Genomic DNA, 57671 nt, shown 5'->3' on the forward strand with positions numbered 1-57671 from the left:
GACGGCAAGGACCGTAAGCCCCAGGAATCCATGTCTCACCATGATTTCCAGATAGCCGTTGTGGATCAGGGTGAAACCGACACTTGAATAGGTGGTCTGCCGCCACTCGCGCAGCCACAGATTTCCCCAGCCGACCAGGGAGGATGCCTGGATGAGTTCAAGAGCATCCGACCACAGCATCAGGCGCTCGCGCATCGCCTCGGGTGTGGAGGGCTTCTCGATCGCAGATCGCATGGCGCTGACCGGGCCTTCCGTGAGCAGCGCCCCGTCAGTCAGCTCGATTGCCGCATCGACCGTCGAGCCCGCAACCTTGAGCACATAGGGCGATGCGACGACGGCAGCCGATACGCCGACGACGATGAGGCCGCCAAAAAGGTAGATTCGCCCTTTGCCTGCAATGTGGAACAAAGCCAACAGACCCATAAGGGCGAGCGTTGCGGCGAGCGCCAGCCATGCTCCCTTCGACTGTGCGCCAAGTGCACCCAGGAGACCAAGTGCCATCGTTGCGCAGGCCGGGATCACATACCGCCACTTTCCTCGACCGGACAACCGACCCGTTTCTCCGGCATAAAGCAACCAGAACAACGCGGTGATGAAGAGCATGGAACTTCCGACACCGGCGTGAATGGGGTTCTTGTGAAACAGTGGCGGCGCCAGGCTGCCTTCGATGACCGCCCTAAAGTCCATCGTGGCGAGCAGCCCGACCAGGCCTGCGAGCACCAACAGCGTGGCCGCCGTGAACAGATACCGGCGCGTCGCGTACAGCGCGGCACCGACCAGGGGGAAGAAGGCTGGGAACGCATACAGCCATTCCGAAGAGCCTTTCTCTCCGTAAACAGTGATTCCGATCGCGAAGCGCACCAGGACATAGGCGCTCCAGACATAGCAGAGCACTGCAAGCCAGTCGCGTGAAACGCGCCGCACCTCGGAAGGCTGGCGCCAGAAGGCAAAGATGACTAGGGCTATCGTGACGTAACGGTATACGTCGCTTTCGACGAGCATTGCGGAGGCGAGCAGGGCCCAGAGGATGGGAAAAATCCAGGCTTCGAGGCGCTCGTTGCTCGTCAATCGAAGACCAATCGCATTGATACCGGTTTTCATCGCTCACCCTGCCCGAGATCCAGTCGCCCCTGCGGCCTTTCGGTCTTCACGTGTCCAAGTCGCGTACGTCGCCTAGCACTTTCCTCGCCGCGTTCGCAACCGCACAGTTCGAGGGCCAAAGACCCCACCTGCCGAGAACGAGGGCATAGTTCCGTTCCTAACTTTTCGACGGGCGCGTGGCGCGCAGGTCTGCGACAAGCGGGAAGGACGAGAAGAGGCCGAGGGGGATGGCGAAGAGGGCGGCGGCGGGTAGGCCGACGCGGCTGAAGAGCAGGGCGCCAATGATGCCGCCCAAGAAGAAGAGACCGATCAGCGAGAGCAGCAGGACAAGCTTCGCGCGGTCGGCGACGACGGGAGGCAAGTCAGCGTGGTCGGAGCTGTTGCAGTAGATTAGCTTGCCGATCTCGATCCCGGCGTCCGTCACGAGCCCCGTCACGTGGGTGGTACGGATGCGGGCCCCGGAGAGCTTGGTGATGATGGCGTTTTGCAGCCCCATGATGAAGCAGAGAAGGCCGATCGTCAGCAGGATCGTCGACGGCAGACCTGCCCGCAGGAAGAGACCGGATAGGCCGAAGAAGAGGAGCAGCACGGCTTCGACCGCGAGCGGCAGGGCGTATTCCGATTCAAGATTTCGACGGCGGGCCCAGTTGATCAGTACCGCCGAAGCCGCGGCACCGGCGACGAAGGACAGGAGCGAGGAGAACCCGACGAAGACGAGCAGACTGTTGCCGAGAACGAGATTGTCGGCAATGGCGGAGACGATGCCCGACATGTGAGATGTGTATTGGTGCACGGCCATGAAGCCGCCAGCGTTGATCGCGCCTGCGACGAAGGTCAGATAGAAGGCCAGATGGCGATCCGTCCCCTCGCTTCGCGTTCGGGCGGCGAGGCCGCCCAGATAATGTCTCATGCTACTTTCCCCGCCGCGCCGGCCGTACCGGATGGATGCGTCCCATCCTCATGACAATTGGTAAACGAGCGGTCAAAGGCCGTTGAGGCCCGGCCACGACGAACTATCCAACGAACATGATCAAGAGATGGCAATCGGAGGCGGGCAACGCAAGCGAAGGAACCTTTTTGGATCAAACGGGGTTGCCGGGAAAAGGAGTCCGACATGAAACAGACGGAGAGACGGCCGGCGATTGTCGGCAAGCTTGATCGCAACATCGAAGCACTGCTCGATCGGCAAGCGAGAGACCGTGAAGAGGCGTCGCGCGAGGAGAAGGTCGCTGCCGCGATCACGCGCTTCGTCGGTTCAATGCTCTTCGTGTACCTTCACATCCTCTTCTTCGGGCTGTGGATCACCGTCAATCTGGGTTTCCTGCCGGTGCTTCCGCCGTTCGATTCCTCTCTTGTCGTCTTGGCGATGTTCGCTTCGGTAGAAGCAATCTTCCTCTCCACCTTCGTATTGATCAGCCAGAACCGGATGTCTGCAGCCGCCGACAAGAGAGCCGACCTGAATCTGCAGATTTCGCTCCTTGCCGAACACGAGGCAACACAACTGATCGCCATGGTCTCCGCTATCGCACGGCATCTTCAAATCCCGACGGAGGCTGACGGGGAGATCGAGGAGTTGACGCGGGAAGTCGTGCCTGATCAGGTTCTCGATCACATTGAAAAAAAAGCCGAAGACGGCAAGGCGGGCGGCGTCTGAGTGCGATCGGGACCCATGACCCCGTGCGGATGCGGCGGTCTGCGCTTTCCAGCGTCGCCATCCGGGGATATGTGTTCTGGCCGAACAATGAAACCGCAGGTGCCCTGAGGCCCGGCTGTCCGTGGAGGTGCTTGTGAGTGACATCGATCGCCGGCGTGCCGAGCGCCTGATGGCCGAGGCCGGGTTGGACGCTCTTGCCATCTTCCAGCCGGAGGCGTTTCGCTATGTGGTCGGGGCGCCGGCCGGGGTTGCCATGATGTGGGGCCGGGCCGGGGCGGCGATTGCCGTGGTGCCGGCCGACGCGGCCATCCGCATCGGCGCCGTGGCCAGCGACCATGCCGCGGGGCAGATCCGCAAGGCGGCCCCCGAGGTCGACCTTCGGACCCATCGCATCTGGATCGACATGGTGGATCTCGCGGTCCTCGCCGACAATGCCGACGCTGGAGGGGAAGCGGTCGATGCCGCCTACAGGTCCCAGGCGCGTGCGGGGGCAAGGCCCGAAACCTTCGACCGGGAGGCCTGTTTCGCCCTGCTCGCCGAGATCCTTGAGGAGAATGGACTGGCGACCGGGCGGATCGGTGTCGATCTCGAATTCGTGCCGGCAGCCGACTTCGAAGCCCTGAAGCGTGCCTTGCCGCGTGCCACCTTCGTCGATGGCTCGATCGTGCTGAAACGTCTCCGGGCTGTGAAATCGCCACGGGAAATCGAACTTCTGAGACGCGCATCGTTCGCCGCCGAAGCCGGCCTCGTCCGGATGGCGGAGGCGGTCGCGCCGGGCGTGCCGCTCGCTGTTCTTTCTAGCGCGTGGAAGGCCGGTGCGCAGGCGGCGGCTTCCGCCGGCGGTTTTGCCCTGAGCGGGCATTGGGATTACATTTCCGTCGGATCCGATCTTTCCGACATGAACGCGCGGGTCGTGCCGGGCGCCATCATAAAGGCCGATGTGGGCACGCTGGTCGACGGCTACTCCTCGGACGGTGCCCGGACCTTTTCCTTCGGACCGCCCGCTCCGCTCGCCCGGCGGATCTTCTCCGCCCTTGAGAATGCCTTCGCCGCCGGGCTTGCCGAACTCAGGCCTGGCAACCGCTTCGATGCTATCCATGCGGCGATGCTGTCCTCGATGCGCAGGGATGGTTTCACCGAATACCACCGCGGCCATTTCGGCCATTCCGTTGGAGGCGGTGTCGGCATCGAGGAGTGGCCGTTCTTTTCTGCGAACAGCGGCGAGATCCTGAAGCCGAACATGGTCGTGGCGCTCGAGGCGCCCTTTTATGCCGAAGGGCTCGGTGCTTTGATGATCGAGGATCAATTTCTCGTGACCGAGGCCGGGGTAGAAGCCATGAATCGGTTGCCGCGCGAACTCCGCGACCTTTCCGCACGATAAGCCGGCGGCGATCCGGTTCAGGCCTGGGCGGTGCTCAACGACGTTCGGCCAGGGCGACGCCAAGGCCCTCGATTTCAAGAAAAATCACGCCGCCAGCTTCGAGTGCCTGGATGAGCTGGGCCGCGGTCGCACGATGCAGTTCGTGGCGCGCGCCCTCGTAATCACGTATGGTGCTGCGCGAGACCGAGGAGCGCTCGGCAAGCTCATTCTGTGTCCAGTCGAGCATTCCGCGTGCCGCGCGGCAGAGTGAAGGCGTCAAAATCGGTGACGGCGAACCTTGACCCATGGTTTCATGCTGCCCATATTGGTTGAATTCAACCATATATGGCATTTTCCATGTAACATTTCCAGTGAGGTCCGATGCTGCACGATACGCCCCTGATTTCTACGATTGTCGGCGGTCTCGTGCTTGCATTCGCCTTCGGTTACGTCGCCCACCGCCTCAAGCTGCCGCCGCTGGTCGGTTACCTGTTTGCCGGCATCCTCGTCGGACCGCACACGCCGGGCTATGTCGCCGACCAGCATCTGGCGCCGGAGCTTGCCGAGATCGGCGTCATCCTGCTGATGTTCGGGGTCGGTCTGCATTTCTCGCTCAAGGACCTGCTCTCGGTGCGTGGCGTGGCGGTCCCCGGCGCAATCGTGCAGATCGGCTTCGCCACGCTGCTTGGCTGGGGCATGGGTTGGCTCCTAGGCTGGCCGATGGGTGGTGGTCTCGTCTTTGGTCTGGCGCTGTCGGTCGCCTCCACCGTGGTGCTGCTCAAGGCGTTGCAGGAGCGGCGTCTCGTCGAGACGGAACGGGGCAAGATCGCGGTCGGGTGGCTGATCGTCGAAGACCTCGCCATGGTGCTTGCGCTGGTCCTCATTCCGGCCTTTGCCAATTCGGGTGAGACGGGCATTCATGCCGACGCCCTGTCTGCTGCCGTTGCCGATCTTTTCGACATTGAGCTCAATCTCGGCTGGGTGCTCGTGCTCACCTTCCTCAAGGTCGGCGCTTTTCTCGGCCTGATGCTGGTCATCGGGCGGCGGTTAATCCCCTGGATGCTTCACGTGATTGCGCACAGCGGATCGCGCGAACTGTTTCGCCTCGGCGTGCTGGCTGTCGCGCTCGGGGTTGCCTTCGGCTCGGCCCAGCTGTTCGGCGTGTCGCTGGCGCTCGGCGCCTTCTTTGCCGGCATGGTGCTGTCGGAGAGCGAGCTGTCGCACCGGGCCGCCCAGGAAAGCCTGCCGCTGCGCGATGCCTTTGCCGTGCTGTTCTTCGTTTCCGTCGGCATGATGTTCGACCCCAACATCCTGGTCGACAGCCCGTTCAAGGTTTTCGCCACCGTCTTCATCATTCTCATCGGCAAGTCGCTCGCTGCCTTCCTCATCGTGCGGGCCTTTCGCATGCCGGCGGGCACGGCGCTCACCATTTCGGCGAGCCTCGCGCAGATCGGTGAATTCTCCTTCATCCTCGCCGAACTGGGCGTCGGCCTGAAGCTGCTGCCGGAGGAGGGCCGCGACCTGATCCTCGCCGGCGCGATCATCTCGATCATCCTCAACCCCGCGGTCTTCTACCTCGCCGATCGCATCATGCCGCGTATCGAGGCGCGCCTTGTGCCGAAGGGCGGTGAAAAGGTCGCGGGCGTGGATGCAGCGACGACCGTTTCCGCGGTGAGTGGCGAAGGGGTGGAGCCGACAATCGCCGCGACGGTGGCGCCGGAGACCGAGGCCAAGGCGTCGGTAGCGAGCGCGCTCACCGGGCACGCGATCGTCGTCGGCTGTGGTCGCGTGGGCAAGATCGTGGTCGACAATCTTCGTTCCAGCGGCGTCCCCTTCCTCGTTATCGAGGATTCCGACCGGCCGCTGGAAGAGCTGTTGCGTCAGGAAACCGAGGTGATCATGGGCAATGCGACGTCAGCCAAGGTGCTGGAGCTTGCCAATATCGCCGCGGCCAAGAGCATAGCCGTCGCCATCCCGAACGCGTTCGAAGCCGGAAACGTCATCCAGCGGGCGCGCGAGATCAATCCGGCGATCCTCATCCTCGCCCGCGCTCATACCGATGCCGAAGTGGAGCACCTCACAAAGCTCGGAGCGGACCGGGTGATCATGGGCGAGCGGGAAATCGCCAACGGCATGCTCTCGAGCCTGGACCAGGTGCACTGGCCGGCATTGCAGACGGAGGACGGCGCCGCCTGAGGGCTGCCTCAGCCCGGGCGCGTGACACTCAAACGTCGGCTTTGTCGACCGCGCTGCGGTCGTCGGTTTCCGGCGCACTGCCGATCGAGAAGCGCATGCGGTATTCTCCGGGCGAAACTCCGACGATCTTGCGGAAGATCTTGCGGAAGGCATTGGCATCCTCGTAGCCGCTCGCCCAGGCGATCTGCTCGATCGACAGGTTCGATTGCTCGAGCAGGTCGCGGGACTTGGCAACCCGCAGGCGCTGCGAATATTCCGTCGGATTGATACCTGTCGCCTTCTGGAAGCGCCTGAGGAAGGTGCGCTCACCAAGACCTGCCCGTTCCGCCATCATCTGCAGGTTCAGCCCCCTGGAATCCGTTCCGTGCAGCCAGTGCTGGACGTTGAGGATCACGGTATCGCCGTGGTCGAGACGCGGGATGAACTTGGCGTAGAAGCTTTGCTCGCGGGCACCAGGATCGATCAGCATGAACCGGGCCGTCGCCAGCATCACGCTGGCGCCGAGGAGGCGGTCGATCAGCCGCAAGCCCAGATCCGTCCAAGCCATCATGCCACCGGCGGTGATGATGTCGCCCTCGTCGAGCAGCATCTTGTCGGTGTCGATGCGAATGTCCGGATGGCGCTTGGCGATCGTGTCGCCATGCAGCCAATGGGTCGTCGCCGCGCGGCCGGAAAGCAGTCCGGTCTGGGCGAGCAGCGATGCACCGCCACAGGCCGAGCAGACGATCGCGCCGGCTTGGTGGTGCCCCCGGATCCACTCGGGAAATGCGCCCATGCGTTCGCCGAACGGCAGGTCGTCACCGAGGCCGGGCGGCAACACCACGGCCACGAGCGCGCGTTCCCGCTCGGCGGGATGCGTATCATAGACCTTCGACACCGAACCTGACGCATTCAATTCGTGATGGCTGATCCGCAACCGGCGGCCATCCGGCCCCGATTGTTGAAGCTCGTATTTCGCCGCCACCGAAAACATGTCGGTCAGGCCATACACCGCCGCGCGCCAGGCATCGGGATAGCTGGCGATGGCGATTTCCATCGTGTCGTGGATCAAACGCTTTGTCACTTCCGACCCTATGCTTGTCAATTTTGCCATTCGTGTGGCGATGCTCCCGCCATTATCACATCAACCAGCGCTCCGGAACGCTCAGGCAATCAACAGACAGAAAAGCAGGCAATGATGAAAAACGCGACCACAACAAAAACAGGCGAATTCCCGACGTCCCGCCGCGATCTCCTTGTCGCCGGTGCCGTCGGGGCGGTCGCCGCCCTCATCGCGGCAGGCGGTCCGACAGGGGGCGCCATGGCGGCCCAGATCAACCAATCCAACTTGAATTCAACAGGAGTGAAGACAATGACAAGCACGATCACAACTCGCGACGGCGTCGAAATCTACTACAAGGACTGGGGTCCGAAGACCGGTCAGCCCGTCATGCTCAGCCACGGCTGGCCGCTCAACTCCGACAGCTGGGAAGCGCAGGCCTTCCATCTCGCGCAGAACGGCTTCCGTGTCATCACCCATGACCGTCGTGGTCACGGGCGGTCCAGCCAACCCTGGGATGGCAACGACATGGACCACTATGCGGACGATCTTTCCGATCTGATCGAGGCCCTCGATCTCAAGGATATCATCCTTGCCGGCTTCTCCACCGGTGGGGGCGAAATTGCCCGCTATATCGGGCGGCATGGAACGGCGCGGATTGCCAAGGCGGGTCTCATCTCGGCGGTGCCGCCGTTGATGGTCAAGACCGAAAAGAACCCTGGCGGCCTGCCGAAGGAGGTCTTCGACGGCCTACAGGCGGCGAGCCTCACCGACCGTTCGCAGCTCTACAGGGATATCGCCAGCGGCCCGTTCTTCGGCTTCAACCGGCCGGGCGCCAAGGCATCGCAGGGCATGGTCGACAGTTTCTGGCTGCAGGGCATGATGGCGGGTCACAAGAACACCTATGACTCGATCGTCGCCTTCTCGCAGACCGATTTTACCGAGGATCTGAAGAAGTTCGACGTGCCGACCCTGATCGTGCATGGCGACGACGACCAGATCGTGCCGATCGACGCCGCCGGCAAGGCTTCGAAGCGGCTGATCCCGCATGCGGAGCTCAAGGTCTATGCCGGCGCGCCGCATGGCCTTGCCGATACCCACAAGGACCAGCTGAACGCCGACCTGCTGGCCTTTGCCAAGGCCTGAGGCTCATTCGGCCCTGATCCACGTGCCGGCGCCGTCCTGGATGGCGCCGGTACTCTTGCGTGAACCAATGCCTTCGGCGCTAGACTGCGGTTCCGACCACCGCGCCAATTCCGGCCGTCAGCGCCATGGCGAAAGCTCCCCAGAAAGTGACGCGCAGCGTGGCGCGCGCAATATTCGCACCACCGGCCTTGGCACCGACCGCACCAAGGAGGGCGAGGAACAGCAGCGAAGCGACGGAGACCGTCCAGACCAGGGTGCTCGCCGGAGAAATCACGACCATCAGCAATGGCAGGGCAGCGCCGACGGCAAAGGTCGCGGCCGATGTGAGGGCTGCCTGGATCGGCCGGGCGGTGGTCATTTCGGAAATGCCGAGTTCGTCATGGGCATGGGCGACCAGGGCGTCCTTGGCCATCAACTGGTCGGCGACCTGTCGTGCAAGCTCCGGTTCGACACCGCGGGCGACATAGATCTGAGCCAGTTCCTCCCGCTCGAATTCCGGCTGCGTCTCGAGCTCCTTTCGCTCCCGGCTCAGGTCGGCCTGCTCGGTATCGGATTGCGAGCTGACGGAGACATATTCACCCGCCGCCATCGACATTGCCCCGGCAACCAGACCGGCGATGCCGGCCACGAGAACCTCGGAGCTGCCTGCGGAAGCGGAGGCCACGCCGACGACGAGGCTGGCTGTCGAGACGATCCCGTCATTGGCGCCGAGAACGGCGGCACGCAGCCAGCCGATGCGCGAAACAAGATGGTTTTCCGTGTGTAGCCTGCTCATGGGTGAAATCCCGCTCCCGTCACCGACAATCGATCTATCAAGCCTAGCAGCTCACCCATGTCGGGCGAAAGTCAATCCGGGTGATGTTCAAGCGCGACCGGCGCGACGCTTCAGCGCCGCAACTTCGGTTTCCGTCAGAAAACGTGTGCCGCCCTTCTCAAGGTCGCCGAGCAGCAGGTCTCCGAAGGCGACGCGCACCAGCCGCAGGCACTCGAAGCCGGTCGCCTCCAGCATGCGGCGGATCTCCCGGTTCTTGCCCTCATGCAGTTCGAATTCCAGCCAGCAGGTCTTGTCGGCTTCCCGGAGAATCCGTACGCGGGCGGCCTTCAGCAGCTCTCCGTCATCGAGGATGCCGGCGGTCATGCGGGCCAGATCGGCTTCGCCGGGGCGGCCGCGCGTCTGTACGTGATAGATCTTGGCGATGTCGCTTTCCGGGTCGAGCAGGCGCTGGGCGAGCACGGTGTCGTTGGTGAAGAGCAGGAGGCCCTCGCTCGCCTTGTCGAGGCGGCCCACGGGAGAAACATGCGGGATGTCGAGATTTTCGAGGCAGGAAAAGACCGTCTCACGGCCTTCGGGATCATCCCGCGTGGTCACCAGTCCGCGCGGCTTGTTCAGCATCAGGTAGACCCTGGTTTCCACTCCGACCGGCTTGCCGTCGACGGCGATGCGATCGGTGCGGATGTCGACCCAAGCGGAAAGGTCGGTGACGCACCTGCCGCCGACGGTGACATGGCCATCGGCTACGAGCTTTTCCGCCTGGGTACGAGAACAGTAACCGAGCTTGGAGAGAGCCCTGGGAAGGGTCACGCGGGTACCAGGCGCTGCTTGCGAATTCTTGGCCAACCGTCTCACATCCGGAATTGTCAGGGCGGCCATTCGGCCGCAGGTTTCAACGGGTCAACGACTGCCCGCGCGGTGGCGATCCCGTCAAGAGAAATGTGACGGGGCCGACCTGCGGGCTAGCTCGAGATTTCGTGGATCCGGACCTGTGGCACCACACGCCGGGCGATGTCGCAGAGATGGCGATGGTGCGTGAGATAGATGACCTGGCCGATCTTCGCCATTTCCCCGAATAGCCTGAGCACTTCTTCCGAGCGCGGTTCGTCAAAGGTCTCCATGATGTCGTCGGCGATGAAGGGAACGGAGGGCCGGCTTGCGGCGAACTCCTCGTAACCGGCGAGGCGAAGCGCCAGGTAGAGCTGGAACTGGGTTCCCTTGGACATCTCGCTGGCCAGCTTCGAGCCACCCTGGCGCGACAGGCCGATCAGGGTTTCGCGGTCCTTGTCGGGCTGGGTCGCGAGGCCGGTATAGTCACCACGGGTGATGAGGCGGAAGGCGTCCGAGGCGCGTTTCATCATCGATGAACGATGCTTGTCGCGGTATGCCCGCAGGGCCTCGCCGGCGATGAGCACGCCGCTCTTGAGACGCAGGTTACTGGCTGCGTGCTCCTCGATCTCGAGGAAGATCGTCCGGCGTTCGGCTTCGATCCGGGCGACCTGATCGTCGCCGCCGACCGCATCCAGCCGGTCACCCGCCCGCGTCTTCTCGGCGAAGAGCTGCCTTGCGCGCTCGTCGAGATCGTCGAGCCGGGCGGCAAGCTCTGCTTGTTCCTGTTCCATGGCGTCGAAATCACTCGCCTCCACGTCGGCCAGCGCGGCTTCGATCGTGGCGGCATGCAATTCGGCGAGGAGCTGCTCCCGAAGGCCATAGAGGCGCGTCTCGCGGCGGGCCCGTTCGTTTGCCGCTTCGAGCGCGAGCGCGACCTCGGCCAGCGTGTCGACCCCGAAGAACGAGGTGAGCTCGCTCTTGCGGGCGGCGTGTTCCGCGAGATCCTGCCTGAGCTTGCGCTGGGTTTCGGCGAGGCGATCGAGGGCGGCGATTTTATCGGAGCGCAGCGACTGGTCATGGCGCGCCTTTTCCAGACGAGCGGCGAGCGTCACGGCGGTGCGGCTGGCCGAAGCCGGGTCGGCGGTTTCGCCCAGATCCGACAGGATGTCCTGCACCTCGGCGACGAAGTCGGCCTGATCCTTTTCCATCGTGGCGATGCGTCGCGCCAATTCGTCTCGATCATTCAGGGCGGGGGCGAGTTCGTTGAGGGTCTCGATGATTTCACGTACCGCCCCGGTCGAGGTGATCTCGCCGAACCAGGTTTCCGCGAGGGTGGTCGAGAACCGAGCTTGCCAGTCGTCCCGGTCTTTCTCGGCTTCCTCGAATTCGCGCCGCCGATCGTCAAGCGCACGCTTATGGTCGGCGATGGCTTTTTCCGCCGCTGTCCGGGCGGCGGCCCTGCTGTTGCCGGCGGTTACGGCAGCCTCGGCCACTTCGAGCAGTTCGGTAAGCGTTTGTCCCGTCCGGTCGAGGCCGACCGCGTCGAGGGCCGTGGCGAGCGTGTCACGATCGAGTTCGGCATCGGCCCGCGCCGTCGCGATTTCGTGCCGGGTCGCCTCTAGGCGCTCCCAGGCGGACAGGGCGTCGGAGCGTGCGCGGACAAGCTGTTCGATCAACGAGAACAGCCGGGCCAGGTTGCCGTCTGCGCTGACGGACAAGGCCTTTGGCAGTGTGCCCCGCAGCTCAGAAATGAGTCTTTCCCGCTCAGACTTCGCTTCGTCCAGCAATTCCTCCTGGCGGTCGATCCCCGCTGCCGCAACCGACCGTTCCTCGGTGAGGGTGCGCAGATCGGCAAGGTCGCGCATCGCCGCCATGCGCGCCGTGGTTCCGAGGTCATCGGCATGCATGGCTTTTTCGAAAGCCTCGGCGCTTTCCTTGTCCAGCCGCTGAAGATGGTCCTTCCATGCAGCGTCGCGTTGAGCGCGCAGTCGGAGTACTTCGGCATCCTCGACCAGCCCGCCGCGTGCGCCGAGGGCGGTGATCCGCGCTTCGACCTGCCTGTGCTGGGTGACGAGCTGGCGTCCGCGCTCGGTATGGTCGGCGATGCGGCTGTCCACGGCGGCAAGAGCCGCGCGCCAGATCTCGAGTTGTCGCGGATCGGGCAAGGCAAGGATACGGAGAGCTTCGCCGTCAAGGAGATCTCCGTCGGCGAGCTCGGCAAGCGGGCGGACGGCTTCGGCAAATCGGCGCTCCAGATCACCGAGACTGCGCTCCGCAAGCCGCAATCGGGTCGAATGATCGCTGCGGCGGACAATCGCCAACGTTGCCGTGAGCCGGCTAATCATCGAAGCGTCGGCGTCCTCGCCACGTGCGACCAGGGCCTCGTGTTCGGAATCGGCTCGCTCCTTGGCGACCCTTGCGGCCGCGAGCTCGCGGGCTGCGGTTTGCAGGCGCGCCTCGACGCCGGAACGCATCTCGATTAAGTCACGCAGGGCACCGATGGTCGCGGCCGGCAGAAGCAGGTCTTCCGGCGTCTCGAATCCCGTCCGGTCCAGTCGGGTCAGGATGCCGCCGATGGTGGAGTTTCGAGCGGCAAGGGCTATCCGGCGCTTCGGCAGATCTTCCTCCGCTCCGGCGAAACGCGCGAGCCCCCTGGCGAGATGGGTGATCCGGTCGGAAAGCGCGAGAACGGGTTCATCGAGTTCGCTGCCTTCGATTTCCTGCCGCACGCGCTCCATGTCCGTCTCGATGCCGGCAAGGCGGGTCGCGAGCCGGGTCTCCTCCTCCATCAGGCCGGGGAGATCGCGGGCCCAATCGGCCGGGGGACGCCGAAGGCCGGCGTTTTCGGCGAGCTCCGCTTCGAGCCGGCGGTATTCGGCGGCGAGCGGGCGGGCGCGCAACAGGCGGGTGATCGCCTCGCTTCTCGCTCTTGCATTGCCGCGCGCATGCATTGCCTCGTCATAGGCCGCCTCGGCGTGGCCGAGTGCGGCGACGAGGCCGGCATGGGTCGACGCCAGGGTGTCGATTTCGTCGCGCCGCGTCTTCAGTTCCGCAAGCTTTTGCTTCAGCTCGGCGATCCGCGTGGAGCGTGCCCGTTTTTTGTAGAGCGCGTCGGCCTCGTCCGAGATGGCGCCCAGTGTCGTGCTGACACCGGCCAGACCGGCGCTGGCTGAAAAGAGCAGTTCGCCGAGGTCACCCTTGCTCTGGAGGATGGCATTGCCACCCTCCTCGAGCGTCACGTCGTCGAGCGAAAACATCGTGCGATAGGCGTCCCGGCTGACCCCCGCCAGCGGAACGGACAGCAGTGCCTCAGGCACCGCTTCGCCGCGCCCGTCGAGCAGCGATCCGGCGCGTTGCTTGACGCGCTTCAGGTCGTGGGACGCGCCGGCGAATTCCAGGCAGCCGCCGACCTGCATGGCACTATAGGCATGCAGGAAATTGTAGCGGCTGCGTTCCTCGATCCCGTAGAGCAGATCGAGGTAGGCGGAGAGAGAGGTCGACTTTCCGGCCTCGTTGAGACCGTAGACGATGTGCAGGTCCGGCGCGCCCGGTTCGACCGCGCCGAAGTCGATCACATGGTCGGTGAACTTGCCGTAGCGGGTGAGATCGAGTCTCCGCAGCCTCATTCGGTGGCCCCCGCACCGTCGCTCCTCAGACGGGAGACGATGTCGTCGCTGCCTTCGGCCAGCAGCCGTTCGACAAAGGCCTCGAACTCAGCTTCGTCGCTCCCGGTGAAGGCGCGGCTCTCGGGCGGAAGCTCGTCGCGCAGTTCCTTGACCATGCGACGGACTTCCTCGCGCAGCCCGTGTCGGATCGACACGTCGTCGCGCATCAGTTCGGCAAGCTCGATCAGCGGATCGGCGCTCGACCGGGAGGATGCCTCGCCCGGCGCCTTGGTGGTGATCTCGATTTTTTCGATCCAGGCTCGACCAATGCCTTCGGCGCGCTGCTCGGCTTCGGCGAGCAGCAGGTCCCGGTCGCGGCGCAGGCGCCACGACAACGGCGTCGTGCCGGTCAGCACGAGGCGTGCGACAAGATGATCCGACGGCATGCGGCCACGCAGTTCGGCAACCGACGTTTCGATCGTCTCGACGACGTCGAACCAGCTGGCGGCCTGGCTCAGGTCGACGGGAAGACGTGCGAATTCCGCGATGCTCGCCAGGCGCTCCTCGACGGTGAGGCTGCGGTCGTCGTGGATGGTCACGAGTGATATGCCCTTCGGGCCTGCCTCGTTGATGTCGCGTCCCTGCGGCATGCCGGGCATGACGACCGTTGTGCGGCCCGCGTACTCGCTGCGCTGGTGGATGTGCCCGAGCGCCCAGTAGTCGAAACCCGAGCCCTGCAGGTCGGCGAGACTGCACGGGGCGTAGACGTCGTGGCCTGGGGCGCCGGCGAGGCTCGTGTGCATGATCCCGACATTGACCCGGTCCGGCAGCGGCGGCCGATACTTGGGCAGCAGGCTTTCGGGCGCCTGGGGTCTTGCAAAGCTCAGGCCGTGAAAGGCGATGCCGAGGCCTCCCTTTTCCACTTCCACGGCCTCGGCCCGGCCGGAATAGACCTTCACCGAGGGCGGCAGAACGAGTTCCTGGGTGATGCGCGACAGGGCGTCGTGGTTGCCGCGTATCGTGTAGGTGGCGATCCCGGCCTGATGCAGACGCTGCATCTGCGAGGCGAGGAAGCGCGCCGTCTTCATCGATGTCTGGTCGCCGTCATAGAGATCGCCAGCGATGACGAGCGCGTCGACCTGCTCCTCGACACAGAGATCGACGATCCTGACCAGCGCCTGGCGGGTCGAGTCGCCGATCAGGTCCGCGAGCTCCCTGTTGCGCAAGGACAGCGAGCGAAGGGGCGAATCCAGATGGATGTCGGCAGTGTGGACGAAGCGGAAGGCCATCAGCGGTTCATTCTGGTCCTGTCTTTGGGCAGGTCGCCGGGCTTACGATTCTCCGCCGGCGGTGCGCTGACGATATAGGCACATTCCGGACGGCAACAAGCGATTTCACCGCCAGCTTCCAGTCCTTCCCGGTGTACGCCCTCGAGGACGAGGTCTCGCGGGGCAGGCGAGGTTGACAAAAATCATCTGTCGATTTACAACTGACGAAATTCGAAATTCGTCAGTCATCAGGATCTGCCTATGGCCACCGTCAATACCGAAAGCGAAAGCCATTCATCCGAGAGCCTTGCGCGGCAGGAAAACGTCAAGCGGATCCTCGATTCCGCCGAACGGCTTTTCCGCCACTACGGCTACAGCAAGACCAATGTCGCCGACATCGCCCGTGACCTCGGCATGTCGCCGGCGAACATCTATCGCTTCTTCGAGTCGAAGAAGGAGATCCTGCAGGGGCTCTGCAGCCGGATGCTCGGCGCCGGTTACGAACTGGCCCTCAGCATTGCTTCCCTGCCGATCAGTGCAGAGGAACGGCTTCGCCGCTATGTCGAGATGGAGCACCGCCTGACGGTCGAGACCATGATGGACGCCGAGAAGGTCCACGAGATGGTGGTCGTCGCCATCGAACAGAACTGGCACGTCATCGACCAGCATATCGACCGGATGAACGAGGTTCTTCAGAAGATCATCGAGGACGGGATCGCCGCCGGCGAATTTCCCGATCAGGATGCCATCGTCGCGTCGCGCTGCTTCGGTGCCAGCACCGTCATCCTCAGCCATCCGCAGCTTGTCGCCCAGTGCCTGAGCAAGGAGAACCGCGCATCTCCGGCCGAGCTGACCGAATTCGCGATCCGTGCCCTGAAGGCCTGATCGCGGCGCGAAACAGAAGATCAAATTGCGAGAATAAACGACCAGCCGCGAAGGCCGCCCTTCGCCGAGGATAGCGTCCCATGTATCAGAAAACCGTCCTTCCCCTGCTGCTCGTTGCAGCGCTTGCCGGCTGCTCCGCCGAAACGGCGGAAGCGCCGAAGGAACCGGTCCGTCCGGTCAAGGTCGTCGAGGTGGCTCCGGCCGCGATGACGCGCCAGCTCAGCTATTCGGGCGCCGTCCGCGCCCGCAGCGAAGCAGCAGCCGGTTTCAGGATCGGCGGCAAGATCGTCGAGCGCAGTGTCCACATCGGTGACCGGGTTCGCGCCGGCGATGTGCTCGCCAGGCTCGATGCCACCGACTACGCGCTTTCGGTGACGAGCGCGCGCGCCAATCTCGTCGCGGCCGAACGGCAGGTCGAGACCGCCGACTTCGCGATGAAGCGTGCCGACCAGCTGTTCAAGCAGCAGGTGGCGGCGAAGGCCCAGCTCGAACAGGCGCAGCTCGCCTACAATCAGGCGGTCGCGGCACGCGATTCCGCCCGTTCGGTGCTCGCCCAGGCGGAAAACCAGGTCGGCTATGCGGAACTCACGGCCGACAAGGACGGCATCGTGACCGCGACCCATGCCGATGCGGGGCAGGTTGTCGCTGCCGGCACGCCGGTGGTGACGGTCGCCGTCGACGGCGAAAAGGAAGTCTCGATCGCCGTCCCGGAAAACGACGTCTTCGCATTTGCCCCCGGCAAGGCGGTCAAGGTGGGCGTCTGGTCGAATGACAGCGTCGCCCTCGAAGGCAAGGTTCGCGAGGTCGCCGGCAGTGCCGATCCGGCGTCGCGCACGTTCTCCGTCCGCGTGTCGCTACCGGCCGACGATCGGGTGCTGCTCGGCATGACGGCATCGGTTCGGGCCGATGCCGAAAGCGGCCAGCCGCTCTTCAGCCTGCCACTCACCGCGCTCGCGCGTGACCCGGCCGACCGTCCGATCGTCTGGACGGTCGATCCGGCAGCGAAGACGGTGCATGAGCGTCCTGTCACCGTGGTCGATTTCTCCGACACCGGCGTGCGCGTGTCGGAAGGCCTCAAGCCCGGCGACCTCGTCGTCGTCGCGGGGACGCAGTTCATGAGCGAGGATCTGAAGGTGAAGCTTGCGGCCGCCGATGCCGAGCAGGCCTCGCTTGCCACCGGCAGCATCACGCCTGCCAGCCAGACCCGCTGACCCAACCCTTTCGAGAACGGATTTACGCCATGACCACGTCCACCGATAAGGGTTCCTTCAATCTGTCGCGCTGGGCGATCGGTCACCCGAGCATCGCGCGCTTCCTCTTCGGCCTGATCCTGATCGCCGGTGTGCTCGGACTGATGCGCATGGGCCAGAAGGAAGACCCCGACTTCACCTTCCGCGTGATGGTCGTTCAGGCCGTCTGGCCAGGGGCCTCGATCACCGACATGCAGGACCAGGTGGTCAACAAGATTGAGCGCAAGCTGCAGGAAGTGCCGCATCTCGACTGGGTCAAGTCCTATACCCGGGCCGGCAGCGCGATCATCACGCTGCAGGTCGAGGGCGATACCAATGCCGATGACGTGGCAGACGCCTTCTACCAGGTGCGCAAGAAGGTGGGAGACATCTCGAGCGAATTGCCGGAAGGCCTGCTCGGGCCGTATTTCAACGACGAGTTCGGCGACACCTTCATCACCCTGCACTCGCTGTCCGGCGATGGCTACAGCTATCCCGAGCTCAAGACCTACGCCATCCAGGCGCGTGACATGCTGCTGACGACACCGGGCGTCGAGAAAGCGGTCATTCTCGGGGATCAGCCGCAGAAGATCTACATCGACGTCTCCTCCAAGGTTCTTGCGGAACGCGGCCTGACGTTCAGCGATATCAAGAATGCGCTGGAAGGTCAGAATGCCATCGATCCCGCCGGAACGATCGATACGGGCGAACGCTCGGTCCGCATCTCCGTCGACGGCGGGTTCGGACGCGCCGAGGACATTCGCGAACTGAGGCTGCGAGCCGGCCAGCAGGTGACCCGTCTCGGCGACATTGCCACGGTCACCGAGGGCACCGAAGATCCCTATCAGCGCAAGTTCCGCTTCAACGGCCATGACAGCGTCCAGGTCGGGGTCGTGATGGCCAAGGGCTTCAATGTCACCGATGTCGGCAAGGCCGTCGAGGAAACCTTCCAGCGCTTCGAAGCATCGCTGCCGCACGGCGTCGAGGTCGCGCAAATCTCGAACCAGCCCGAGGTGGTGCGTGAGGCTGTCGGCGAGTTCATGAAGGCGCTGGTCGAGGCGCTTGCCATCGTGCTGGTGGTGTCCTTCGTGTCGATCGGCTGGCGTTCCGGTCTGGTCATCGCGATCGCCATCCCGCTGGTGCTCGCCGCCACCTTCGCCATCATGTACGAACTCGGCATCGATCTGCAGCGCATCTCGCTCGGGGCGCTGATCATCGCGCTCGGCCTGCTTGTCGACGATGCGATGATCGTCGTCGAGATGATGGAGCGAAAGCTCGAAGAGGGGCTGCACAAGATCGACGCGGCGAGTTTTGCCTATACCTCGACCGCTTTCCCGATGCTGACCGGTACGCTGATCACCACGGCAGGCTTCATCCCGGTCGGATTCGCCGAATCCACCGCCGGCGAATATGTACGCTCACTTTTCTACGTGGTCGGCATTTCGCTGGTCGTATCCTGGTTCGTGGCGGTCTATTTCACGCCCTGGCTGGGGTACATGATCCTCAAGCAGCGGCACCACGCCGGAAGCCACCAGGACGTGTTCGATACCGGCTTCTACCGGCGCCTGCGCGCGACGGTCGGCTGGGCCGTGCGCCATCGGCTGATCGTGATCGGCCTGACGCTCGCGACTTTCGTCACCAGTCTCTGGGCCTTCCAGTTCATTCCGCAGAACTTCTTCCCGCAGTCCTCGCGTCCGGAAATCCTGGTCGATCTGTGGCTGCCGGAAGGGACCAGCATCAACGAGGTCGAGACGCAGGCCAAGGCGCTTGAAGGCCGGATCATGGACGACCCGGACAAGCGCTTCGTCGCGACCTATATCGGCGAGGGCGCACCGCGCTTCTTCCTGCCGCTCGACCAGCAGCTTCGCAATCCGAACTTCGCCCAGCTTCTCGTGATGGCGAATGACGAGCCGGCTCGCGAGCGCCTGATTGCCAAGCTCCGCGGCATCCTGGCGGAGGACTTCCCGTCCATCCGTTCGAAGGTCGACAGGCTCTTCCTCGGCCCTCCGACGGGTTGGCCCGTGCAGATGCGCGTCTCAGGCTCGGATCGGGCCGAGGTTCGCCGTATTGCCGACGAGGTGAAGGCCGTGTTCCTTGCCAATCCGCTCCTGAGTGCCGTTCACGACGACTGGCTGGAGCCGGTGCCCGCGATGAAGCTGGTGGTAGACCAGGACCGCGCTCGTGCACTCGGCGTCACGTCGCAGCGCCTCCGGCAGATGCTGCAGGCGACGATGAGCGGTGCGCCGCTCGCCGATGTCCGGGCCGGTGAGGAGACCATATCGATCGTCGCCCGCGAGCCGGACGACAGCCGGCAGCTGTTGACGGCGGTCAACTCGGTCTACATTCCGACCGACAACGGTGCCTTCGTGCCGCTGTCGCAGGTGGCTCGCGTGGTTCCTGTTCTGGAACAGGGCATCGAGTGGCGCCGCGATCGCCTGCCGACCATCACGGTTCGCGGTACCTTGCCGGACGACGTACAGTCGAACGACGTGGTGACGGAGATCTATGGCCAATTGCAGGACCTGCGCGCCAGCCTGCCGGCCGGTTACAAGATCGAGGTACAGGGCGGCGCCGAAGACAGTGCCGAAAGCCAGGCGTCGATCGCCGCCAAGGCCCCGGTCATGCTGCTCGTCATTGTGGTGTTGCTGATGATCCAGCTTCAGCATTTTGGAAAGGCGATGCTGGTGCTCGCGACCGGTCCGCTCGGTATCATCGGTGCCGCTGCCGCGCTGCTCGTCAGCGGCGCCCCCTTCGGCTTCGTGGCGATCCTCGGCGTGATTGCCCTGCTCGGGATCATCATCCGCAATTCGATCATCCTGATCGACCAGATCGACCAGGACATCGCTGCGGGCATGGAGCGTTCGGAAGCAATCATCGGCTCGGCAATCCGCCGTTTCCGCCCGATCATGCTCACGGCACTCACAGCCGTCCTGGCGCTGATCCCGATCTCGCGCGGCGTGTTCTGGGGTCCGCTCGCCTATGCGATGATGGGCGGCATCCTTGTGGCAACCGTTCTCACCATCCTGGTGCTGCCGGCAGCCTATGCCTTGTTCTTCGGTCGCGAGCCGAAGAACAAGGGGAAGGTCGAGGGCGCGGGCGGTGCGGGCGCGGCCGGCAACGAGAACAGCCTGCCGCCGGCCGTCGCTGCTGAATGAGGCCTGGCGGCCGACGTCGATTGAGACCGCGGCCGCTTGTCTTCCCGGCGATGCCGGGAAGTCTTCAGGGTGCTGCTGCTGCGGCGGCCGTTTCCTCGGTCAGCAGGCCGCTCGTCTTGAGCAGGGAGGCGAAGCGACCGCCGCTGGCGCTGAGCTCGTCATAACCGCCCATCTCGACGATGCGACCGTGATCGAGGAAGAGCACGAGGTCGGCCTCGCGCACGGTGGAAAGTCGATGCGCGATGATGAAGGTCGTGCGGTTCCTGCGAAGGCGGTCGATCGCCGCTTTCACGCGCGCTTCCGTCTCGACATCCAGCGCACTGGTCGCCTCGTCCAGAACGAGGATTGGCGCATTCTTCAGGATCGCGCGGGCAATCGCGATACGCTGGCGCTCGCCGCCGGAGAGACGGTTGCCGCGCTCGCCGACGACGGTCGTCAGGCCGGCGAGGCGGCTTTCGATGAAGTCCGTCGCTGCCGCGGCCTCGGCCGCCTTGAGGATTTCCTCGTCACTCGCGTCCTCGCGACCCAGCCGGATATTCTCCTGGATGGAGCGGTTGAGCAGGCCGGCATCCTGGAAGACCGTGGCGATCGAATGGCGGAGCGATTTTCGGGTGACGGCCGAGATGTCCGTACCGTCGATCAGGATCTTGCCCTTCTGCGGTTCGTGAACGCGCTGGAGCAGGTTGATCAGCGTCGTCTTGCCGGCGCCGGTCGGTCCGACAATGGCGATCGTCTGCCCGGCCTTTACTGAGAAGGAGACGTCGTGAACGCCCTGGGTGGTGTTGGCGAAATCGAAGGAGACGTCGCGGAACTCGACGTCTCCCTTCACGTCCTTGAGTTCGGCGGCACCGGCCGGCTCCTCGCGTTCCTGGACGGAATCCTCAAGCTGGTAGAAATCCTCGAGCTTGGATCGTGCCTCGAAGATCTGGGTGGCGAACTGGCGCATCTGGTCCAGTCGACCGATGAGCAGGCCGGCAAAGCCGGTAAAGGCGATGATGTCGCCGACCTTCAGTTCGCCCTGCTGGACGAGGATCGTGCCGATTACCAGGATGACCAGCATCGAAACTGTGGAGGCGATGCGGTTGAGGGCGCTGGCGATGGCCCACCAGTCGAGCACCGGATATTGGGCGGCGAGCAGCTGCTGCGCATACTGCTTCAGCGCACGCGTCTCGGCCTCGATGCGGTTGTAGCTGTGCAGCACCGAGACGTTGCTGATCGAGTCGCTGACGTGGGAAAAGACCGTATGGTAGTGGCTTTCCACGGAGGCCTGACCCTCCTTGGTGCGGTTCATCACCGTCTTGCCGATCAGGACGTAGAGCACGCTGAGGACGATCAGCACGGAGGACAGCCGCCAGTCCATCGAAAAGGCGGTCGGAATGAGCAGGGTGAGTGCCACGGCGGTCGCCAGGTGAGTCCGCATGAACTCAAGCCACAGGCCAAAAAGGGTCTCGCTTGCTCGCAGCAGGGTGTGCAGGGCGTTCGAGGTGCCGCGCTGGTGATGCCAGTTCAAGGGCATGGAGATGATGCGGCCGAAGGCTTCGGTCAAAAGATCGGCGCGGCGGCCATGGGCGAGCCGATCGGCTTCGCGGGCGACCAGCACATAGGCAATCGTGTTGAATACGCCGAAACCGCCCCAGGCGATCAGCATGGTCTTGGCATCGCCCTTTTCCGAGATGGCGTCGATGATTCGGCCAAAGAGGATGGGCTCGACGATGGTAATGACCGCCAGAATGATGTTGGCAATCACCACCATGGTCACCCGCAGGCGGTAGGCCGCCAGATATTTGAGAGCCTTGATGTAAACCTGGAACAAGGACAATTGCTTTACCCCATCAGCGGGCCTGAATGGCGCGCGCTGTTTCAACCGTTTTTCTTATAAACCGACAAGGACATATGCCATAGTACATGGCGGGTCGATTGCATCTTTTCGGCGGCCCGCAGACGCGCAATCCACCCAGGAATGGTCGGTCGTTCATGTTCCGACCCGCATGATTGTGGTGGTCAGCTTTTGCACGGATGGCTAGATTTCATGTGTTAGATTTAAATGCCTCCTAACCGAATATGTTAGCTTATGCCCCAATTCCACCCGGCCAAGGCCGATAGAAACGGGCGCCGTATGGCTTTTTCGTGATTTCGCTCGGGTGATGACTTTTTGGGGGGTTCGTGTGAGCGTTAATCAGTTGGTCCAGTTCCTGGTCATCGCCGACGAGTACCGGAATGCGGAAGAAGTGGTGGCTGAATTGCAGAAGCTGTTCAGTCTCTATCGGTTCGAATACTACGGCATCGTTCGCCAGCCGAAGCCGAACGAGAACCCGATGTCACTGGTTCTGATGGGACATTGGCCGGAGCGCTGGCCGGAGACCTATATCACGAAGAAATTCGTGCTGATCGATCCGACGATCCGGTATCTCGGTCAGGCACAGAAGGGATTCCGCTGGAGCGACACGCTGGGTTTCTTCAAGAATGACCCGCACCGCAAGCGGATGGAGCGCATGATGATGGAGTCCGTCCGCTTCGGCCTGCAGGACGGTTACATTTTTCCTGTCCATGGGCGCACCGGTCTGCTCGGCAACATGACCGTCGGCGGCAAACCTGTCGATCTGTCTCCGGTCGAGATAACCCTTTTCGATGCGGTGGCGAAGAAGGCCTTCTGGCGTTTGCTCGAGCTTCGCAAACAGGTCGACGATGTGATGGAGGCCACCAAGGTCGACACGCGCATGACCCGGCGTGAAATGGAAGTCTTGAACTATCTTGCAGACGGCATGACGTCGAACGACATCAGCAAGGTGCTCAACATCTCAAACCACACGGTTGACTGGTACATGAACGGTATCCAGGACAAGCTTCGGGCGAAGAACCGGCAGCACGTGGTTGCGCTTGCCTTCCGGCTCGGCCTGATCACCTGAAACCGCGCGGAAATTTAGCAGGCCGCGGTCGGAGAAATTGAACTTCCGGGCACAACAGGATATGGAGATTTCGCAGGTGCAGCATGCCCCGCTAAATCGACTGAGGAGACCGATTTGTCCATATCCAAGATTCTCGTTGCCAATCGATCCGAAATTGCCATTCGCGTGTTCCGCGCGGCCAATGAACTTGGCCTGAAAACGGTTGCGATATGGGCGGAGGAGGACAAGCTCTCCCTGCATCGATTCAAGGCGGACGAGAGTTATCAGGTTGGACGTGGCCCTCACCTGGCCCGTGAACTCGGACCGATCGAAAGCTACCTGTCGATCGACGAGGTGATCCGTGTGGCCAAGCTTTCGGGCGCGGACGCCATTCATCCGGGCTATGGCCTCCTTTCCGAAAGTCCCGAGTTTGTCGATGCCTGCAACGATGCAGGCATTACTTTTATCGGGCCGCGCGGGGAGACCATGCGGCAGCTCGGAAACAAGGTGGCGGCGCGCAATCTTGCGATCTCTGTCGGCGTCCCTGTGGTTCCGGCGACCGATCCGCTGCCCGATGATATGGCGGAAGTCGCCCGCATGGCCGAGGAGATCGGTTACCCGGTGATGCTCAAGGCATCCTGGGGCGGCGGCGGCCGCGGCATGCGTGCGATCCGTGACCCGAAGGACCTGGCTCGCGAAGTCACCGAGGCGAAGCGCGAAGCGATGGCAGCGTTCGGCAAGGACGAAGTCTATCTCGAGAAGCTGGTCGAGAAGGCCCGCCACGTCGAGAGCCAGATCCTCGGCGACATGCACGGCAACGTGGTCCATCTGTTCGAGCGCGACTGCTCAATCCAGCGCCGCAACCAGAAGGTCGTCGAACGCGCTCCCGCTCCCTATCTTAGCGAGGCACAGCGACAGGAGCTCGCCTCCTACTCGCTGAAGATCGCCCAGGCCACGAGCTATGTGGGCGCCGGCACCGTCGAATACCTGATGGATGCCGACAGCGGTAAGTTCTACTTCATCGAGGTCAACCCGCGCATCCAGGTCGAGCACACGGTCACCGAAGTCGTGACCGGCATCGACATCGTCAAGGCGCAGATCCACATCCTCGACGGACACGCGATCGGAACGGCGGAATCCGGCGTTCCGGCCCAGTCCGACATCCGGTTGAACGGCCATGCGCTCCAGTGCCGCATCACCACCGAGGACCCGGAGCACAACTTCATCCCGGATTACGGCCGGATCACCGCCTATCGCGGCGCGACCGGTTTCGGTATCCGCCTCGACGGCGGTACGGCTTATTCGGGAGCGGTCATCACGCGCTACTACGATCCGCTGCTCGAAAAGGTGACCGCCTGGGCGCCGACGCCACAGGAGGCGATACAGCGCATGGACCGTGCGTTGCGCGAGTTCCGTATCCGCGGCGTCGCGACGAACCTTACCTTCCTCGAGGCGATCATCGGGCACCCGAAGTTCCGCGACAACAGCTATACGACGCGGTTCATCGACTCGACGCCAGAGCTCTTCGCCCAGGTGAAGCGCCAGGACCGTGCGACGAAGCTGCTGACCTATCTCGCCGACGTGACCGTCAACGGGCATCCCGAGGCCAAGGGGCGTCCGCGTCCGCCGGCTGATGCGGCGGAGCCGGTGGTGCCTTACATCGATGCGCCGGTCCCGGACGGTACGAAGCAGCTTCTCGACACGCTCGGCCCGGTCAAGTTCGCCGAATGGATGCGCAACGAGACGCGCGTGCTCGTCACCGACACGACGATGCGCGACGGCCACCAGTCGCTGCTCGCGACCCGCATGCGCACCTATGACATCGCGCGCGCCGCAGGCGCCTATGCGCGGGCCCTGCCGAACCTGCTCTCGCTCGAATGCTGGGGCGGCGCGACCTTCGACGTGTCGATGCGCTTCCTGACGGAAGATCCGTGGGAGCGTCTGGCACTCGTGCGCGAAGGGGCACCGAACCTCCTGCTGCAGATGCTGCTGCGCGGCGCAAACGGCGTCGGCTACAAGAACTATTCCGACAACGTCGTGAAATATTTCGTACGCCAGGCAGCAGCCGGCGGCATCGATCTTTTTCGCGTGTTCGACTGCCTGAACTGGGTCGAGAACATGCGCGTCTCGATGGATGCCGTGGCGGAGGAGAACAAGCTCTGCGAGGCTGCCATCTGCTATACGGGTGACATCCTCAACTCCGCCCGGCCGAAATACGATCTCAAGTACTACACCGCGCTGGCCGCCGACCTGGAAAAGGCCGGTGCGCATATCATCGCGGTCAAGGACATGGCCGGCCTCCTGAAGCCGGCTGCGGCCCGGATCCTCTTCAAGGCGTTGCGCGAAGCGACCAGCTTGCCGATCCATTTCCACACGCACGACACCTCGGGCATTTCGGCCGCGACCGTCCTGGCCGCCGTCGAGGCAGGCGTCGATGCGGTCGATGCGGCGATGGACAGCCTGTCGGGCAATACCTCGCAGCCGTGCCTGGGCTCGATCGTCGAGGCGCTGCGCGGTTCGGAACGCGATCCGGGCCTCGACCCCTACTGGATCCGCCGCCTGTCGTTCTACTGGGAGGCCGTGCGCAACCAGTATGCCGCCTTCGAAAGCGACCTCAAGGGGCCGGCTTCGGAAGTCTACCTGCACGAAATGCCGGGCGGCCAGTTCACCAATCTCAAGGAGCAGGCCCGTTCGCTCGGCCTCGAGACCCGCTGGCACGAAGTGGCCCAGGCCTATGCCGATGCGAACCAGATGTTCGGCGACATCGTCAAGGTGACGCCGTCCTCCAAGGTGGTCGGCGACATGGCGCTGATGATGGTCAGCCAGGACCTTACGGTCGAAGACGTCGTCGATCCGGCCAAGGACGTGTCCTTCCCGGAATCGGTTGTCTCGATGCTGCGCGGTGATCTCGGCCAGCCGCCGATCGGATGGCCGGAGGGTCTGCAGAAGAAGGCGCTGAAGGGCGAACAGCCCTACACGGTGCGTCCGGGCTCGCTGCTCGAAGACACCGACCTCGAAGCCGAACGCAAGGCGATCGAGGAGAAGCTCGACCGCAAGATCAGCGACTTCGAGCTTGCTTCCTACCTGATGTATCCGAAGGTCTTCACCGACTATGCGCTGGCCGCCGACACCTACGGTCCGGTTTCCGTGCTGCCGACGCCCTACTACTTCTACGGTCTGCCGGCCGGCGAGGAACTGTTCGTCGATCTCGAAAAGGGCAAGACGCTGGTTGTCGTCAACCAGGCCATGGGCGCCACCGACGACAAGGGCATGGTGACGGTGTTCTTCGAACTCAACGGCCAGCCGCGCCGCATCAAGGTCCCGGATCGCGCCCATGGTGCCGCCGGCAGCGCGGCACGCCGCAAGGCCGATCCGGCCAACGCTGGTCATGTCGGCGCGCCGATGCCGGGCGTCATCTCGACCGTGGCCGTGGCTGCCGGCCAGTCGGTCAAGGCCGGTGACGTGCTGCTGTCAATCGAGGCGATGAAGATGGAGACGGCGTTGCACGCCGACCGCGACGGTACGATCTCGGAAGTGCTGGTCAAGGCCGGCGACCAGATCGACGCGAAGGACCTGCTGGTCGTCTTCGCCGCCTGACACGTCTCACTGCCGTCTGAAACGAAAAGCCCCGCCGAGCGATCGGCGGGGCTTTTGTCATTTCAGCGGTGGCTACGACCGCCCTCAGGCGGTCGCTGGGCCGGTCACAGCGTGTGGCCGGCATCCAGGTCGTTGATCGCCTTGCCGTCGACCGTGACGGCGTAGCCGGCTGTCGTGGACAGGCGTTCGACCTTGATCGCGTGCGTCTTGCCGTCGATGGCGAGGTTCGCTTCGAAGTCGTTCCATTCCGGCGGCAGGGCCGGCTTGACGAACAGGACCCCACCCTTGCGGCTGATCCCCAGCAGGCCTTCGATGGCGAAGCGGTAGAGCCAGCCGGCGGAGCCCGTGTACCAGGTCCAGCCGCCTCGGCCGAGATAGGCATCTCCGCCGTAGACGTCGGCAGCAACCACGTAGGGCTCCACGCGATAGCGTTCCGCCGCTTCGGCATCGAGCGCGTGATTGATCGGGTTCAGCATCTTGAAGCAGCGCCATGCATCCGCCGGGCGACCGGCCTTTGCGAGCGCCATGCCGAGCCAGATGGCCGCATGGGTATACTGGCCGCCGTTTTCACGGACGCCGAGCGGATAGGCCTTGATGTAGCCCGGATCCACATTGGACTTGGCGAAGGCCGGGGTGAACAGGCGAATGATACCTGCCTCGTCGTCGACCAGCTGGGCGAGCGCGGCGTCGAGTGCCTTTGCCGAGTGCTCGGGCTTGCCTTGGCCGGAGAGCACGCTCCACGACTGGGCGATCGAGTCGATGCGGCATTCCTCGGACTGCGCCGAGCCGAGCGGCGTGCCGTCGTCGTAGTAGCCGCGGCGATAGTAGTCGCCGTCCCAACCCGCGCGTTCCAGTGCATCCGAAAGCTCGGTCAGATGGGCAGTCCAGCGCGTGACGCGGGCCTGGTCACCCTTTTCGAGGGCATAGGCGAGGAAGGACTTGAGGGTGGAGGCCAGGAACCAGCCGAGCCAGACGCTTTCGCCTTGGCCCTTCTCGCCGACGCGGTTCATGCCGTCGTTCCAGTCGCCGCCCAAAATGAGCGGCAGGCCGTGGGGGCCGGTTCGGGCGACGGCGAGGTCGAGCGCGCGGGCTGCGTGCTCGTAGAGGCTGTCCTGTTCGGCGGTCACCGACGGCTCGAAGAAGCTGTCATGCTGACCGTCGGCGAGCTGGGGCCCTTCGAGGAAGGGCAGCGTCTCGGCGAGGAAAGCCTTGTCTCCGGTCGTCGTCACATACTGGTCGACCGCATGAGCGAGCCAGACCACATCGTCGGAGATCCGGGTCCGGACGCCGGCGCCGGTGCGCGGCAGCCACCAGTGCTGCACGTCCCCTTCGACGAACTGGCGCGAGGCGGCGTTGAGGATCTGCCTGCGGGCGAGCGCGGGCTCGTGAAGCAGGAAGGCGAGCGTGTCCTGCAGCTGGTCGCGGAAGCCGAAGGCGCCGCTGGCCTGGTAGAAGCCGACGCGGGCGAAGATACGGCAGGCGAGGGCCTGGTAGGGCAGCCAGCGGTTCACCAGCGTGTCGAAGCCCGCATCGCCGGTCCGGACCTGCAACTGGCCGGTAAAGCCGGTCCAGAATTCGGTGGTCGTGCCGAGGATCGTCTCGAAGCGTTCCTTGCGAATGGCTTCGATCAGGGCGCGGGCGGCTTCGGGCGTATCCGTCTCGCCAAGCAGGAAGGTGAGATCCCGCTCGGTTCCTGCCGGCACCTCGATGTCGAAGGCGAGGGCCGCGCAGGGATCACTCTCTGTCTCGGCCGAGCCGGAGAGACGCGACTGGCGGGCAAGCGCCTGCGGCAGCTTGATCGTACCGTGGCGGCCGATGAACTCGCGGCGGCTCGCCGAATAGCCATCGGGCGCGGCGGGACCGGCGAGGAAGGCGGTTCGGCCCGGATAGTTGATGTCGTAGGGGTTTGTCGCGAAGAGCGCGGACGTCTCTTCGTCGAAGGACGAAAGGACGAAGGGCGCGGTCTTCTGCTGGTTGTTGCCAAGGACCCATTCGGCATAGCCGTAGACGCGGAACCTGCGGGTTTCCCGCGTCTTGTTGCTGAGCACGAGGCGGGACAGCTTGACGGGGCGGCTGCGATCGACCGTCTGGGTGAGCTGCAGCTCAAGTCCGTCATGGGTGCTCGTAAAGACCGAGTAGCCCAGGCCGTGCCGGGTCTCGTAACGGGTCGTTTCATCGAGGTTCAGCGCGCTGACCGGCGAGTAGGTGCGGCCCGTATCGAGGTCGGCGACGTAGAGGGCCTCGCCGGGACGGTTGACGACCGGATCGTTGGTCCACGGCGTCAGCTGATAGTCACGCGAATTCTGGCTCCAGGTGAAGCCTGAACCTTCCGCCGAAACGTGGAAACCGAATTCCTCGTTCGAGATCACGTTGATCCACGGCTGCGGGGTCGCCTGATGGCCGGCAAGACGGACGACGTATTCCTTGCCATCCTTGGCAAAGCCGCCGAAGCCGTTCCAGAAGTCGAGATCAGTTCCGCCGATCGCCGGCGAGATGGCCGAGGGGGCGGCCGGAATGGCTGGCAACAGGCCCGGCCATTCAGCTTCAGAGCCGTCCGGTGTGCGCGGAGTGGCAAAGAGCGAGACAGTCCGGTTGATCTGGTCGACGACCTTGCCGTTGCGGGCATGCAGGACGACGCGAGCCGCGGCGAGCAGGGCCTGGGACGCGCTGTCTTCCATCAGGTCGTGGCGAACGACGAAGACATGCGGCTTGCCGCCGCTGCCGTCGGGCAGGCGATGCCTGAGGTTCTCGGCCATCTGGTCCAGGGCATGCTGCATGTCCTGCGCATAGGAGGTGGCACGCTCGTTGACGATCGCGAGATCGGCGACAACGCCACGCCGACGCAGGTATTCCAGCGCGCTCATCGCCTCGCGGGCGATGTCGGTGTCCATGTCGTCGTTGATGCGCAGCGCGAAGATCGGATAGTCACCGGAGATCGCCAGCGGCCAGAGGGCCGACTGGGTAGTCAGCCCGCTGCGCACGGTCGCCGGATCGACCCGGAGATGGGTGTCCGGATAGACCAGATAGCGGCCGAGGTGCTGGAAGGCGGCGGCCTGCTGCGAGGTGATGCCGATATGGCGAAGCTCGACCTGGGCGCGGGTCCAGGCATGGATGAGCTCGTGGCTGAAGGCATCCGGGTGACGATAGCGTTCAATCGCCTGGTCGATCTTCTCGCGGTTCGGCGCGGCGATCGTCCAGAAGATGACGCTGACCTTCTTGCCCGAGGGGACGCGCACGAGGCGGCGCAGGCTGAGGATCGGATCGAGGGTGAAGCCATCGGTACCGGAGAGCGTTGCGCCCGGGTCGAAGGCGGCGGCCTCGGCGAGGCTACGGCCACGGCCGAGGAAGCGGCGCCGATCGGTTTCGAATTCCGTCGGGCGGCCCGGGCCGGCATTGTCGACCACGAGGTGGGCGACGCACATGTCCGCATCACCGGGGCTGCGCTTGTTGCGCTCGGCGCGGATCACGTCGCGGCGGCGGCCGAACTCGGTCCTGATGAACATTCGGGAGAAGAGCGGATGGGCATTGTCCGCGTCGTCCTGCGCCAGAACGGGCTCCATGTAGGAGGTCACTTCGATGAAGCGATCCTCGGGGCCGGTGTTGAGGATGGTCAGGCGGCGGCCTTCGGCATCGTGTTCGGTTGCGACGATGCACTCGACCTGGGTCGAGATGTCGCCGACGGTCTTGAAGAACTCGGCCTTGTCGTCGCCGAAGATCACCTTGGACTTTTCATCCTCGGCACGGCGCGGCGAGGCGGTGGCGGACCACCACTGTCCGTTCGACATGTCGCGCAGGAAGATGAACGTGCCAGTGCGATCCTCGGTCGGATCGGCCTTCCAGCGGGACACAGCCTGGCCGTTCCAGCGGGAATAGCCCGAACCGGTCGCCGTCAGCATGACCGAATAGTGGCCGTTGGACAGGAATGCGACTGCGCGGTCCTTGGTCGCCGGGTCGGTGACGGTGCGGATTTCCGGGCGCAGCAGGTCGGCCTGACCCTTGCCGGGTGTCTGCGGTTCGTATTTCGCGCTCATCACCGGGATCTCGCGCGGGGCCTTTTCCTGCAGCAGGAGTTCGGCCGCCTCGATGACCGGGTCGGCGTGGAAGAGTTCGCGCAGGCGGCCGTTGAAGGCGACGTTGGCGATTGCGGCGATCGACATGCCATGGTGGTGGGCATAGTAGTTGTAGACCACCGCACAGGTCTTGCCATCCGGCACGCGGGTCGGCGTGAAGTCGACCGCGTCATGGAAGCCGTAGGCACCCAATGCGCCGAGCTTGCGCAGGCGCTCGAGGTTTTCGACCGCGGCCTCCGGGAAATACTGGCTGGCGAGGATCGAGGCATAGGGCGCGATGACGGCGTTCTGGCCGAGTCCGCGCTTCAGGCCGAGCGTCGGCACACCGAAGTTGGTGTACTGATAGCTCATCTCGTGATCGCGAGCATTGAAGGCCGCTTCGGAGATGCCCCACGGGATGTTGAGGCGGCGACCGTGGTTTATCTGCTCCTGGACCACCAGATTGTTGGTCTGGTTGAGGATGCCGCCCTGGCGCTCCTGCATGACGAGCGGCGGCATCAGGTATTCGAACATCGAACCGGACCAGGAGATCAGAGCGGCGCGTGCGCCGATCGGAACGACCTGTCGACCGAGACGATACCAATGCTCGGTCGGAAGATCGCCCTTGGCGATGGCGAACAGACTGGTCAGGCGACATTCGGAGGCGAGAAGATCGTAGCAAGCCTCGTCGAGTTCCCGGCCGTCGACGCGATAGCCGATCGACAGCAGGCGCCGTTCCGGACGGAAGAGGAAGCCGAAGTCCATCGAAAAGGCGATGTCGCGGGCGCGGTCGCGCAGCAGGGTCAGACGCTGGCGCAGCGGATCGATGTTCGAAAGGTCGAAGGCGGTATCGGCGATGTGGGCTTCGCAGATTCCGACCAGCGATTCCGTCCAGCGGATCACCTCGGCGCTCTGGTCGGAGCGCAGTTCGTGATGGAGGTTGGCCGCAAGCTTCTGGATGTCCCGGGCGAGAACGGCCAGGTTGATGATGCGGATCGAAGCGAATTCGTGCTCGCGCTTCACGGCGGACAGCGCATTGTTGAAGCCGACGATGCGTTCTTCAAGGCGACGGCGCAGCGGGCGAACCGTCTTGCGATCGTCCGGCAGGTCCTTCAGCACCTCGAGAAGGATGCCGCCAACATCCCCGATGCCGTCCAAATTGCCCTGGAGATGGGCGGAGGGCGCTTCGGCCCACTCGCGGCAGGCCGAGGAGATCGCGATGAGGTGGCCGGCGAGGTTGCCGCTGTCGACCGCCGATATGTAGCGCGGTCCAAGCGTCTTCAGGGTATCCGTGTGGTACCAGTTGTAGAGGTGGCCACGGTACTTATCCATGCGCTCGACGGTCGAGATCGTCTGCTCGAGACGCTCGATCGTCTGCTCGAAGCTGATCCAGCCGAAATGACGGGCGGAGACGACGGACAGCAGGTAGACGCCGATATTGGTCGGCGAAGTCCGGTGCGCGACAATGGGTTCCGGCCGTTCCTGGAAGTTGTCCGGCGGCAGATAGTTGTCGCCGGCAGTCACGAAGGTCTCGTAGAATCGCCAGGTACGGCGCGCGATCTTGCGCAGTTCGATGGTAACGTGTTCGGGAACGAAAAGGCTGTCCTCGGTCTCCGCCGACTGGCTGACATACCAGGCGACGAGCGGGGAGAGCACCCACATGATCGCGAAGGGCAGGCCGATCAGGAAGCCGTAGCCGCCCGGCAGCGCCGCGAAGAAAAGGGCAAGGACCGCCACGACCGGCGCATGCAGCATGCTGCGGTAGTAGGTCGAAATGCTGCCCTGCGCAGACGACTGGATGCTGGCGGCGGTGCGCCATTCGAGCAGCAGCTTGCGGCTGACCAGCATGCGGTAGAGCGAGCGAATGATCGCGTCGCCCATCATGTAGGCCATGTCGGCGATGAAGACGATGCGCAGGGCAACCTGCGCATTCGACGAGCGCAGTTCGGACCACAGCGACTGGAAGTGTGCTGCCGGAACGATGTCGGTCTGGCGCGGCACCAGGCCCGAGAGCAACGACAGAGTCGGTGCGACGAACAGACAGAAGATCAGCACAAGCTGCCAGATGAAGGCGCCGACCGGATCCATGGCGAACCAGCCGAGGACGGAGGCGAGGAACCAGGCCATCGGGGTCAGCGAGCGGCGCAGGTTGTCGACCATCTTCCAGCGGCCGAGCGAGGTAATGCCGCGGGCGGGATCGAAGATGTAAGGGATGAGCTGCCAGTCGCCGCGGGCCCAGCGATGCTGGCGCGAGATCTCGACCTCGTAGCGGGTCGGGAAGTCCTCGACCAGTTCGACGTCGGTGACGAGGGCGCAACGCGCCATCGAGCCTTCGAGCAGGTCGTGGCTCAAAACCGTGTTCTCGTCGATCCGTCCCTTGAGGGCGGTCTCGAAGGCATCCACCTGATAAAGGCCCTTGCCGGTGAAGGTGCCCTCGCCGGTGATGTCCTGATAGACGTCGGAGACGGTGAAGACGTAAGGGTCGACGCCGCGGTTCATTGAAAAGACGCGCTGGAAGACGGATGCGTCCTTGCCGGTGGTCAGCGAGGGCGTCACACGGGGCTGGAGAAGGCCGTATCCGCTGACGACGCGGCCGGTCTTCGGATCATGGACCGGGCGGTTGATCGGGTGATAGAGCTTGCCGACCAGCTTGGTGACGGCGTCGCGCATCAAGCGCGTGTCGGCGTCGAGGGTCATCACGTACTGGACGTTTTCCGGCACCATGTTCGCGCCCGGAAGATAGGACGTGTCGCGGTCGCCGCGCAGCAGCAGGTTGAGTTCGTGCAGCTTGCCGCGCTTGCGCTCCCAGCCCATCCAGGCGCCTTCGGCCGGATTGAAGAGGCGGCGGCGATGCAGCAGGTAGAAGCGGGTCTTGCCGTCATGCGCATAGCGGGCGGAAAGCTCGGCGACCTGGCCCTTCGCGTATTCCAGGATTTCGAGATCGGCGGCGGTTTCCTCGACCGCGCTGTCGCGCCAGTCGCTCAGCAGCGCGAAGTAGATCTCGCCGCGCGGGTTCGTGAGGTAGTGGACCTCAAGATTGCGGATCAGCTCATCGACATCGTCGCGCTTGGCAATCAGGCAGGGCACGACGACAAGCGTGCGTGCATCTTCCGGCAGGCCTTCCTTGAACTCGTAGCCGGTCAGGCGGGCGGGTTTCGCGATGAAGGTCACCAGCGTGTTGAAGAGGCCCGTCGCACCTTCCGACGCCGGCAGCGAGAACAGCAGCAGCAGAACGATGGTCATCGGCGTCGACAGGCCGGCCATCTCCAGGAAGTAACCAACCACCGCCATTGCGGCGAGCGTCAGGCCGATGACCGGCACGGCGATGGAAATCCAGTTCAGGCGCTGGATGCCGAGGGCGAGGCTGCGCCAGAGCGGCATTCGGTAGCCGATCGCCTGCTCAAGGAGCGGGCGCTGGGCGCCGACCAGGTAGCCGCCGACATTCGGCGTCACGCCGGCTTCCCCGGATCTGGCGGCCTCAGCTGCGAGATCGATCGCCATCTGGGCGATTTCGATCTCACTCTTGTCCGAGCGGCGGGCCAGCTTTTCGATCGTGTTGCGATAGGCGTTGCGCGAACCGAAGTCGAGCTCGCGATAGTCGGTGTGGTTGCCGAGGATCTTGTCGACGAGGCAGACGTCTTCCACCCAGACCGACCATTCCTTGTCGTCAATCTCGCGCAGGCTCTTGACGATGTTACCGGTCGTCACGTTGCCGGAAGACAGGCGGTTGTGCTCCGCCGTCATCGATTCCTCGGCGGTGCGGCCGGCCTTTTCCAGGCGCTGCTCGACCCAGGCGATCGCAAAGCTGGTGTTCTGCGATCCGTTGCGCAGGCGATAGAGGAACTGGGTCGCGAAGGTATTGTCTTCGGCGAGCGGTTCGATCTGCTTGAGGAGTTCGGTCGAGCTTGCCGCATCGTTCAGCCGAATGATCTCGTCGGCGACTTCGTTGGCCTTGCGGCGCATGCGGCGGGAGCGATCGACACGAGTGGAAATGCGGCGCAAGTTTTCGATCAGAACGAAACGGACGATCGACGGCAGCGCCCACAGTTCCCCGATTTCCAGCGTCTGGTGTTTCTGGAAGCCTTCGACAAGCGCGGTCATGGCTTCCATCGACACGGTCGAATGGGTGTGGGCCACATAGAGCCAGGCCAGCGCCATGGTGCGGGGGATCTCGCGGTTCCCGACCTTCATCGTCGGGAGCTGGCGATAGAACTTCTTCGGGAAGTCGCGGCGGACTTCCTGGATCGCTTCCTCGATGATGTAGTGGTTGTCGAGCAGCCATTCGGCGGCAGGCGTAATCGTCGCGCCGGCTTCGACGTCGGCTGCGGTTGCCCGGTAGACGCGCAGGATTTCCCGCTCGTTCTCGCGGTGGCGCGCAAAGAAATCGAAGTCGATCAGACCGGGCAGGTCGGTGGCCCCGTCGCGGGCCAGAGCTTCGGCGCTTTCGCGCAACTCCTCGATCGTGAAATAGGCGGCCCGGATCGCATCGTTGTGATCGATCTGTCTGGTATCTAAGTCGCGCGACTGAACATGCAGCGTCATGGGCAAAGACTTATTCTCGGGTGTTTCGTTTACTGGAAGCCGTCAGGGTTCGTCTTGGCCTGCTGCCGTCTTCTCGCGCATCGCTTTGCATGGTTTTGGCCTTCCGTTCAATCATCTGAACTCAAAAAGGCAGCTATGCGACGCGAGGGCGGCAAGAAAACGGATCCAGGCGGAGATGGGACCGTGGCTTCGCTGGGAAAATTGGCTTTTTTATGCCTTATTTCAAAGCCGTAGCCAAGCGATAAAGCAACCGCCTGCGCGGCCGGGCGCCGTGCGGCGGGCAAATTTCGGCTTTATGTGAAGGATCCGTGCAGAGTCTTTGTGCGGCACAAGGAGCGGCCCTCACGAGCGAGCCGCCCTTTCCGATCAGGCGGTCGCGCCGCGGGTCTTTCTCTCGTGGATCTCGATCAGGGTGGGACCCAGCGTCCGGCTGGCATCGACCAGGGCTCCCGGCAGCGCATCGACGTCGGAAAGCCGGACGGCCGGCAGGCCATAGGCCTCGGCAATCTTCAGGAAATCGGGCGGGCTCGGCTTCACGCCTTCGGGCACGATCCCCTGTTCGATCATGTAGGTCTCGATCTCCTGATATCCGTCGTTGTTCCAGACGAGGAAGATCACCTGGGCGCCGGCGTCCTTGGCCGCGCCGAGCTCGGCGAGCGAGAACTGCAGCCCACCGTCCCCGACCAGGCAGACGATTTGCGTTGTCGGCTCCGCGATGCTCGCCCCGATGGCGGCCGGCGGCCCGTAGCCGAGCGCTCCGTAGCCGGTCGCGGCATTGAACCAGCCGTGCAGGCGATCGGCTTCATAGTAGAGGTTGCCGGAATAGACGGCCTGGGTGGAATCGCCGACGATGATTGCGCCGGGAAGCGTTTCCCGGATCGTCTCGAGGATAGAAATCTCGCAGCGCATCTTCGGCGTCAGTTCGGCAAGCGCCGCCTCGCGTGCTTGCAAGGCTCTCAGTACACCCTGCGCATCGATCTTTTCACCACCGAATTCGGCAAGCTCGGTCAAAAGGTCGTCGACGAGATTGTTGACCGTGGAGAGGATCGGCAGCGAAGCGGACGGCCCGCGGGCGAGCTGCGCCGCGTCGATGTCGACGCGCACGAGAGTCTGCGGCAGTTCGGGGAAGCCGTTGTCGGCGTACATGTCGTAGTCGGTCTGGCCCATCTGCGTACCGAGCGCGAGAACCAGATCCGCGTCGGCGATCAGTCGGCGGACGGCCGCAAGACTTGGGCTTGCGGGAACGGACAGCGGATGCCGGTAGAACATGCCGCGCGCATTGACTGTGGTGACGACAGGCGCGTCGAGCCTTTCGGCCAGCACCTCGATGCCCGGAGCGGCAGAAACGGCGCCACCGCCGCACAGGATCACCGCACGCTTCGCCTGACGGCAGCGCTGGGCGAGATCGAGAACGGATGCGATGTCGGCGCGGGGTCGGGGGACGGGCGGATTTTCCGGCTGCGGCAGTGCTATGGGCTTTGCCATCACATCGGTCGGGATCTCGATATGTACGGGGCCGGGACGACCGGAGCGCAAAATGGCAAAGGCGCGGTTCATCACGGCCGGAAGGTCTTCCGGTTCCAGGAGCGTATGGGACATCAGCGCGAAAGACGCGATCATCGCCCGCTGGTCCGGCAATTCATGCAGGCGGCCGCGACCATGACCAAGGCTCGACCGGGCATTGACCCCGGAGATCACGAGCAGCGGCACCGAGTCCTGCTGGGCCTGGGCCATGGCCGTGATGGTGTTGGTGAGGCCCGGGCCGGTGATGACGAGGCAGACGCCTGGCTTGCCGCTGACGCGGGCATAGCCGTCGGCCATGAAGCCGGCACCCTGTTCGTGGCGCGGCGTGACATGGCGGATCTTTGCGCCCGCAAGGCCGCGATAGAGTTCCACGGTATGGACGCCGGGGATGCCGAAGACGACATCGACGCCGTTGGCCTCCAGGATGTCGACCAGAGCCTCGCCGACCGTCTTCACTTTGTCGCCCATCGCGGGGTGTCCTTCTCGCCAACCAGTTCATTTGCCAGGTCGACCATGCGCCCCGTGGCGGTTGCCAGCTTAGGGTCATCGACCGTCAGCGAAATGCGGATGAAGTTTTCGGCTTCCTCGCCGAAGGAGGCGCCGGGCATGACGGCGACATCCTTTTCATCGAGCAGACGCTTGGCGAAGGCCTGGCCGGCGAGGCCCGAGGCGGAAACGTCGACGACGATGAACATGCCGCCCTCCGGCATCATTGGCTTCAGGATGCCGTCCTGGTCGAGGATGCCGGCAACCAGTCTCGCACGCCGCTCGTAGTTGTCGCGCATGACGGCGGCGGTATCGAACGGCTGTGTCAGGGCCATTGCGGTCATGTCGGCGATGAACGGCTGCACGCCGAACAGCATGGTTTCCGAGACAGGCAGAAGACGGTCGCAGAATTCCGTGGGGCCTACCGCCCAGCCGCTGCGGAAGCCCGGTGCAGCATGGGACTTCGAGATCGACGAGACGACGATGGTGCGTTCGGCAAGTTCGGGATCGTCGAAGGGCGAGGCGAAGGCGGCGCCGAAGATCAGCTCTTCATAGACTTCGTCGCAGACGATCCAGAGATCGTGCCGGCGGCAGACGTCGCCGATGGCGGCAATCTCGGAGGCGGTCAGGACGGCCCCCGTCGGATTGTGCGGCGTGTTGAGCAGCAAAACACGCGAGCGCGGGGTCACGGCACGTTCCAGATCCTCTGCCTGGAGGTGAAAGCGCTTTTCCGGATGAAGCGGAACCGGAACCATGCGCGCGCCGCTCGAGGCGATCACGCCTTCATAGGTCGCGTAATAGGGGTCGCCGACCAACACCTCGTCGTCGCGCTCAAGCAGGCCGAGCATGACGGTGAAGAGTGCGGTCTGGGTACCGGGGAAGCAGAGCACGTTGCGCTCGGTGGCGTCGGCTCGGCGCTTGCGATATTTCCCGACGAGTGCCGCCACGACGGAAGCCTCGCCGCGGCCGTTGGAATAGCGGGTGCGGCCCGCATACATGGCGCGGGCGCATTCGTCGAGCAGGGACTGATCGGGACGCACATCCGGTTCGCCGATCGTCAGTTCGATGACGGGCGTGCCTGCGGCGGCCTTGCGCCGCGCCTCGATGTGAATGGCCCATTTGCCGGAGCCGAGATCGGCAAGGCGTTCGGTGATGGCTGCGTAACGCATGGGTTGTCCAATCATTTCTTGTCGTGTGCGACGGCTTTGGCTTCGACGAGGCTCAGGCCACCGAGCAGCGCCTCGACCGAGGCAAGCGCGATGCGGGGCAGCGCCTGGTCGTCGAAAAGGTCGCCGGCCAGAGAGCCTTCGAGCCACAATCCGTCGATCAGGCCGTTGATGGCGATCGCGAGTTCATGGCATTCGGCGGGTTCAATCGAGCGGCCGCATTCCTTGAGGAACGCTGCCGTCAGCGTCTCGAGCGAGGCCAGGAAGGTGAGGTAATTTTCGCGGTGGATGCGGGCGAATTCCGGGTCGACGCGCACATGGCTGATGAAGGCCGCCCAGAGGGACAGGGTGCGCGGGTCGGTCACCGGCGGGCTGACATTGGCGATGATGAAGTCGTGCAGCCGCTGGCGCGCACTTTCTCCGGCCGTCTCCGCGGCATTGACCGCCGCCGAGGACATCGTCGTCATGATCTCGCGATAGGCGGCCTGAAGCATCTGGTCCTTGCCGGTGAAATAGTGGCGGATGAGGCCGCCGGTGACACCGGCACGGGCCGCGATCTGGCGGACGGTCGCGCCCTGCAAACCGTGTTCCGAGATACAGTCGAGCGTAGCCGTGATCAGGTCCTGGCGGCGTTCGGCTTCGCCAGCGCGGTGAAAGGTGCGGCGGGTCATGGCTCGAGCCTGAGGATCGGGCGCGTCAGGCAGGTCGGGCCGCCCTCGCAGGCGATGCAGAGCGCATCCGCGGCGAAGACCTGAACGTCGCAGCCTGCGGCTTCCATGGCCGCCCGGGTCTCGGGGAAACCGTCGACCATGATGACCTTGCTCGGAGCGGTCGGAAGGACGTTGAGGTTGAGGCCACTGCTCGCGGCGAATTCGCTTTCGGGTGCGACCACCAGCCGAATGCCTTTTTCCTTCAGAAGGAAATAGAAGGCTGCCGGCAGCAGGGGTGCATGTACCAGCGCGAGGTCGTCGGCAAGCGGGCTGATGACCGACATCAGATGAAGACAAGCCTCCTCGCCCTGCCACAGCGGCAGGTCGAAGCCGAGCACGGTTACGCCGAGCGGTGCAAGAATGGCGGAGACCTGGTCGATGCCGGCCTGGTTCGAGCGCACGCCGCGGCCGATCGCCAGCGTCTTGTCATCGACCCAGACGCAGTCGCCGCCTTCGACGGTGCCGAGAGCCTCGACGCGGCCTAGGATCGGAACGCCGGCCTTACGATAGGCCGCCTCGTGCAGTGCCGGCTCTCCGGCGCGCAACGGTTTGCCCATGTTGAGGATGATTGCACCCTTGTCCGTCATCAGTGACGGGTCGTGGGTGAACATGGCATCGGCCAGGCCGTCGCCATTGTCCTCGAGCCAGAGGATCTCGGCTCCCGAGGCGGCGACGAGGCGCGCGAACTCGCCATATTGGACAATGGCTTTCTCGCCGTCGAATGTCGGGTCATAGTGCCATTTCTTCGGGTCCGCAGCTCTCAGGCTTGGTCCGGGGCGACGCATCAGGACGCGACGCAGCGGCTTTGCCATTTCCTGCGAGCCGTATTCCTTCATGCGCTTCTTCCTCCGACGGGCAGGCCCGGCAACCATTTGCGGCTCTGCGTATCGTTTTATTTATACGGTTGAATAATTGCCGCACAAGTGCAAAACTCGCGTCAATTCACCGGGCGTGGTCCAGCGGCGCACCGGGCAGACAAGAAGCTGGCGGGAACAGTCGCAACGATCTGCCGGAGGTATTTCTCCGGACATTGGCGGTATTTCATGACGGAATCGGCGCATGCCATCGAGGTGCAGAATCTCCACAAACGGTTCGGGCCTCTCGAAGTACTAAAGGGTGTTTCCCTCTCGGCCAGACAAGGCGACGTGATCGCCATCATCGGCGGCTCTGGTTCGGGCAAGTCGACCTTCCTGCGATGCATCAACATGCTGGAACTGCCGAGTGCGGGCTCCGTAACGGTGCATGGCGAGACCATCGAGATGAAAAAGGACGGGCATGGTGGGCTGATGCCGGCCAATCGCCGCCAGGTTCAGCGCATCCGCAGCCAGCTCGGCATGGTGTTCCAGAGTTTCAACCTGTGGCAGCACATGACCGTTCTGCAGAACGTCATCGAGGTGCCGGTCCACGTTCTCGGCATGCCGAAGGACAAGGCTGTCGATATTGCCGAAACGCTTCTGAGGCGGGTCGGCCTCTATGAGAAGCGGGATGCCTATCCCGCCTTCCTGTCGGGCGGCCAGCAGCAGCGCGCCGCGATTGCCCGGGCGCTCGCCATCCAGCCGCTCGTCATGCTGTTCGACGAACCGACTTCCGCGCTCGATCCGGAACTGGTCGGCGAAGTGCTCTCCGTCATCGGCGACCTCGCCAAGGAGAAGCGAACGATGATCCTCGTCACCCATGAGATGAAGTTCGCCCGAGAGGTGTCGAACCACGTCGTCTTTCTACATGGGGGCGTAATCGAGGAGCAGGGGCCGCCGGACCAGGTGTTCGGCGCGCCGAAATCCGAGCGGCTGAAGAAATTCATCAGCTCTATCCATTGAGAACTTCACCAAGTCATAAAACAGGGGAACTGGAATGAAGAATGCAATGAAGATCGCAGTCATGGCCGTGGCACTCAGCGGTGCAGTGTTCGGCTCGGCACTCGCCGAAGAGGTGAAGGTGGGCTTTGCCGCCGAACCCTATCCGCCGTTCGCATCGCCGGATGCCAACGGCAAGTGGATCGGCTGGGAAGTCGAGTTCATGGAGGCGCTTTGCGCCGAGGCCAAGCTCGACTGCGTCATCACGCCGGTCGCCTGGGACGGCATCATCCCGGCGCTGACGTCGAAGAAAATCGACATGATCGTCGGTTCAATGTCGATCACCGAAGAACGCCTGAAGACGATCGATTTTTCCGACAAGTACTACAACACGCCGACCGCCATCATGGGCCCGAAGGGGGAAAAGTTTGACGCGACGCCTGAAGGCCTCGCCGGCAAGATCATCGGCGTGCAGGTCTCGACCATCCACCAGGACTACGTGAACAAGTATTTCGGCCCGACCGCTGCCGAGGTCAAGGAATACCAGACGCAGGACGAGGCCAACCAAGATCTCGCCGCCGGCCGTGTCGATGCCGTGCAGGCCGACGTGATCGCGCTCGATGCCTTCATCAAGTCGGAGGCAGGTGCCTGCTGCGAGATCAAGGGCAATGTCGTGGACGATCCGGCCATCCTCGGTGCCGGCGTCGGTGTTGGCCTGCGCAAGGGCGAGACCGAACTGAAGGACAAGGTCAATGCCGCGATCAAGGCGATCCGCGCCAACGGCACCTACGACACCTTCTCCAAGAAGTATTTCGACTTCGACATCTACGGCGGCTGAGCCATAGCCTGGGCATGCGGCGGCGAGCCCGCCGCATGCCATTTTCCTTTGTTCATTTTCGGGTAGTTCACGATGGCGGCAGCGGCCGGCGGCCTTTTCGATCTCAGTCTTCTCGCGTTATCGCCTCCCGGCTGGGGCGGCGTTCTTCTCGAGGGCTTCGTGCGCTCGCTGCAGCTTGCGATCGGTGGCTATGCGCTTGGCATCGTGATCGGCATCGGTGGCGCCTTCGGGAAGCTCTATGGCGGGCCGATCATCAGGGACCTGCTGGAGGTCTACACGACGCTGATCCGCGCCGTGCCGGAGCTGGTGCTCATCCTGCTGCTCTATTATGCCGGCACCGATGCGGTGAACGCCCTGCTTTCCCTGATCAGCCTGCCACCTGTCGATATCAGCGGTCTCGTCGCCGGCATCTTCGTGATCGGCGTGGTCCAGGGCGCCTATTCGACCGAAGTGCTGCGCGGGGCGATCAAGGCCGTCCCGGCCGGGCAGATCGAGGCCGCCCGCGCCTTCGGAATGTCGCCGTTCAAGGCGCTGACGCGGGTGACGCTGCCGGCCATGCTGCCTTTCGCCATTCCGGGACTTGCCAATCTCTGGCTGATTTCCACCAAGGATACGGCGCTGTTGGCCGTCGTCGGTTTCAGCGAGCTGACGCTTGTCACGCGCCAGGCCGCCGGTACGACCAAGGCCTATATGCTGTTCTTCTGCGCGGCCGGCGTTCTCTATCTCGCACTGACGCTCGTCTCCAACATCGTCATCGGCATCATCGAGCGCCGGGCGCGACGTGGCATAGCGGAGCCGGTGTGAGCCCATGAGCGATATCGTGTCCGACGCACCCGCCGCCTACCAACCGCCGCGCGGCCGGCACCTGTTTGAACCGCATCGGCTGGCACTGATGGCCATCTTCGCCGTCCTCATCTTCTGTGTGGTGTGGTTCATGCGCTGGGACTGGCTGCCCAAATACCAGGGCCGGCTGATTGCAGGCGTCGGGCAAACCTTGCTGATGCTGTTTTCCACCGCGATCGTCGGCTTTCTGCTCGCCGTGCCGATCGGCCTTGTCCAGGTGGCTGGCCCGCGTCCGCTCGCCTGGCTCGCCAAGATATTCTGCACCCTGATCCGCGGCACGCCGCTGCTCCTGCAGCTGTGGCTGCTTTATTACGGCCTCGGCTCGCTCTTCGCCCAATACCCCGAGATCCGTTCCTCCTTTCTCTGGCCCTATCTGCGGCAGGCCTGGCCCTATGGCTTCACGGCCCTGATGCTGTCCTTTGCGGCCTATGAGGGCGAGGTGATGCGCGGTGCCTTTGCCGGGGTTCCGAAGGGTGAGCTCGAGGCGGCGCGCGCCTTCGGCATGAGCCGGTTCACGGCCTTCCGGCGCGTCTGGCTGCCGAGGGCCGTGCACCGGGCGCTGCCGACGCTCAATGGGGAGACCGTGCTGCAGCTCAAGTCGACGCCGCTGGTGGCGACGATCACCGTCATCGACGTCTATGCGGTGATCTCGAAAGTCCGGCAGGACACTTACCTCACTTACGAACCGCTGCTATTGCTGGCGCTCATCTATCTGTGCCTGACCGGGGTCCTCGTGACGGCGTTCAGGATGTTTGAAAACCGCATACCAACCCGTGGTGCCTGACATGACGATCCAATTTTCGAACTACATGGCCGAGGTCGTTGCGACCCGACACTATCTCCATCAGTATCCGGAAATCGGCCTCTCGGAGTTCAACACGTCCGACTACGTCGCCAGGCAGCTTGGGGCGCTGGGATACGAGGTGACGCGCGGGCTTGCAAAAACCGGCGTCGTCGCGACGCTGCGCTGCGGCACCAGCACCAGGAGCATCGGCATTCGCGCCGACTTCGATGCCCTGCCTATCCTTGAGGAAACCGGCCTCGAATACCAGAGCAAGAACCCCGGCATGATGCATGCCTGCGGGCATGACGGGCACACGGCGATGCTGCTGGGGGCTGCCAAGATCATTGCGGAACGCAAGAATTTCGACGGCGTGGTTCACCTGATCTTCCAGCCGGCCGAGGAAAATTTCGGCGGTGCCAAGATCATGATGGACGACGGACTCTTCGAAAAGTTCCCATGCGACGCCGTCTTTGCGCTTCACAACGATCCGACCATCCCGTTCGGCCAGTTCGCTCTTCGCGAGGGGCCGATCATGGCGGCCGTGGATGAATGCAAGATCACCGTCGACGGACGTGGCGGCCACGGCGCCGAGCCGCAGGATACGGCGGACCCGATCGTCTGCGGTGCCTCGATCATCATGGCGCTCCAGACGGTCGTGTCGCGCAACATCCATCCGATCGACCCGACGGTCATCACCGTGGGCGCCTTCCATGCCGGCGGCGCGAGCAACGTCATCCCCGAACGTGCCGAGATGCTGCTTTCCATCCGCTCCTTCGATCCGAAGGTGCGTGACCAGCTGGAAGAACGCATCCGGATGATCGCCGAGGGCCAGGCGGCGAGCTTCGGCATGGGCGTCACCATCGACTACCAGCGGGGCTACAACGCGACGATCAACCACAAGGATGAGACGGATTTCATCCGGACGCTGGCGACCCAATTCGCGGGGCCAGAAAAGGTCTTCGATCTGCCGCGTCCGACCATGGGCAGCGAGGACTTCGCTTACATGCTGGAAGAGCGGCCCGGCTGCTATTTCTTCGTCGGCACCCAGCGTACGGCGAACGATCCGCCGCTCCATCATCCGCGTTACGACTTCAACGACGACATCCTGCCGATCGGCACCAGTTTCTGGGTCGAGCTGACGGAGAAGTGGCTCGCCGCGAAATAAAGGCGCCCGCAGATCAGGCGCAAAAGAAAAGGCCCGGGAACGTGGTGTTCCCGGGCCTTTTCTTTTGCGCGTCGGCTTCGTGAAGTCTCAGGTTCTCAGGACCCTGTAGATTGCCGGGATGACGAGAACGGTCAGCAGCGTCGACGAGGCAAGTCCGAACAGCAGCGATATTGCCAGCCCCTGGAAGATCGGGTCCGTCAGGATGACCGCGGCACCGATCATGGCCGCGAGCGCGGTCAAGAGGATCGGCTTGAAGCGGATCGAGCCGGCCTCGATCAGGACTTCCGTCAGATCCCGATCCGGGGTCTTTGCATGGCGGATGAAGTCCACCAGCAGGATCGAGTTGCGCACGATGATGCCGGCAAGGGCGATGAAGCCGATCATCGAGGTCGCGGTAAAGGGCGCGTCAAACAACCAGTGTCCGCCGAGGATGCCGATGAAGGTCAGCGGGATGGGCGTCAGGATCACCAGCGGCACCTTGAACGAGCCGAACTGGGCGACGACCAGGATGTAGATGCCGAGCAGCGCGACCATGAAGGCGGCACCCATGTCGCGGAAGGTGACCCAGGTGACTTCCCATTCGCCGTCCCACAGGAGCACGGACTTGCTCTGGTCTGCCGGCTGGCCGTGGAGCGCTATTTCCGGCTTCGTGAGCCCCGTCCAATCCTGCTTGTCGAGTGCGTCCTGCACGGCAAGCATGCCGTAGAGCGGTGCTTCGAAGTCGCCTGCGAGCTCCGCCGTCACCATCTCGGCATAGCGGCCGTTGTGGCGGAAGATCGGGAAGGATGCCTTTTCCTCGTTGACGCGGATGACGTCGCCGAGTTCCACCACCGAGCGCGAGCCAGGCAGGAGATTGGCCGGGATCGGGGTCGACAGGAAGGTTTCGTCGAAGACCTTGGCGCCCTTGGGACGGCTGATGACGATCGGGATCGGCGCGCGGCCTTCGCCGCGATGCGAGTAGCCGAGCGTCGTCGAACCGTTGAGGATCGACAGCGTGTCGAAAACATCGCTTTCGGAGACGCCGAAGAAGTCGAGATCGTCACCCGAAATCGTGGCGCGCAGGCGGCTTGCCGGCTGGCCATAGCTGTCATCGACGTCGACGATGAACGGCACCGACTTGAAGGCAGCCTTGACCTTTTCCGCGGTGGCGCGGCGGGTGTCGGCGTCCGGGCCATAGACTTCGGCAAGCAGGGTTGCCATGACCGGCGGGCCGGGTGGCGGCTCGACGACCTTCAGCGAGGTCCCTTCGGGAACCTTCACTTCCGCGAGAAGGCGCTGGCGCAGGTCGAGTGCGATGTCATGGCTCGAGCGGTCGCGGTCCGACTTCGGCGTGAGGTTGATCTGAACGTCGCCCATATAGGTCGCCGAACGCAGATAGGCATGACGCACCAGGCCGTTGAAGTTGAAGGGGGCGGCGGTCGCGGCATGGGTCTGGACGCTCAGGACCTCGGGTGTGTCGAGGGCCACCTTGGCGACCGCCTGGGCGACGGCATCCGTCGTTTCGACCGAGGAACCTTCGGGAAGATCGATGGTGACCTGCAGTTCGGACTTGTTGTCGAAGGGCAGGAGCTTGACCGTGACGTCCTTGGTGTAGAACAGCGCCAGCGAGCCGAGCGTGGCGGCGCCAACCAGCAGCAGGAAGACCCAGCTGTTCTTCTTGGTCGCCAGGATCGGACCGGCGACCCGGGCATAGCCGGCGCCGAGAACGCCGCCGGTCGCGTGGGCGTCGTCATGGTGGAGCTTGGCCTTGCCGGCGATCTTCAGCATCAGCCACGGCGTGACGAGCACGGCGACGAAGAAGGAGAAGATCATCGCGGCCGAAGCATTGGCCGGGATCGGGCTCATATACGGGCCCATCATGCCGGAGACGAACATCATCGGCAGAAGCGCCGCGACGACGGTGAGGGTGGCCACAATGGTCGGGTTGCCGACTTCGGCGACCGCGTCGATCGCGGCCTCGCGCCGGTCCTTGCCGTCGTTGAAGCCCCAGTGGCGGGCGATGTTTTCGATGACGACGATCGCGTCGTCGACGAGGATGCCGATCGAGAAGATCAGGGCGAAGAGCGAGACGCGGTTCAGCGTGTAGCCCATCAGATTGGCAGCAAAGAGCGTCAGCAGGATGGTGACCGGAATGACGATCGCAACGACCAGCGCTTCGCGGCGGCCGATCGAAACCCAGACGAGGGCAATGATCGACAGCGTGGCAAGGCCGAGATGGAAGAGCAGCTCGTTTGCCTTCTCGTTGGCCGTCTCGCCGTAGTTGCGGGTGACTTCGACCGCCATGCTGTCGGGGATGAGGTTGCCCTTCAGCTCCTCGACGCGGTGCAGGATCTCCTCGGAGACCAGAACGGCATTGGCGCCAGCGCGCTTGGCGAGCGCGAGCGTCACGGCCGGCACGCGCTTCAGCTCGCCGTTCTCCGTCCGCGTGACGGTCGAGGCGCGGGCGTCGGCCGTGTCGGTGACGAAGGAAACGTCGGCCACGTCACGGACATAGACCGGACGGTTGTCACGGGTGGTGAGCAGCAGGTTGCCGATCTCGGTCGGGGTCGAGAGCGTTTCCCCGGCGACGAGTTCGATCTGCCGGCCGTCATTGCGCACCAGGCCAGTCGAGAAGGAACGATTGGCGGCGGTGACCTTGCCGGAAAGCTGCTGTAGCGTCATGCCGTAGAGCGCCAGCTTCTCGGGCTGGGGGGCGATCCGGATCGCATCACCGGTTTCGCCGACGAGGTAGCTCAGGCCGACATTGTCGATCTTGGCCATCTCGACGCGCAGTTGCCGGGCGATGCGGGTGAGTGCGGTCGAATCGACGTCGGCGCCCTTGTCGGCGGAAGGGGTCAGCGTCAGCGATACGATCGCCACGTCGTCGATGGTGCGGCCGACGACGAGCGGCTCGGGAATGCCGACCGGGATCGAGGCCATGTTGGCGCGGATCTTGTCATGGACGCGCAGGACCGCGGAATCGCCCGATGTACCGACGACGAAGCGGGCCGTCACCATGACCTGGTCATCGGAGGTCTGCGAGTAGACGTGTTCGACGTCGTTGATGCCCTTGATGATGGTCTCGAGCGGTTCGGTGACGAGCTTGACCGCGTCTTCGGCCTTCAGGCCGTCGGCGCGCACGATGATGTCGACCATCGGCACCGAGATCTGCGGCTCTTCCTCACGCGGCAGCGTCATCAGGGCGACAAGGCCGAGCGCAAAGGCGGCGAGCAGGAATAGAGGCGTGAGCGGTGAGGTGATGAAGCCCTTGGTCAGGCTTCCCGCAATGCCGAGACTGGGAACCTTCATGGCAGTACTACCTCGTCGCCGGCAGACAGGCCGGTCAGGATTTCCGTCATTTCCTTACCGTCGCGCAGGATCGGCTTCGCGGTGACGACCGCGCGCTCGACCGTGGCGTCGCCCGACTTGACTGTCACATAATCGACGCCGAAACGGCTCGTCAGCGCAGCAACCGGCAGCAAAAGCGCGTCCCGCTCGCCCACCGGTACGCGGACCAGAAGGCGCTTGTTGACGAAGGAGGCGGGCAGGTTTTCGACCTCGACATCGGCGATCACGCGGCCATTGTCGATTTCCGGATAGATCTTGGCGAGGCGGCCCTTGCTCTCGTGGCCGTTGCCGCTGTCGATCTCGATGGTGGCGTCCTGGCGGAGCAGATCGGAATGCCGCTCAGGGATCGCGAGCCGCAGGAAGAAGCCTCCACCACCGATCGTCGCAACCGGTTCACCGGCCATGATCACGGCGTCCCTGGTGACCGGAACAGTCAGGACCTTGCCGTCGGCCGGGGCGAGAACGGCGCCTTCCTTGCCCTGCTCGACGACGACGGAGCGCTGGGCCTCGGCGGCGGCGATCTGGTTGCGGACGACGTCGACCTGGGTCCGCAGGGCGTCGAGACGCTGGGCGGTGGTGACGCCGCGCTTGATCAGTTCCTCGCCGCGCGACAGTTCCGACTGGGCATTGTCGAGCGATGCCCGCAGCCCGAGCAACTGGGCCTCGATTGCGGCGATCTGGAAGTCGATCTTGTCGTCCTTGACGCTCGCGATGACGTCGCCAGCCTTGACGTTGTCGCCCTCGGTGACCTTGAGGTCGACGACGGTGCCCCCGATGCGCGCGCGGGCGGCGACGCTGTCACGCGCCTCCACGCGGCCATAGACTGCCTTCCATTCGAGCACCTTCACCTTGTCCAGGCGGATGGTTTCGGCTGCAAGGGAGCCGGTGGCGCCGAAGCAGAGGGCGAGGGCGGCGAAACGCGCAAGCGTCAAGGCGTTCATGGGTATTTCCTTCGGTTCTGGCCGCTCAGAATGCGGTGCCGGGACGAAAGCCGAGTTTCTTGAAGATCATCGCCGCGGGGCAGAAGCCGGTGAAGGCGGACTGCAACATGTTGGCGCCGATGAACACGGTGAACCAGATGAAAAGCGGGCTCACATAGACCGTCAGCAGGACGGACAGGAGAACCATTACGCCGGCAAAGGCCAGCACTGCACGGTCGAGGGACATGGGAAACCTCCAAACATATATATCTACATATATTCGTATATACGTTGGTTGCCGTCATAGCAAGCGCTATTTTCCGGATCGGCGGCGCCGTTCAGGCTGAAAGGACCATGAGAAAAGTCGTCGGGCGGTGCTTCAGGTCGCCTGCCGGCGCGCCACCAGGCGTTCACTGAAGATGATGATCAGGCCGGCGCTGCAGATCAGGGCCGCACCGAGGAAGACGTTCGCTGCGGGAACGTCACCCCAGATGGCATAGCCCAGCACGAAAGCCCAGACGAGAGAGGTGTATTCGAAGGGTGCGAGCACGGATATCGGTGCTTTGCGCATGCCTTCGAAAAAGGCGAGCTGGGCCACGCCGCCGATGATGCCCGTCGCCAGCGACAGGCCCAGTTCGGCAAGGCTGGGCTGGTGCCAGACCTGAAAGACCATGGTGCCGGTCAGGATCAGGAAGAAGCTGTTGGTGACCGTCATCTGAACCAGCGAGCGGGCGCCCATGGCGGTCCGACGCAAGAGGACCGTCGAGAACGCCCAGAGAAAAGCGGCCTGCAGCGCGAGATACACGGGGAAGGTGATCCGCAGTCCGATCGGATTGGTGGCGACCAGAACGCCGACGAAGCCGACGATGACCGCGGTCCAACGCGGGGCGGTCACACGTTCCTTGAGGATCGGTACCGCAAGCAGTGTCGCGACCACGGGGGCCGCATAGTAGAGCGTGGTGATCTCCGCGAGCTGCATGGTGCGGGCGGCGTTGTAGTAAGAGAGCCATGCCCCGAGCAGGAGGAAACTGCGGATCACCATCGGCTTGACGACCGGCGACGTCGCGGCTTCCCGAACCAGCGAAGGGCCGCCGAAGAGGAGGCAGCCTGCGAGAATGGTGACACTGCGGAAGAAAAGGATCTGCCAGACGGTCGTCGTCTCGACCAGCAGCTTGATGACCCCGTCATGCAGCGTGAAGAGGAAATAGGACAGGCTAGTCAGCAGGATGCCGAGGCCGACAGTGGTTTTCACGCATGCACCTGTGGAGACAATGAGGGGAGCGCGGGTTCTGCCGGAACAATCGACAGCCCGCGAAAGGAACGGCGCCATCTTTCTTTTTCCTCTCGGGCTGTCAATTGCATCATTTCAGGGTTCGCGGCAGTGCATGCCGGCCATTTCGCCGGGAAACAAAATGTGAGACGTGCATGGCGATTTCGCGGTTGTCGTTTCAATCGATTTAAATAAAGTGCCGCCCAATCGAGGAGTGGATCATGGCTGAAACGATCAACGACACCAACGCCGCGTCGAAGGGCGGCTATTTCACGAGGACGCGGGCGGCGGTTTCGCTTCTCTTCTTCGTGAACGGCCTGATGATGGGAGCGTGGGCGCCGAAGATTCCGGTCTTCGCCAAGGCCCTGTCGCTCAGTGAAGCGGACCTCGGCGTCATGCTGTTCGTCTTCGGCATCGGGTCGCTGGTGATGATGCCGGTTGCCGGCATGCAGATCGCCCGCTTCGGTTCGAGCGTCGTTGTTCAGGCCGCCGCGTTGCTCTTCATTCCCACGGTGATCGGCATCACCCTTGTCTCGTCGGTGCCGGCCGGGGTCGTGGCGATCTTCCTGTTCGGCGGGCTCGGCGGTGCCATGGATGTTGCCATGAATGCCAATGCGGTCGAAGTGGAGCGCTCGATGCGGCGCTCGATCATGTCGTCGTGCCATGCCTTCTGGAGCCTTGGCGGTTTGGTCGGCTCGGCCACCGGCGGGTTTCTGATCGCCCATGTCGGACCTATGGGGCATGCGCTTCTGGTGGCGGGGCTCGGCGTTCTCCTGTTCCTTGTCGCGCGCCCGATGATCCTTGCCGACCGGCCGCACCCGGCGGAGCGCCGTGAGCGCACCCGCCTGCCGCTTTCGCCGCTTCCCTGGCTGATCGGGATCATCGCACTGTTCTCGATGATCCCGGAGGGGGCAATCCTCGATTGGGGCGCGCTCTATCTTGGCAATGAATTGTCTGCCTCGACGGCGCTTTCAGGTTTCGCCTTTGCCGCCTTCTCGCTTGCGATGTCGGTGATGCGTTTTGCCGGCGACCTCGTGCGCGACCGGCTGGGTGCGGTTCTGACGCTCAGGCTGTGCACCGTCGCTTCTTTCGTGGGGCTGGTGATTGCCGGCCAGGCGCCGAACGTGACGATCGCGCTGATCGGTTTCGGAATCGCCGGCATCGGCATTTCCAACATGGTGCCGATCGCCTTCTCCGCCGGCGGCAACATCTCGGGCCTCGCGCCAGGGATCGGGCTGTCGGTCGTCACATCACTCGGTTACTCGGGCATCCTGTTTGCGCCGTCGGTGATCGGGTTCATCGCGGAATACACGTCGCTGTCGACCGTCTATACGGCCGTGTCACTGCTCAATCTGGTGGTGCTCGCGATGTCGGGACTTGCCCGCCACGCCGACAGGGTCGGCGAGGCGGCGCACTGATCGATCAGGCGAAGTCGACCTCTTTCGAGAAGGGTAGCGCCCGCAGCCGCTTGCCGGTCAGGGCGAAGATCGCATTGCCGAGCGCCGGCATCGACGGCGGCGTTCCGGGCTCGCCGGCGCCGCCCATGCGGTGGGCATTCTCGAGAAGCTCGACCTCGATCACCGGGCACTGGTTGATGCGCAGTGCATCATAGGCATGGAAATTGTTCTGCTCGACCACGCCCTCGGCAAAGGTGATTTGCTGGCCGATCGCGGCGGAGAGGCCGAACACGATGCCGGACATCATCTGCGCCTTGAAATTCTGCGGGTCGAGGACGATGCCGGGGTCGGCCGCGCACCAGACTTTCTCGATACGAATCGCGCCATCGGTCTCAGAGATTTCCACGACCTGCGCCACCCAGGTTCCGAAGGAAAGACCAAAGGCCAGCCCTCGGGCGCGGCCGGCGGCCGGGGGCGTTGACCAGCCGGACATTGCTGCCACCTTCTCCACGACCGCAAGAGCGACCGGGAAATCCTTCATCAGGGCGCGCCGGAGTTCGAGCGGGTCCTTTTTGCCGGCTCGCGCGATCTCGTCGATGAAGCTCTCGTGCATGAAGCAGTTGTAGGAGTACCCGACCGAGCGCCAGAAGCCGACGGGTACACCGACCGGCGCCTTGCGGCCATCGATCCGGTAGTTTTCGATGCCGTAGGGCTGGTTATAGGCGCCGTCGATCAGGGAATTGTCCGGTCCGCCCATCGGCACGTCAGGATAATAGCGGCCGACCGCGCTTGCGACCACCGAGGGCGCAGCGATAGAGCCGGTGAGCGCCTTCGGAAGGCCGGCGTCGTCGAGCACTGCCTTGTATCGCCCCTTAGCCACGGGTCGATAGGGGCCGTGGGTCATGTCTTCCTCACGCGTCCAGGTCACCTTGACGGGGCGTCCCTCGGCTTCCTTGGCAAGGCGGATCGCGTAGTCGGAGAAGTCGGGCTCGATGCGCCGGCCGAAGCCGCCGCCGAGGAAGGTGGTGTGGACCTTGATCTTTTCGGCCGGCAGCCCGGTGATGCGCGCGCCGACCACTTCGATCAACGTCGGTCCCTGGTTCGGCGCCCAGACTTCGAGCAGGCCGTCCTTCAGGCGCGCCGTCGCATTCATCGGCTCCATCGTCGCATGAGAGAGGAAAGGCGCATCATATTGCGCCTCGACCACCCTGTCGCGCGCGGCGTCGGCGAAAACGAGGTCCGGGTCTCCGAGGGTTCGAAGCGTGAAGAAGTCGGGACCCTCCAGTGTCCTGGCAAGGATCGCGTCGATGTCCGCCGAGCTCTTCGGGTTGGGGCCGGCTTCCCATTCCACGGTCACCGTTTCGGCTGCCCGGAAAGCGCGCCAGGTGTTGTCGGCGATCACGCCGATACCCTGGCCATAGGGGCTGTCGATCGCGATCACCTTCCGCACCCCGGGCATGGCGAGGGCGGCGGCAGCGTCGAAGGATTTCATCCGTCCGCCCGGGCTCGGGTTTATCCGCACGGTTCCGTAGAGCATGTCGGGGAGCGTGACATCGACGCCGAAGATCGGCGCGCCCGTCACCTTGGCCCGCATGTCCTTGCGCGGCTGCGGTTTGCCGAGGATCTTCCACTCCTTGCGATCGCGCAGCGCAATGCCGGAGGGCGGTTCGATTGCCGCCGCGTCGAGCGCTAGTTCTGCGTAAGTAAGGCTGCGGCCGGAAGCCGGGTCGCTGACGACGCCTTCGAAGGTCTTCAGGGTCGAGGACGCGACCCCGAGCTTGCGGGCTGCCGCTTCCTTCAGTGATTCGCGCGCCGCCGCGCCGGCATAGCGCATCTTCTCGAAGCCATCTGCCATCGAGGTCGAGCCGCCGGTGAACTGCAGGGCCACGAACTTTGCGACGACCTTCATCGCGGCGCGCAGGCTTTCGGCGACCATGCCCTCGTCGAATTGCGGGAGAGGTGCGCCTTCGCTCAATGCAGCGGCATTGTAGTAGGCAGGCGAGGAGGGGCCGTGCTCGATCGAAACCTGGTCGAGGCGAAGGTCGAGCTCCTCGCAGACGAGCGCGGCAAGGGTCGTGTAGCTGCCCTGACCCATCTCGGCGCGCGGAGCGATGACAGTGATCCGGCCGTCGCTGCCGATCTTCACATAAGGATTGAAGGTGGCCTCCCCGGATGCCAGCTCCTCGGAAAGGGGATTGGCGAAGGGTTTCCGGTAGCTGTAGTAGCCGAAGGCGACCCCGCCGGCGACGGCGGCGGCGCCGAACAGGAAGGTGCGGCGGGCAATCTTTCCAATCCGGGACATCATCAGGCTCCCGTGACTTGGGTTGCGGCGCGGTGGATCGCGGCCCGGATGCGCGGATAGGTGCCGCAGCGACAGAGATTGCCGGCCATGGCTTCATCAATGTCGGCGTCACTGGGCGAGGGGTTGGCTTCCAGAAGGGCGACCGCATTCATGATCTGGCCGGCCTGACAATAGCCGCACTGTGCGACCTGCTCGTCGATCCAGGCCTGTTGCACGGGATGGAGGACGTCGCCGTTTGCCAGCCCGTCGATCGTTCGCACTTCAGATGTCACGTCGGCTGCCGCCACCTGGCAGGAGCGGACGGCCTCGCCGCCGATGATGACCGTGCAGGCTCCGCAGAGCCCTGCTCCGCAGCCGAATTTGGGTCCCTTGATGTCGAGGATGTCGCGCAGCGCCCAGAGGAGGGGCATGTCCGGTTCGACCTCGAGGCTCAATGCTTTTCCATTGACGATCAGGTTCACTTCGTCCTCCCGCTGCACTAGGGTCACATCTTGTAATCAATGCATCGTGACAAAATAACAAAATATGTCAGAATGTCAAACATGGACGATCTGAAGACCGACTCCAAGCGCGCGGCCATTCTGGAGCAGGCCTTTGCCGCCTTTACGACCTATGGCTACAAGCGCACGACGATGGACGACATCGCCCGCGCTGCCGGCCTGTCGCGCCCTGCGCTCTATCTCTTCTATCGCAACAAGGGCGACATTTTCCGTGCCAGCATGAGTGTCATGATGGCAGAGATGCGGGGAAACGTCGCCCGCTGTTTCGAAGGGGAGGGCGGCGCCCTCGGAAAAGTCAACGAAGCGCTCAACGAAGCGATCGTGCGTCCGTACCGCCAGATCGCCGACACGCCCCATGGGGCGGAGATCTTCGACGCCAAGGACGAATTCGCCAGCGACCTTTTCCTCGAATGGATCAATGCCGTGGAGGACGAGATCTCGGCCGGTCTGGAAATCGAGGAGGCCGCCGGCCGGATCGATCTCGCCGGCGCCGGGGTTGCTCCCCGGCTCTTGGCTTCACTGCTTCTTGATGCGACGGAGGGCATGAAAATGCGTATGCCGGACATGGATGTCGTCTCGGCCAAGCTCGCCGATCTAGTCCGCCTGTTGATCGGGCCCTATGCACGTTGACCGTGCTTTAGCATGCAGTTGACAAGGGGACGGGTTTGATCCACCTGATTTCTGACATTTTCCTGCCGTTCAAGGGCATTCCATGACTTCAGCAGACGAATTCGATCCCAAGCCGCGCCACCAGACCGTTGCCGTTGATGTCGGCGGCGTGATCGTCGGCGGCGGCGCGCCCGTCGTCGTGCAATCGATGACCAACACCGATACGGCCGATGTCGATGCGACCGTCAGACAGGTGGCCGAGCTTCACAAGGCGGGCTCCGAGATCGTGCGCATCACGGTGGATCGCGACGAGAGTGCCGCCGCAGTTCCAAAAATCCGCGAGCGTTTGCTCAGGCTCGGCATCGACGTGCCGCTGGTCGGCGATTTCCACTATATCGGCCACAAGCTTCTCGCCGACCATCCTGCCTGCGCAGAAGCGCTCGCCAAGTACCGCATCAATCCTGGCAATGTCGGCTTCAAGGACAAGAAGGACAAGCAGTTCGCCGACATCGTCGAGATGGCGATCCGCTACGACAAGCCAGTGCGCATCGGCGTCAACTGGGGGTCGCTCGACCAGGAACTGCTGACCCGGCTGATGGACAAGAACCAGGCGGAGGGTTTTCCGCTGTCGGCGCGCCAGGTGACGCGCGAGGCGATTGTGCAGTCCGCACTGCTGTCGGCGGAACTGGCCGAGGAAATCGGCCTGCCGCGTTCGAAGATCATCCTCTCGGCGAAGGTTTCGCAGGTCCAGGACCTGATTGCGGTCTATTCGATGATGGCCCGCCGCTCCGATCATGCGCTGCATCTCGGCCTTACCGAGGCCGGCATGGGGTCGAAGGGCATCGTCGCCTCCTCGGCGGCCATGGGCTTTGTCCTGCAGCAGGGCATCGGCGACACCATCCGCGTTTCGCTGACCCCTGAACCGAACGGCGACCGCACCCGCGAGGTGCAGGTGGCGCAGGAACTGCTGCAGGTCATGGGCTTCCGCCAGTTCGTTCCGGTCGTTGCCGCCTGTCCCGGTTGCGGGCGCACCACCTCGACCATATTCCAGGAGCTTGCCCAGCGCATCCAGGACGACATCCGCAAGAACATGCCGGTCTGGCGCGAGAAATATCCGGGTGTCGAAGGGCTCAACGTCGCGGTGATGGGCTGCATCGTCAACGGACCGGGCGAGAGCAAGCATGCCGACATCGGCATCTCGCTGCCGGGTACCGGCGAAAGCCCGGCGGCTCCGGTGTTCATCGACGGCCAGAAGGCGATGACGCTGCGCGGTCCGAACATCGCATCGGATTTCGAGGCACTCGTCATCGATTACATCGAAAAGCGCTATGGTCGAAAGAGTGCCGCCGAGTAAGATCGGGGGCATGCAACTTCATAATGCCGCAATTCGGCTGTTGACGGAAATCAGACCTTTCCTGGAGTTTGTCCGACAATGATCAAGAAGCTCTCGATTCTCGCGCTTGCCGCGATCTATCTCACCGCCTGCACGACGACCGATCCCTATACCGGCGAGCAGAAGGTGTCGAACACGGCCGGCGGCGCCATGCTAGGCGCGGCTGCGGGCGCGCTTGGTGGTCTTGCCGTCGGCGGTGGCGGCCGCGAGGGTCGCAATGCGGCGCTGATCGGCGCCGGCATCGGCGCACTGGCCGGCGGCGCGATCGGCAACTACATGGATCGCCAGGAGTCCGAGCTGCGCGCGCAGTTGCAGGGCACCGGCATCTCGGTTACCCGCATGGGCGACCGCATCATCCTCAACATGCCGTCCAACATCACCTTTGCGACGGACCAGTATGCGGTTATGCCGCAGTTCTATCCGACGCTGAATTCGGTTGCTGTCGTGCTGAACAAATTCAACCAGACCCTGATCGATATTAACGGTCACACGGATTCGACCGGCAGTCTGGCGCACAACCAGGAACTTTCGCAAAACCGCGCGCAGTCGGTGGCGAACTATCTGTTCAGCCAGGGGCTGGACGGGCGCCGTGTCTCGGCCATGGGCTTCGGACCGAACGAGCCGGTCGCGTCGAACGCCACTCCCGAAGGCCGTGCGCAGAACCGCCGCGTCGAGATCCAGATCGCGCCGATCAAGGCCTGATCGGACCAAAGACCGGACAATTTGCGAAAGCGCTGCCCCTTGGGTGGCGCTTTTTCATATCCGGGTGGCGAGCAGCTTTATCCCGGCCGCCGCGAACAGCACGCCCAAGGTCGCGTCGATGCCCCGGCGGGCGGCGCGATAGACGCGGAAGGCGCGTGCCGTCGAGAACAGGATGGCGTAGCCGGTAAAGACCGTCATGCCGGTGAGCAGGCAGCCGCCGACGATGAAGGCGACGGCCTGGGCCGAGGCATTGGCGGGAAGCCCGAGCGAGATGATGGCGACCCAGGCGAAGATCGCCTTGGGATTGGTGAGATGAATGGCATAGCCGAGCAGGAAGATGCGCCTCAGACTGCGTTTCTCCGGATTGCCGGTTGCCGGCAGGATGTGGTCGTCCTTGCGTGATGCCGAACGAAGGGCCTTTGCGGCGAGATAGAGCAGGTAGAGGCCCCCGGCGATCTTCACCATTTGCAGGAAGCCGGCATATTGTGTGAGAAGGGCGGCAAGGCCGATCGAGGCTGCCATGGCCCAGGTGAAGGATCCCGCAAAGACGCCGGCCGCCATGGCAAGCCCTGCGCGCCGTCCGTCGCAGATCGAGGTCGACACGATTGCCATGATCGCCGGGCCGGGG

39 protein-coding genes (2 of these 39 cut by a window edge) are annotated in these 57671 nt (G+C 63.8%); 18 read left to right on the forward strand and 21 right to left on the reverse strand.

The features are described from left to right. Positions 1-1101, reverse strand: partial view of an O-antigen ligase family protein gene (locus HHL25_RS16380; protein ID WP_169593533.1) — the 5' portion only. Its footprint begins 237 nt before the window's first position; only the first 1101 of its 1338 coding nucleotides appear in the window; the start codon lies at positions 1099-1101; its stop codon lies beyond the left edge, outside the window. A 157-nt stretch (positions 1102-1258) separates the two neighbouring features. Continuing rightward, the gene (locus tag HHL25_RS16385) at positions 1259-2011 is read right to left on the reverse strand and encodes a YoaK family protein (protein ID WP_169593535.1); all 753 of its coding nucleotides are present in this window, start codon (positions 2009-2011) and stop codon (positions 1259-1261) included. A gap of 204 nt (positions 2012-2215) precedes the next feature. Between HHL25_RS16385 and HHL25_RS16390 the strand changes: the two genes are divergently transcribed. Further along, positions 2216-2755, forward strand: coding sequence for a DUF1003 domain-containing protein (locus tag HHL25_RS16390; protein WP_169593537.1), 540 nt, complete (start codon positions 2216-2218; stop codon positions 2753-2755). 133 nt (positions 2756-2888) lie between these two features. Further along, positions 2889-4136 carry a M24 family metallopeptidase gene (locus tag HHL25_RS16395; RefSeq protein WP_169593539.1) on the forward strand — a complete coding sequence of 416 codons (1248 nt, stop codon included), beginning with the start codon at positions 2889-2891 and terminating at the stop codon, positions 4134-4136. A 34-nt stretch (positions 4137-4170) separates the two neighbouring features. Here the strand turns inward: HHL25_RS16395 and HHL25_RS16400 are convergent, their stop codons facing one another. Further along, positions 4171-4467, reverse strand: a complete 297-nt coding sequence (locus tag HHL25_RS16400; RefSeq protein WP_169593541.1) for a helix-turn-helix transcriptional regulator — start codon at positions 4465-4467, stop codon at positions 4171-4173. 29 nt (positions 4468-4496) lie between these two features. Here HHL25_RS16400 and HHL25_RS16405 point away from each other — a divergent pair, with 29 nt between their 5' ends. Next, positions 4497-6311, forward strand: a complete 1815-nt coding sequence (locus HHL25_RS16405) for a cation:proton antiporter domain-containing protein (RefSeq protein WP_169593543.1) — start codon at positions 4497-4499, stop codon at positions 6309-6311. Positions 6312-6339: 28 nt separating this feature from the next. Here the strand turns inward: HHL25_RS16405 and HHL25_RS16410 are convergent, their stop codons facing one another. Then, positions 6340-7374 carry a GlxA family transcriptional regulator gene (locus HHL25_RS16410; protein WP_315853084.1) on the reverse strand — a complete coding sequence of 345 codons (1035 nt, stop codon included), beginning with the start codon at positions 7372-7374 and terminating at the stop codon, positions 6340-6342. A gap of 237 nt (positions 7375-7611) precedes the next feature. Between HHL25_RS16410 and HHL25_RS16415 the strand changes: the two genes are divergently transcribed. Continuing rightward, positions 7612-8496, forward strand: coding sequence for an alpha/beta fold hydrolase (locus tag HHL25_RS16415; RefSeq protein WP_390624520.1), 885 nt, complete (start codon positions 7612-7614; stop codon positions 8494-8496). Between the two features lie 79 nt (positions 8497-8575). On the opposite strand, the gene HHL25_RS16420 is transcribed toward HHL25_RS16415, so the two are convergent. The 4 genes from HHL25_RS16420 to HHL25_RS16435 form a co-directional block, all read right to left on the reverse strand. Next, the gene (locus HHL25_RS16420; protein ID WP_169593546.1) at positions 8576-9271 is read right to left on the reverse strand and encodes a VIT1/CCC1 transporter family protein; all 696 of its coding nucleotides are present in this window, start codon (positions 9269-9271) and stop codon (positions 8576-8578) included. Between the two features lie 87 nt (positions 9272-9358). After that, complete coding sequence (locus tag HHL25_RS16425) at positions 9359-10147, reverse strand: pseudouridine synthase (RefSeq protein WP_169593548.1); 789 nt, start codon at positions 10145-10147, stop codon at positions 9359-9361. Positions 10148-10230: 83 nt separating this feature from the next. Beyond that, positions 10231-13725, reverse strand: coding sequence for an ATP-binding protein (locus HHL25_RS16430; RefSeq protein WP_169593550.1), 3495 nt, complete (start codon positions 13723-13725; stop codon positions 10231-10233). Next, a complete protein-coding gene (locus HHL25_RS16435; protein ID WP_169593552.1) occupies positions 13722-14993 on the reverse strand; it encodes a metallophosphoesterase family protein in 1272 nt (423 codons plus the stop codon). The genes HHL25_RS16430 and HHL25_RS16435 overlap by 4 nt, the downstream gene beginning before the upstream one ends. A 240-nt stretch (positions 14994-15233) precedes the next feature. Here HHL25_RS16435 and HHL25_RS16440 point away from each other — a divergent pair, with 240 nt between their 5' ends. From HHL25_RS16440 to HHL25_RS16450, 3 genes are all read left to right on the forward strand, one after another. Then, entirely contained in the window at positions 15234-15857 is a 624-nt protein-coding gene (locus tag HHL25_RS16440; protein ID WP_169593554.1) for a TetR family transcriptional regulator, read from the forward strand. Positions 15858-15937: 80 nt separating this feature from the next. Further along, positions 15938-17068, forward strand: a complete 1131-nt coding sequence (locus HHL25_RS16445) for an efflux RND transporter periplasmic adaptor subunit (protein WP_169593556.1) — start codon at positions 15938-15940, stop codon at positions 17066-17068. A gap of 29 nt (positions 17069-17097) precedes the next feature. Further along, positions 17098-20241 (forward strand): efflux RND transporter permease subunit, encoded by a 3144-nt coding sequence (locus tag HHL25_RS16450; RefSeq protein WP_169593558.1) that lies wholly within the window; start codon positions 17098-17100, stop codon positions 20239-20241. A 64-nt stretch (positions 20242-20305) separates the two neighbouring features. Here the strand turns inward: HHL25_RS16450 and HHL25_RS16455 are convergent, their stop codons facing one another. Continuing rightward, positions 20306-22060 (reverse strand): glucan ABC transporter ATP-binding protein/ permease, encoded by a 1755-nt coding sequence (locus HHL25_RS16455; protein ID WP_169593560.1) that lies wholly within the window; start codon positions 22058-22060, stop codon positions 20306-20308. Positions 22061-22406: 346 nt separating this feature from the next. Between HHL25_RS16455 and HHL25_RS16460 the strand changes: the two genes are divergently transcribed. Together HHL25_RS16460 and pyc are read left to right on the forward strand one after the other, a co-directional pair. Continuing rightward, a complete protein-coding gene (locus HHL25_RS16460) occupies positions 22407-23147 on the forward strand; it encodes a LuxR family transcriptional regulator (RefSeq protein ID WP_169593562.1) in 741 nt (246 codons plus the stop codon). A gap of 114 nt (positions 23148-23261) precedes the next feature. After that, positions 23262-26723, forward strand: a complete 3462-nt coding sequence (pyc, locus tag HHL25_RS16465) for a pyruvate carboxylase (protein ID WP_169593563.1) — start codon at positions 23262-23264, stop codon at positions 26721-26723. Between the two features lie 104 nt (positions 26724-26827). On the opposite strand, the gene HHL25_RS16470 is transcribed toward pyc, so the two are convergent. The 5 genes from HHL25_RS16470 to HHL25_RS16490 form a co-directional block, all read right to left on the reverse strand. Beyond that, positions 26828-35314, reverse strand: coding sequence for a GH36-type glycosyl hydrolase domain-containing protein (locus HHL25_RS16470; protein ID WP_169593565.1), 8487 nt, complete (start codon positions 35312-35314; stop codon positions 26828-26830). A gap of 366 nt (positions 35315-35680) precedes the next feature. After that, a complete protein-coding gene (locus HHL25_RS16475; protein ID WP_169593566.1) occupies positions 35681-37306 on the reverse strand; it encodes a 5-guanidino-2-oxopentanoate decarboxylase in 1626 nt (541 codons plus the stop codon). After that, the gene (locus tag HHL25_RS16480) at positions 37291-38493 is read right to left on the reverse strand and encodes a pyridoxal phosphate-dependent aminotransferase (RefSeq protein WP_169593568.1); all 1203 of its coding nucleotides are present in this window, start codon (positions 38491-38493) and stop codon (positions 37291-37293) included. Before HHL25_RS16480 ends, HHL25_RS16475 begins: the two co-directional genes overlap by 16 nt. Positions 38494-38504: 11 nt before the next feature. Next, entirely contained in the window at positions 38505-39161 is a 657-nt protein-coding gene (gene betI, locus HHL25_RS16485) for a transcriptional regulator BetI (RefSeq protein ID WP_169593570.1), read from the reverse strand. Beyond that, complete coding sequence (locus tag HHL25_RS16490; RefSeq protein WP_169593572.1) at positions 39158-40036, reverse strand: dimethylarginine dimethylaminohydrolase family protein; 879 nt, start codon at positions 40034-40036, stop codon at positions 39158-39160. Before HHL25_RS16490 ends, betI begins: the two co-directional genes overlap by 4 nt. Positions 40037-40243: 207 nt before the next feature. On the opposite strand from HHL25_RS16490, the gene HHL25_RS16495 reads away from it, so the two are divergent. The 5 genes from HHL25_RS16495 to HHL25_RS16515 all read left to right on the forward strand — a co-directional run bounded on the left by HHL25_RS16495 (position 40244) and on the right by HHL25_RS16515 (position 44623). Continuing rightward, positions 40244-41017: an ABC transporter ATP-binding protein gene (locus HHL25_RS16495; RefSeq protein ID WP_169593574.1), complete on the forward strand. Its 774-nt coding sequence runs from the start codon at positions 40244-40246 to the stop codon at positions 41015-41017. Positions 41018-41051: 34 nt separating this feature from the next. After that, on the forward strand, positions 41052-41831 hold the full coding sequence (locus HHL25_RS16500) for a transporter substrate-binding domain-containing protein (protein WP_169593576.1): 780 nt from the start codon (positions 41052-41054) through the stop codon (positions 41829-41831). A 72-nt stretch (positions 41832-41903) separates the two neighbouring features. Continuing rightward, on the forward strand, positions 41904-42635 hold the full coding sequence (locus tag HHL25_RS16505) for an ABC transporter permease (RefSeq protein WP_169593579.1): 732 nt from the start codon (positions 41904-41906) through the stop codon (positions 42633-42635). Positions 42636-42639: 4 nt separating this feature from the next. Further along, positions 42640-43458 (forward strand): ABC transporter permease, encoded by an 819-nt coding sequence (locus HHL25_RS16510; RefSeq protein WP_169593582.1) that lies wholly within the window; start codon positions 42640-42642, stop codon positions 43456-43458. A 1-nt stretch (position 43459) separates the two neighbouring features. Beyond that, a complete protein-coding gene (locus tag HHL25_RS16515) occupies positions 43460-44623 on the forward strand; it encodes a M20 aminoacylase family protein (RefSeq protein ID WP_246701854.1) in 1164 nt (387 codons plus the stop codon). 87 nt (positions 44624-44710) lie between these two features. Here HHL25_RS16515 and HHL25_RS16520 read toward each other — a convergent pair whose 3' ends face one another. From HHL25_RS16520 to HHL25_RS16535, 4 genes are all read right to left on the reverse strand, one after another. After that, complete coding sequence (locus tag HHL25_RS16520; RefSeq protein WP_169593584.1) at positions 44711-47911, reverse strand: efflux RND transporter permease subunit; 3201 nt, start codon at positions 47909-47911, stop codon at positions 44711-44713. Next, complete coding sequence (locus HHL25_RS16525; RefSeq protein ID WP_169593587.1) at positions 47908-48891, reverse strand: efflux RND transporter periplasmic adaptor subunit; 984 nt, start codon at positions 48889-48891, stop codon at positions 47908-47910. The genes HHL25_RS16520 and HHL25_RS16525 overlap by 4 nt, the downstream gene beginning before the upstream one ends. 25 nt (positions 48892-48916) lie before the next feature. Beyond that, positions 48917-49117: a YgaP family membrane protein gene (locus tag HHL25_RS16530; RefSeq protein WP_169593589.1), complete on the reverse strand. Its 201-nt coding sequence runs from the start codon at positions 49115-49117 to the stop codon at positions 48917-48919. A 132-nt stretch (positions 49118-49249) separates the two neighbouring features. Further along, positions 49250-50122: a DMT family transporter gene (locus HHL25_RS16535; protein WP_169593591.1), complete on the reverse strand. Its 873-nt coding sequence runs from the start codon at positions 50120-50122 to the stop codon at positions 49250-49252. 239 nt (positions 50123-50361) lie between these two features. Here HHL25_RS16535 and HHL25_RS16540 point away from each other — a divergent pair, with 239 nt between their 5' ends. Next, complete coding sequence (locus HHL25_RS16540; protein WP_169593593.1) at positions 50362-51558, forward strand: MFS transporter; 1197 nt, start codon at positions 50362-50364, stop codon at positions 51556-51558. 4 nt (positions 51559-51562) lie between these two features. Here the strand turns inward: HHL25_RS16540 and HHL25_RS16545 are convergent, their stop codons facing one another. Next, the gene (locus HHL25_RS16545) at positions 51563-53839 is read right to left on the reverse strand and encodes a xanthine dehydrogenase family protein molybdopterin-binding subunit (RefSeq protein ID WP_169593596.1); all 2277 of its coding nucleotides are present in this window, start codon (positions 53837-53839) and stop codon (positions 51563-51565) included. Positions 53840-53841: 2 nt separating this feature from the next. After that, positions 53842-54300: a (2Fe-2S)-binding protein gene (locus tag HHL25_RS16550; protein ID WP_169593598.1), complete on the reverse strand. Its 459-nt coding sequence runs from the start codon at positions 54298-54300 to the stop codon at positions 53842-53844. A gap of 81 nt (positions 54301-54381) precedes the next feature. Between HHL25_RS16550 and HHL25_RS16555 the strand changes: the two genes are divergently transcribed. The 3 genes from HHL25_RS16555 (at position 54382) to HHL25_RS16565 (ending at position 57043) form a co-directional block, all read left to right on the forward strand. Beyond that, entirely contained in the window at positions 54382-54969 is a 588-nt protein-coding gene (locus HHL25_RS16555) for a TetR/AcrR family transcriptional regulator (RefSeq protein ID WP_169593601.1), read from the forward strand. An 82-nt stretch (positions 54970-55051) separates the two neighbouring features. Next, positions 55052-56302, forward strand: a complete 1251-nt coding sequence (ispG, locus tag HHL25_RS16560) for a flavodoxin-dependent (E)-4-hydroxy-3-methylbut-2-enyl-diphosphate synthase (RefSeq protein WP_169593603.1) — start codon at positions 55052-55054, stop codon at positions 56300-56302. 78 nt (positions 56303-56380) lie between these two features. Then, entirely contained in the window at positions 56381-57043 is a 663-nt protein-coding gene (locus tag HHL25_RS16565; RefSeq protein ID WP_169593605.1) for an OmpA family protein, read from the forward strand. A 54-nt stretch (positions 57044-57097) separates the two neighbouring features. Here the strand turns inward: HHL25_RS16565 and HHL25_RS16570 are convergent, their stop codons facing one another. Continuing rightward, on the reverse strand, positions 57098-57671 hold the 3' portion of the coding sequence (locus HHL25_RS16570) for a LysE family translocator (RefSeq protein WP_169593607.1). Its footprint extends 71 nt past the window's final position; only the last 574 of its 645 coding nucleotides appear in the window; its start codon lies off the right edge, out of view; the stop codon is at positions 57098-57100.

The organism is Rhizobium terricola (assembly GCF_012927355.1).
Lineage (GTDB): Bacteria > Pseudomonadota > Alphaproteobacteria > Rhizobiales > Rhizobiaceae > Allorhizobium > Allorhizobium terricola.

Excerpts from the sequence above, each read along its gene's own strand:
- HHL25_RS16385 (WP_169593535.1), bottom strand. The coding sequence starts at position 2,011 with ATGAGACATTATCTGGGCGGCCTCGCCGCCCGAACGCGAAGCGAGGGG.
- HHL25_RS16390 (WP_169593537.1), top strand. The coding sequence starts at position 2,216 with ATGAAACAGACGGAGAGACGGCCGGCGATTGTCGGCAAGCTTGATCGC.
- HHL25_RS16400 (WP_169593541.1), bottom strand. The coding sequence starts at position 4,467 with ATGCCATATATGGTTGAATTCAACCAATATGGGCAGCATGAAACCATG.
- HHL25_RS16405 (WP_169593543.1), top strand. The coding sequence starts at position 4,497 with ATGCTGCACGATACGCCCCTGATTTCTACGATTGTCGGCGGTCTCGTG.
- HHL25_RS16415 (WP_390624520.1), top strand. The coding sequence starts at position 7,612 with ATGGCGGCCCAGATCAACCAATCCAACTTGAATTCAACAGGAGTGAAG.
- HHL25_RS16420 (WP_169593546.1), bottom strand. The coding sequence starts at position 9,271 with ATGAGCAGGCTACACACGGAAAACCATCTTGTTTCGCGCATCGGCTGG.
- HHL25_RS16425 (WP_169593548.1), bottom strand. The coding sequence starts at position 10,147 with ATGGCCGCCCTGACAATTCCGGATGTGAGACGGTTGGCCAAGAATTCG.
- HHL25_RS16430 (WP_169593550.1), bottom strand. The coding sequence starts at position 13,725 with ATGAGGCTGCGGAGACTCGATCTCACCCGCTACGGCAAGTTCACCGAC.
- HHL25_RS16435 (WP_169593552.1), bottom strand. The coding sequence starts at position 14,993 with ATGGCCTTCCGCTTCGTCCACACTGCCGACATCCATCTGGATTCGCCC.
- HHL25_RS16440 (WP_169593554.1), top strand. The coding sequence starts at position 15,234 with ATGGCCACCGTCAATACCGAAAGCGAAAGCCATTCATCCGAGAGCCTT.
- HHL25_RS16445 (WP_169593556.1), top strand. The coding sequence starts at position 15,938 with ATGTATCAGAAAACCGTCCTTCCCCTGCTGCTCGTTGCAGCGCTTGCC.
- HHL25_RS16450 (WP_169593558.1), top strand. The coding sequence starts at position 17,098 with ATGACCACGTCCACCGATAAGGGTTCCTTCAATCTGTCGCGCTGGGCG.
- HHL25_RS16470 (WP_169593565.1), bottom strand. The coding sequence starts at position 35,314 with ATGACGCTGCATGTTCAGTCGCGCGACTTAGATACCAGACAGATCGAT.
- HHL25_RS16475 (WP_169593566.1), bottom strand. The coding sequence starts at position 37,306 with ATGGGCGACAAAGTGAAGACGGTCGGCGAGGCTCTGGTCGACATCCTG.
- HHL25_RS16480 (WP_169593568.1), bottom strand. The coding sequence starts at position 38,493 with ATGCGTTACGCAGCCATCACCGAACGCCTTGCCGATCTCGGCTCCGGC.
- betI (WP_169593570.1), bottom strand. The coding sequence starts at position 39,161 with ATGACCCGCCGCACCTTTCACCGCGCTGGCGAAGCCGAACGCCGCCAG.
- HHL25_RS16490 (WP_169593572.1), bottom strand. The coding sequence starts at position 40,036 with ATGAAGGAATACGGCTCGCAGGAAATGGCAAAGCCGCTGCGTCGCGTC.
- HHL25_RS16495 (WP_169593574.1), top strand. The coding sequence starts at position 40,244 with ATGACGGAATCGGCGCATGCCATCGAGGTGCAGAATCTCCACAAACGG.
- HHL25_RS16500 (WP_169593576.1), top strand. The coding sequence starts at position 41,052 with ATGAAGAATGCAATGAAGATCGCAGTCATGGCCGTGGCACTCAGCGGT.
- HHL25_RS16505 (WP_169593579.1), top strand. The coding sequence starts at position 41,904 with ATGGCGGCAGCGGCCGGCGGCCTTTTCGATCTCAGTCTTCTCGCGTTA.
- HHL25_RS16510 (WP_169593582.1), top strand. The coding sequence starts at position 42,640 with ATGAGCGATATCGTGTCCGACGCACCCGCCGCCTACCAACCGCCGCGC.
- HHL25_RS16515 (WP_246701854.1), top strand. The coding sequence starts at position 43,460 with ATGACGATCCAATTTTCGAACTACATGGCCGAGGTCGTTGCGACCCGA.
- HHL25_RS16520 (WP_169593584.1), bottom strand. The coding sequence starts at position 47,911 with ATGAAGGTTCCCAGTCTCGGCATTGCGGGAAGCCTGACCAAGGGCTTC.
- HHL25_RS16525 (WP_169593587.1), bottom strand. The coding sequence starts at position 48,891 with ATGAACGCCTTGACGCTTGCGCGTTTCGCCGCCCTCGCCCTCTGCTTC.
- HHL25_RS16530 (WP_169593589.1), bottom strand. The coding sequence starts at position 49,117 with ATGTCCCTCGACCGTGCAGTGCTGGCCTTTGCCGGCGTAATGGTTCTC.
- HHL25_RS16540 (WP_169593593.1), top strand. The coding sequence starts at position 50,362 with ATGGCTGAAACGATCAACGACACCAACGCCGCGTCGAAGGGCGGCTAT.
- HHL25_RS16545 (WP_169593596.1), bottom strand. The coding sequence starts at position 53,839 with ATGTCCCGGATTGGAAAGATTGCCCGCCGCACCTTCCTGTTCGGCGCC.
- HHL25_RS16555 (WP_169593601.1), top strand. The coding sequence starts at position 54,382 with ATGGACGATCTGAAGACCGACTCCAAGCGCGCGGCCATTCTGGAGCAG.
- ispG (WP_169593603.1), top strand. The coding sequence starts at position 55,052 with ATGACTTCAGCAGACGAATTCGATCCCAAGCCGCGCCACCAGACCGTT.
- HHL25_RS16565 (WP_169593605.1), top strand. The coding sequence starts at position 56,381 with ATGATCAAGAAGCTCTCGATTCTCGCGCTTGCCGCGATCTATCTCACC.